This window comes from Solirhodobacter olei (genome assembly GCF_004010155.1).
In the GTDB taxonomy this organism is placed as follows: Bacteria; Pseudomonadota; Alphaproteobacteria; order Rhodobacterales; family Rhodobacteraceae; genus Solirhodobacter; species Solirhodobacter olei.
This window is the reverse complement of sequence record NZ_RRYH01000013.1, coordinates 113,331-171,001: the sequence shown is the minus strand read 5'-3', so window position 1 is coordinate 171,001 and position 57,671 is coordinate 113,331. Positions and strand designations below refer to the sequence as shown.

Here is a 57,671-nt window from a genome sequence, read left to right as displayed (position 1 = left end):
ACGAAACCGCTCGCGCAGTGTTGGCCACGACGATGGTCTCTCCGCGATGATCTGAATCCCGAGCAATTGCGGACAGCGCGTCCACCCTGACGATTAGGGGCTCTCAAGATTGGTCTGAAGGTCCCTATCACAGACCGCCCGGAGGTCCAATGAATGTGGCCGGACGGCTCGAGGATTGGAAGCCGGCCGTCCGGCTCTGCACAGATGCCGCCGTGGCGGCGCCGCAGCGGCATCTGCAACACTTGCAAGGAATGTCCGTTCAGAACGGGTAGTGCTGCTGCGGGTCCTCGACGGTGATCCAGCGCAGGTCGGTGAATTCGGCGATGGCCGCGCGGCCGCCGAAACGGCCGTAGCCCGAGGCCTTCACGCCGCCGAAGGGCATCTGCGGCTCGTCGGCGACAGTGGGGCCGTTGATGTGGCAGATGCCGGTCTCAAGCCGGTTGGCAAGCGCCATGGCGCGCGGGATATCGCGGCTGAAGATCGCGCCGGAAAGGCCGTATTCCGTGTCATTGGCGACGGCGAGCGCTTCTTCGTCGCCGTTGACGCGGATGATGGATTTCACCGGGCCGAAGCTTTCCTCGGCATAGATGCGCATGCCAGCCTTCACGCCGTCGAGGAGGGTGGCGGAGTGGATCGCGCCTTGGCGGGTGCCCCCGGCGACCAGCCGGGCGCCCTTGGCCTTGGCATCGGCGATCAGCGCATCCATCTTCTCCGCCGCGGCCTCCGTGACCAGTGCGCCGAGGACGACATGGCCGCGCGGGTCGCCGGCAGGCAGCGCCGCGGCGCGGGCGGCGAGCTTCTCGACGAAGGCATCGGCCACGCGGGCGTCGACGATGATCCGTTCGGTCGACATGCAGATCTGGCCCTGGTTCATGAAGGCGCCGAAGATAGCGGCGTTGACGGCGCCGTCGAGGTCGGCGTCGTCGAGGACGATGAGTGGCGCCTTCCCGCCAAGCTCGAGCAGCGAGGGCTTCAGGTTCTCGCCGGCGAGGCGGCCGATGATGCGCCCAACCGCCGAGGAGCCGGTGAAGTTGACGTGCTTCACCGCCGGATGGGCGATTAGTGCCTCGACCACGGCCGAAGCATCGGCGGGGGCATTGGTGATGACGTTCAGCGCGCCCTTGGGCAGCCCCGCCTCGACAAAGCATTCGCCGATCAGGCGTTGGGTGGCAGGGCACATCTCGGAGGCCTTTAGCACCACAGTATTGCCACAGGCGAGCGGCATGGCCACGGCGCGGGTGCCGAGGATCACCGGCGCGTTCCAGGGCGCGATGCCAAGACAGACGCCCTTGGGTTTGGCAAGGCCCATGGCAAGCGTGCCAGGCTTGTCGGAGGGGATGATTTCGCCCCCGATCTGGGTGGTCATGGCGGCGGCCTCGCGGATCATACCGGCAGCAAGCATGACGTTGAACCCAATCCAGGGTCCGGTGGCGCCGGTCTCGGCCACGGCCGCGGCGATGAAATCGGCAGCTCGCGCGTCCATCACATCGGCGGCCTTCATCAGGATGGCACGACGGGCGCCCGGGCCCATCTGCGACCATTCCGCGAAGGCCCGGGCGGCGGAGGCGACGGCGGCCTCAGCGTCCGCCACGGCGGCGGCGGGGGCGCGGGTGGCCGTCTGGCCTGTTACCGGGTCGATCCGGTCGAAGGTATTGCCGCTGGCGGCCGGAGCGCTGGCTCCGTCGAGCAGGAATCCGATCTGGTTCATCATGGTCCTCCCTTGCCGGCCGCCTCAGTCGGGTAGACACCGGATGTCGAGGAGCGCCAGCCGGCGCTCAGTTTCAGTAATGTGGATGGCTTCGTCAACCGCGGAGCGCAGGGCGTCCGGCCGTGTGACGGTGCGGGCCCAGGCGCCACTCGCCTGGGCCGTCAGCGTGAAGTCGGGCGAGGGAGAGAGGCCGGTGAGCGGCATGGCATTAGCCCGGCTGGCATACCCGCTGGGGTAGAGCCCCGTTACCGCAGCGCGGACGGCGCCCCATTCGGCATTGTTCAGGATCACAATCAGGACCGGCAGTGACAGGGCCTCGGCGATCTGGTGGCAGGCCGTCGGGTTCGCGAAGATGTAGCTCCCGTCGCCCATGGTCGCAACGCAGAGCCGCTCGGGATCGGCGAGCTGCGCGCCGAGGGCGGCCGGGAAGGACCATCCGAGGCCGCCCGAATGCGGCTCTTGGAACCAGGAATTCCGCTCGTGGCGCGCGAGCATGCCGAGATGGGTGCCGAGCTCGGAGAAGACGGAGCTGCGGCGCCCCTCCAGCGCCTCGCCAAGGGTGCGGCTGACGAAGGCCTTGGTTATGCCCGTCTCCGTGCGGGCCGTGGCCTCGGTCGCGAGGCGGTCGCGAATGCCGCGCGTGGCTTTCGCGATCCGGGCGCGGCGTTGGATGAGTTGGGTTTTGTCGCGGGGCAGGCCCTCCATCGCGGTGGCGAGGGCGGGAATGGTGATGGCGCTCTCGCCCGCGATGGCGAGGTCAGAGCGGAAGTTCCGCACCGGAAAACGCGAGAAGATCGGGTCGGGGCCGATGTTGATCACCTTGGCGCCGCGAGCGACGGGGTGACGGTCCGGCCACCACGGGGCCAGGCAGTCGAGAACGACGACAACATCCGCCTCGGCGAGCCAAGGGCTGGGGTCGGCGCCGACGTGGCAGGGGTGATCGGTCGCGAGCGCCAAATGCGTGGCCCACCAGGAGGAGACCGGGATAGCCCAATCCTCTACCCATTTCGCGAAACGGCGGAAGCTGGCGTCGTCGCCCGCGCCTCGTTGGGCGATGACGAGAGGGCGTTCGGCCGAGGCGAGCCAGGCGGCAGCCTGGGCGAGCGCGCCCTCGTCGGGCGCGATGGAGACAGGCTGCATCGTGGCCGGTGAGCCGAGAGCCTCGGCAGCGACCGGCTCACAGAGGATCTCGCGTGGGAGAGACAGATATGCGGGTCCACGGGGGGTCGACATGGCGATGGCATGGGCGCGGTCGAGCAGGCCGGGAAGCTGCTCAGGAAATTTGAGCTCGTAGTCCCATTTGCAGGCCTCGCGGACGAGGGCCGTCTGGTCACGCATCTCCTGGCCCCAGCCGATCGGGACGGTGCGGGCGCCAAAGCGGCCCTCCTCCGTCGCCGGGGTGCGGCCGGACATCAGGAGCAACGGGATATGCTCGCAGGCAGCGTTGAGTGCGCCAATGGCACCGTTGGCGAGACCGACATTGGTATGCAGGATTACCGCCTGGGGGCGGCCCGTCATCAGGTAATAGCCATGCGCCATGCCCATTGCCGCGTGCTCGTGCGGGATGACGAGGGCCTTTGGCAGATCGATCCCCTGGGCGGCGGCCTCAGCCAGCCCCTCGATGATCGGAGGAAAGTCGGTGCCGGAATTGGCAAAGACGTAGTCGACGCCGAGAGCCTTGAGGCGCGGGAAGATCGCGCCGCCTGCCGTGACCGTCTGGCTCATCTTCTTACCCTCCGACGGCGGGAGATCGGGATCACATCGGCGGGCAGCAGGCGGCGGACGAGTCCCCAGAGGCCGCGTGGCTCGATCAGCACGACGGCGATTGAGAGCACACCGAGGATGATGAAGTGCCAGACGCCGATCTCGGACAGGTATTCGCGGATCAGGAAGAAGACCACGGTGCCTATGATCGGCCCCTCGAAGCTGCCGATGCCGCCGATGACGACGATGAAGATCACATAGACCGTCCAGTCGATGATCGAGAAGGAGGCGGGCGGTGAGACGCGAAGCTTCTGCAGCGTGATCACCGCCCCCGCCAGGCCGAGGAACGGCGCCGTCCACAGGAAGCAAAGGACGCGTAGGCCGATCAGATTGACGCCGACGACGCCCGCGCCCTCCTCGTTGTCGCGCATGGCGGTGAGGCCGAGCCCGATGCGGGAGCGCATGAGAAGCCAGGTAGCGACGAGCGCCAGTGCGGCGACAGCAAAGGCGATCCAGTAGATCGTGGCGTAACGCTCGGTCACGCGGCTGCCAAAGCCGCGGACGACAGAGACCGGGAGGCTGATGCCGGAGCCGCCACCGAACGCCGAAAGCTTGCCGGCGGCGAGCATGATCGTCTCGGCCACGACCCAGCTTCCGACGGCCAGATAGGCCGTGCGAAGGCGGAAAATGATGACCATGACTGGCAGCGCCACGACGAGGGCGACGAGGGCGGAAAGCGGGATGGCCAGATAGGGATCGACATGGGCGATGGCGGCGAAGCCGAAAAGCGCGTAGGCGCCGACGCCGACGAAGGCGTGCTGGCCGACGGAGACGATATCGGCATAGCCCGCGAGCAGGTTCCACATGATCGCGATGGTCAGGAGCGACAGGAATTCCGTCAGTATGGCGATGTCGCGGGTGGCCAGGAGCATCGGCGCGACGGCCATCACCACGGCGGCGGCGAAAAGCGCCGCGCGGGCGAGGTAGACGATCCAGAGTCGGTTCGGGTGCTGCATGCTCAGTATTTTGGAAACAGGCCTTCGGGCCGAGCGAGGAAGATGACAAGGAAGACGATATGGCCGGCCAGGAGCTGCCAACTCACGTCGATCTGCGCGCCGAGCGCCTGGGCGACGCCGAGGATGATGCCGCCGACGAGCGTGCCCCAGAGGCTACCGAGCCCGCCGAGCACCACCGCCTCGAAGGCGATCAGAAGGCGGCTCGGCCCGGCGGTCGGGTCGAAGTTGGTCCAGATCGACATGAAGCCGGCAGAGATCGCGATGGTGACGCCGACGATCCCCATCGCGGTGGCGTAGACTCGTGCCGAAGGCAGGCCCACGAGGTTCGCCGTTGCTGGGTCATCGGAGACGGCGCGAATGCGGGCGCCGAGGCGGGTTCGGTAGAGGAGCCAGTCGAGAGCCAGTACCATCAGGATGGCAACGATGAAGATTGTCAGCGGCAGCACACCGATGTTGATGCCGCCACCGATGCGGAGCGTCGCCGTCTCGAACCCACCGCCTGAAACGCGGCGGGTGTCTGCCCCGAACGTGCCGAGGAGGCCATTCTGGATGATGATCGACAGCCCGAAGGTGACGAGGATGATCGGCAGCACGCCCTGGCCTAGGACGCGCTGCAGCAGGAACCTTTGCAGGAAATAGCCGCCGACAAAGGCGATCGGCAGGGTCATCAGCGTGGCCGGCAGCGCACCGATGCCAGTCGCGTGGATCAGCGCAAGGATCAGGAAGGAGAACAGGACGATCAGGTCGCCATGCGCGATGTTGACGAAGCGCATTACCCCGACCGAGAGCGAAAGGCCCATGGCATACATCGCGTAGAGCCCGCCGACGAGCACGCCCTGGACGATCTGGTTGGCCAACTCTCCCATCTCACATCCCGAAATAGTGGCGCGCGACCTCGTCGCGGTTGGTGTTGGTGGGCCGGCCGGAGAGGTTCACCCGGCCTTCGAGCAGGCAGTAGAACCGGTCGGCGACAGCAAGCGAGCGGGTGATGTCCTGCTCGACGATGACGATCCCAATGCCGCGGTCGCGGATCTCGGGGATTATGCGGTAGAGATCGGCAATCACCACCGGGGCAAGGCCAAGGCTGATCTCGTCACAGAGCAAGAGCTTCGGGTTGGCTAGGAGGCCGCGGCCGAGTGCCACCATCTGTTGCTGCCCGCCCGAGAGGTGGCGGACGTGAAGCGTCCGGCGCTCAGCAAGCGCGGGGAAGAGTGCGTAGATCTCGTCAAAGCCGAAGGCGCCCTGGCGGCCGACCTCCCAGCCGATCCTTAGGTTTTCCTCCACCGTCAGCGACGGGAAGAGCCGGCGGCCCTCGGGAACTAACGCGATGCCGGCACGCGCGATCTGGGCCGTGGTGCGCGCGGTGATGTCCTCTCCCTCGAAGACGATCTTGCCTTCGCTTCGGCCGGCCTGACCGACGATGGCCTTCATCAGCGAGGATTTCCCCGCGCCATTCGCGCCAATGATGGAGACGATCTCTCCCGCGCCGACGGTTAGGGAAACCGGGCCGAGGGCGTGGAACGGGCCGTAAGACACCGAGAGGTCTGTTATGTCGAGAAGGGCGTCCATCAGTCGACCGCCCCGAGGTAGACGTCCTGCACAGTCGGATCCGCGAGTACCGTCTCGGGTGCGCCGTCGGCTATGAAGCGGCCGCCGTGGAGCACGGCGAGGCGGGTCGCGGCGCTCTTGAGCGCATGAAGAACGTGCTCGATCCAGACGATGGTAATCTCGCGCTCGCGCAACGTGGTGAGGATCGAGAGGAGCGTGCCACATTCGCGGTCGGTCAGCCCGCCTGCAATCTCATCGAGGAGCAACAGCCGCGGGCCGCACGCGACGGCTTTGGCAAGCTCCAGCCGCTTGAGATCGAGAAGCGAGAGCGCGCCCGCCTCCAGCTCGGAGCGGGAAGCGAGGCCGGTCAGCTCCAGCGTTTCTCCGGCGCGGCGGGCGGCGGTGCGGAAGGACAGGCCCGCACCATGGACAGCGGCGGTCAGTACGTTGTCGAAGACGGTCATGCCGGTGAAGGGCTTCGGCACCTGGAAGGTGCGGCCGATCCCGGCACGGCAGCGGGTCCAGGATCTCTGGCGGCCGATCACGCGCCCCTCGAACCGGATCTCGCCCGCAGTGGGGCGGTGGACGCCGGTGATGACATTGAAGAGCGTGGTCTTGCCCGCGCCGTTGGGACCTAGAACGCCCAGTACCTCGCCGCGCTCGACCTTGAGGTCAAGCCCGTCGAGTACGCGCAGGGCGCCAAAATGGAGCGACAGTCCGGTGAGATCAAGCATTTCAGGAGGCAGTCTGTCCGCTTGGACGGAAAAACCCGCCCACGATTCTGGGGTCGCGGACGGGCAGGAGTGGTGGCTCAGCTATAGGGGATCACAAATGGCTCACCCCCAACCGGGATCGAAGGGAAGTTCGTGTTGTCCACGACGACGATGTCATAAGGATATTTCTTCCCCTTCGACCACTGCCCGATCACCAGGGGCGTCAGGCTGCAATTGGGCAGCGGCCCCGTGGCGAAATCCACCGTTCCGACGATTGTCTTGAGGTTGGTTGTCTTCAGCGCTTCGCGAACGGAGGCCGGATCGGTCACGTTCTTGGCGCGCTTCAGGACGTCGAAGACCACCTCGAACAGCGAATGCCGGAAGCCTAGGGGCTGCGACCATTGCCGTCCGCTGGCCTTCTCGTAGGCCTCGGCCAGCTGCATCGAGGTCTGCCCGGTCATGGAGGAGGAGAAGGGCGAGGTGGGCGACCACCAGACCTCGGTTGTCAGCCCGTTGGCGCGGTCGCCGAAGGGTGTGATCGTCGCCGGAAACTCCAGCGCCTTGCCTACATAGACAGATTTGGGCTGATAGCCCTGCTGGGCGCAGCCGTTCCAGAAGGTGGTGAACTCCGGTGGCGGTAGTACGCCGGAGATGATCTCGCAGTCCGCCGCTTTGAAGGCACCGATCTGGCTGTTGTAGTTCGAGGCCGGCATATCGAAGCGGCCGGGATCGACCACCTTGAAGCCCGCACCTTCTATCGCCGGCGGGAAGCCCTTGGACTGGGCGATGCCGTCGCCGTCGTTGGGCCAGAGCCCGCCCACCGTGCCGTTTGTGCCGAGCTTCTTCCAATAGGGAAGTAGCGCCTTCACCAGTTCCTCGCCGGAGAAGAAGAAATGGTAGGTCCATTCGAAGCCCTTCTTCGGATCGCCGTGGCGGCCGAAGAAATAGGGCTCGAGCGGCGCGTCGTTGGAGATGCAGGGTACTCCGTTCAGCTCGCACTGGTCGGCGACCGGGTTCACCGTCTCGGGCGTGGCGAAGGTGGCGACCAGGTTCACACCTTCGTTCAGGATCAGGTCCTGCGTCACCTCTGCTGCGCGGTTCGGGTTCGACTGGCTGTCGCGGACGACGATCTCGTAAGAGTAGGTCTTGCCGCCCGACGTGATCTTGCCGCCGTAGGTGGCCTTCACCTGGTCGAGCACAAAGGGGATGTGCTCGGTGAAGAATGCGAGCGGGCCGGTCTTCGGCATCACCAGACCGATCTTGATGGTCGGCGTGGCCGCGACGGCCGGGCCGATGCCGGTCAGGCTGGCCGCGCCGACGGCGGCCATGCCTTTGAGAACGCCGCGGCGCTGAATTCCGGAAGTATCTACCATCTTCTCCTCCACACCCCGGCTCATTGGCCGGATCCACCCGCCCGTCTTGTCGCGGGCCATGATAGGAGGCTGCGACAAAATTAGTTTTGCGTCAAACTAATTTTGCTGGAATGCGCCGTGGCAGAGCGGTAGGCTTTCGGCATTGGTATTCAGATGCCGTTGCGGTCAGCTGTGGTATTCGAGCGATTGCAATGGGATGGGGGGAAGATGGCTGGATCACTGAACGGCAGAGTCTGCATCATCACCGGCGGCGCCGGCAGCCTCGGAGCGGTGACGGCCCGACTGTTCCTGGAGGAAGGCGCACGGGTGCTGCTGGTCGACCGCGCTCAGGAAGCGCTGGAGGCAGCCGCCCGAGAGCTTGGGGATGGGGTGATGACTCACGTCGCCGACGTGTCCGACGCGGCGCAGACCAGGGCGTATGTTGCAGCGGCGATGGCCAAGTTCGGGCGGATCGACGTCCTGTTCAGCAATGCCGGAAACTTCGGCTCGGTCGCTCCGATTGCGAGCTACAGCGACGATGATTTCGACTCAGTCTGGGCCGTGCATGTGCGGGGAGCCTATCTCGCCTGCAAGCACGCCTCGCCCCACATGCAGCCCGGCGGGAGCATCGTCATCACTTCCTCTGTCGCAGCGACGCGCGGCGACGCCGGCGTCTATGGCTATATCACCGCCAAGCATGCGCAGGTCGGGCTCATGCGATGCCTCGCGAAGGAACTGGCGCCGCGAGGCATCCGAGTGAACACGATCCACCCGGGACCGATCGACAATGGTTTTCAGGCCAATGTCGAGCAGGGACTCAGCGAAGAGCTGGGCCGTGATGCGACAGCCTTTTTCGACGAACTGATTCCGTTACACCGGCACGCCCGGCCGGAAGAGATCGCCCGCTCCGTGCTCTATCTCGCCTCCGAACAGAGCAGCTTCACCACCGGAGCCATGCTCATGATCGATGGCGGCATGAGCGTCTAAACCTGACGGATACAGCATGACCGACACGCACTCTGAAAACCATGCACGTCGCGAGGATCAGGAGATCGACCTCGGCCCACTTGCCGACTACATCGGCTTCGCCCTGCGCAATGCCCAGGAAGCCGCATTCCGCGCCTTCGCCCGCCGGGTGGAGACTGTCGGGCTGAAGCCCGGCCGCTTCGCCGCACTGATGGTGATCCATCATAACCCCGGCCTGACGCAGATGGAGCTCGGCCGCGCCATCGCCCGCGACAAGTCCAGCGTCACCCCCCTGATCCAGGAGTTGCAGCGGCACGGGCTGGTCGCGCGCAAGGCCTCGGAAGAGGACCGGCGCCGGAACGCGCTACGGCTGACTACGGCGGGAGAGGATGCCCTAGCAGGGCTGCTTGTTCACGCTGCGGAGCATGATCGTAAGCTCGACGCCATCGTCGGCGAGCACAAGGACCTGTTTCTCGACCTATTGCGGCGGGTCACCAGAGAAATCCAGGACCTGCAGTAAGGGTCACGCCCCTCAGGGACCCTGGCACCGAAGGGCTGATCTCCAGGCCAAACTGAACTTTCCTACTGGGGATCGCAGAATTTCGCTTTCTCCTTGCGCGTCGATCGCCTGATCACCGGAATATGCTGGTCTCTCAAGGCTGCACATCCTGCGCGGCGGCAGGGTTTTTTGACTGTCGCAAGATTCTGCTTCGCGCCAATTGAAGAAGCGTTCGCGGCGAGTTTCCGGAATTCTGGATAGACTTGAGGACTGGTTGCGCTGAGGAAGGCGCCGTTCTCAAGCACGAATGAGTACAACGCAGCCTTATCAATACTCCGATCTCGGCTGGACGAAGCGCATCTCGGGGCGCCGTGTCGCGACGACGATCAGGTTCTGCACTGATCCTGATCGGGCGGCCCGTCGGTTCCAGGTTGCACTGTGTCGGTTGTACGGACGCGAGTCTCCATGAACATTGGCCCGCCCCTCCAACGCGGAAAGCCGAAGGCATTCACCATGACGACGTCGATATCGTCAGCGTTTCGGGCGATGCCCTCGCGCAGGATCCGGTGGCCTTCTGCCTGCATGGTGGAAAGGATCCGTTCCATGATGGCGGCATCGCTCGGCACGATCCGGCGAAGCCTCTTGCGCTCGGACTCCTGCTTGATCAGCGCCTCGACTTCGGGATCGGGCACCGGCGTCTTCCCGTCCGGGTACCAGTAGTAGCCGCGCCCGGATTTACGCCCCAGCCTGCCTGCCTCGCACAGCCTGTCCCCGATCTCGACATAGCGCGCGTCCTGGTCTCGTGTTGCGGCCTGCCGCTTGCGCATGGCCCAAGAAATATCCAGCCCAGCCAAGTCCTGCATCTGGAAGATGCCCATCGGCATGCCGAAGGCGGTCATCGCGCGATCTACCTGCCAGGGTAGAGCGCCCTCCTCCAGCATGTATTCGCATTCGCAGCGGTAAGCCGACATGATCCGGTTGGCGATGAACCCGTCGCAGACCCCGGCCAGCACCGGGACCTTTCGTAGCCGCTCTGCCAATGACAGCGCCTTGGCCAGAGTTCTGTCGGCTGCTGCATCGGGCATGACAATTTCTAGCAGTCTCATTACATGCGCGGGAGAAAAGAAATGTAGGCCGATGACCCGCGCCGGATTGCGGGTCGAGGCCGCGATTTCATTTAGATCGAGATAGGAGGTGTTTGAGGCAAGGATGGCGTCGGGGCGTGTCACGGCGTCCAGTTGGGCGAAGACCTGTTTCTTGACGCCCATGTCCTCGAAAACGGCCTCAATCACCAGATCGGCCCTTGCGAGGGCGGCATAGTCATCCGAGGTCAGGAAGGCCCGCTTGATCAGGGCGTGTTTTTTTGCGGAGATCAGGCCACGTTTCTCGCTACTAGCAATGATCTCACTCACCCGCGCGGCACCGGCCGCAGCCGCTGCGGTGTCGCGTTCGATCATGACCACAGACAGCCCTGCAAGAAGGCAGGCTGCAGCAATCCCGGCCCCCATCGTCCCACCGCCGATCACGCCCATCATGGCAAGATCGTTCGGCGCCGCCCCGTCGAGCCTCACGCTCCTTGTGGTGTTGCGCTCGGCAAGGAAGACGTGACGCAGGGCGCGGGACTGGTCGCTCTGCTTCAGGTGGCGGAAGGTCTGCGCCTCAGCGGCAAGAGCCTCAATCGGGGGAATCGACAGGCTGCCTCGCAGTGCCTGCACGGCAGCGGCAGGGGCGTGCTGTCCGGGGGTCTTCGCGGCAATCCGGGTGGCCACGGCAACGAAGGCGCCGGGCGCAGATTCCGGTATCACCTGACGGGCGATAGCAGGCGGAGGTAGGGGATTGACCAAAATCCCTGATGCGAAATCCATGGCAGCCTCAAGGAGGTCACCTTCGGCAATACCGTCTATGAGCCCGACCGCCTGAGCCTCCCGGGCGTTCACGGGTTTGCCAAACCCGATAATTTCCAGTGCCTTGTCGGCGGGAATGAGGCGCGGCAACAACACAGTGCCACCCGCTCCGGGGATCAGCCCCAACGTCACTTCGGGCAGACCCAGCCGCGCGTTGGGACAAGCGATGCGAAACCGGCAGGCCAACGCCAATTCCAATCCGCCGCCGAGGGCTGTGCCCTGGATCGCTGCGATCCAGGGCTTCGTCGCGTGGTCGATTGCCCGTAGGACCGCGCCTAGAGCTGGGGCTGCCGGAGGCTTGTCAAACTCGCGCACGTCGGCCCCCGCGCTAAAGGTCCGCCCGGCGCAGATCAGGACCACGGCGGCGACATCGACATCCGCCTCGATCCGGGCCAAGGTGTCGGACAGCTCGCGCCGCACTGCATGGCCGAGCGCATTAACGGGCGGATTGTCGATGGTGACGATGGCGACATTGCCCCGCCGCGCAAGATGCACGGTCATGTAGGTCTCCAGTTGATCACGGTGAAAGACTGTCGTTCGGAAGCGCCGGCGGCAGCCCCCTGCCGCCGGCTTACGTATCCCGCGCAGATCAGGCCGGCTCGCCCACACCTTCGTCCAACCGAGCCTCGGCCGCGCCGCGCACGCCCAAACCAGCGATCAGCACGGCGCAGACGACCATCAGCCCTGCCAGGAAGGCAAAAGCCCCACGTGCGCCCCACATCGAGAGGCTTGCTAGCACGAGGTAAGGTGCAACGATACCGCCCAAGTGGCCGACCCCGTCCGCAAGCCCCATGGCCGAGGCGCGCAGGCGCGTTGGGAAGATCTCGGACGTGTAGGTATAGCCGACGCCGCTGTTCACCAGAATCACCAGCGCCACGATGAACGCCCCGGCCACCACGGCGGTGGAGCCGTTGTTCATGGCGAGTACTGCAAGGCCAAGCGCATAAACGAGGCTGGATAGAGCTAGCAAGAAGCGCCTCGGGATGCGGTTGATCAGCAGCAGTGGCAGTGCCGCGCCGATCGGGAACGCCAGGTCGCCAAGCGCGGTATAGAGCAGCCCATGCGGCTTGTGGACCGCCAGCTTGTCCAGCAGCACCGTCTCAAACCCGAGGAAGCCGTAGGTCGTGACGTAAAGCAGTACCCAGTAGAGGGTAACCACCATGACCCGACCAATCCATGGACGGCGCAGCAGATCGCGCATACCGACATGTGCCATCTCCTCGGCCTCGGAAGCATTCACGCTGGGCGCAATCGCAGGCAGGCCGTGACCTTGGGCCGACAGGCGTTCTTCCATCTGGGCGACGATCGCCTCGGCCTCTTTCACGCGGCCGTTAGCGGCCAGCCAGCGTGGTGATTCCGGCAGGCGCGCAAGCGACAGCAGCGGGATGAAGGCCAGGACGCCGAAGCCCAGCACCAGCCGCCACCCGATCGGCCCGAAGGACAACAAGGCCATCGCCACGAAGGGGGCGGCGGCATCTCCGCAGCCCGCCGCGATGATGTTGAGCTGAATGTTGCGGGCGCGCTGGTGGGCGGGCGAGAATTCATTGATCAGAGTAGCGGTCAGCGTGATCTGCGCACCGATCCCCATCCCGTTCAGGAACCGAAAGGTCGCCAGCGAACTCAGCCCCCATGACATACCGCACAGGACCGAGGATACCGCAAGGAGTGCAAGCGTTGCGGCCAGCATCGGACGGCGCCCGTAGCGGTCCGCCATGCGGCCGAAGAGCAGCGCACCGACGATATAGCCGAAAAGGCTCGTGGTCAGCGGCAGCGCCACTTCTGCCGGTGCGAGGTGAAAGGCCTTTGTGACGTTTGGCAGCACCGCACCAATGGCGATGATGTCGTAGAAGGCGAAGAAATAGGCAATCACGAAGATCCACTTCGCACTTGCCCCCGGGCACCAAGTTGGGAGCCGATCGATCCGCGCGTTAACGGCGCCGATCGCTGCGCCCGTCGGCGCGGCCTGTGACATATTCATGAATCTCTCCTCCTTCTTCATGAACTTCCTCTGTGTCGCGCCTCAAGGACGCGTTCTTCGTCTTAGCTTCTGGTCTTCCCAGCCGGGATCAGACGCGCTCCAGCAGCAGGGCGGCTCCCTGGCCGACACCCACGCACATCGTGGCCAGCGCGAAGCGCGCGTCTCGGGCGGCGGATAGATCGATTGCGGCAGAGCCGGCTATGCGAGCGCCCGACATTCCCAATGGATGGCCAAGCGCGATGGCGCCGCCGTTCGGGTTCACACGTGGATCGTCATCGGCAAGCCCAAGATCGCGCAGCACGGCAAGTGCCTGCGCCGCAAAAGCCTCGTTCAACTCGATCACCCCAAGGTCATTGAGCGTGACACCTGCACGGCCCATCAGCGCCCGAACTGCTGGCAGGGGGCCATAGCCCATCACCCTAGGCGCCACCCCGGCCGATGAGGCCGCGGCGACACGGGCCAGCGGTTGCAGCCCGTGGCGGCGGGCGGCGTCTATACTAGCCACGATTAGGGCGGCAGCCCCGTCGTTCACGCCCGAGGCGTTGCCCGCCGTGATGGTCCCGTCAGCGCGCGTGATCGGGCGCAGACTTGCCAGTGTTTCTGCCGTGGTTGCCGAGCGGGGATGTTCGTCCTGCACTATCTCGGCGGTCTTGCCACGCCCGAGGGGGACCGTCACCGGCGTGATCTCTTGTCCCAGTCGGCCGCTGGCCTGCGCTGCGGCGGTCTTGCGCTGCGAGGCGAGGGCGAAACCGTCCTGATCGACGCGCGAGATGGCATGGGCGTCGGCGAGGTTTTCGGCGGTCTGAGGCATCGAATCGGTGCCGTAGGCCTCCGCCATCCTCGGGTTCACGAAGCGCCAGCCGATCGTCGTGTCATGCACCTCATTCGTCCGGCCCCAAGGCGTTGCGGCCTTGGGCATCACGAAAGGCGCACGGGTCATGCTTTCGACGCCGCCAGCGATGGCCAACTCGATATCGCCCGCACGGATCGCACGCGCTGCGGCGACAACGGCCTCCAGCCCCGAGCCGCACAGGCGGTTGACCGTGACGGCGGGCACCTCTTGGGGTAGGCCAGAAAGCAACACCGCCATGCGAGCGACATTGCGGTTGTCTTCTCCCGCCTGGTTGGCACAGCCAAGCCAGACCTCGTTGATCTCCGCCGGGTTGAGGCCGGGATTGCGCGACATCAGCGCAGCCAAGGGCACGGCAGCAAGGTCATCCGTGCGCAGCCCGGCCAGCGCGCCGCCGTAGCGGCCGATCGGGGTACGGATGTAATCGCAGATGAAGGCGTCGGTCATGCTGTCCCACTCACGTTCGGCGGTCCGTAGGAGCGATGCCGTCCCGGTCCAGATTGGCGCGTTCGTCCGCACTCAGCCCAGCCTCGCGCAGGATCTCGTCGCGGTGCTGGGCAAAATCGGGTGGCGGGCAGCGATAGCTGGGCCCGCTACGCGACAGCTTGATAGGGGCGCCGATGCCTCGGATCCCGTCGATGTTTACCGTCATGTCACGATGGGCGGCATGGGGATGGGAAAGCGCCTCGGCCACGTCGAGCACGGGACCCGCCGGAATCCCGGCTCGGATCAGCCGGTCAGCCAGGTCAGACCCGTCCAGCTTTGCCATCGCGGCTTCCAGTGCCGTGCGCAACTCTGTGCGGTTGGCGACGCGTGCGCCGTTCGTACCAAAGCGCAGATCCTCGGCGATCCCGGGTGCACCGATCTCGCTGCACAGGCGGCGGAACTGGCGGTCGTTGCCGACAGCGAGGTAGATCGACCGCGTGCCTGTGGCATAGGTCGAATAGGGCGAAATGTTGGGGTGGTCGTTGCCGCTTCGCGATGGAACCCTGTCCGACAGGGCGAAATTCGCGGCATGCGGATGCAGCAAGGACAGCGCAGAGTCAAACAACGCCGCCTCGACGAACTGACCCGAGCCGGTGGCGGTGCGGTGATGGAGCGCCAGCAGGACACCGACGACAGCATTGAGCCCGGTCACCATGTCGACCACCGGTACGCCGACGCGCGTCGGGCCACCCTCTGGGGTACCGTTCACGCTCATGATCCCGCTCATGCCCTGAAGCACGGCGTCATAGCCAGGTAGTCCCCCGAGCGGGCCATCGGCACCAAAGCCCGAGATCCGGCAATGGATTAGCCGGGGGAAACGGCGGGACAGAACTTCGTCATAGCCCAGTCCCCAGTTCTCCAGCGTACCGGTCTTGAAGTTCTCCAGCAGTACGTCAGCATCCTCCAAAAGCCGCAGCAGTACTTCGCGCCCTGCCTGGGCGCGCAGATCCAGTGCGACGGCCCGCTTATTGCGATTCAACCCGAGAAAATATGAGGCCGTGCCATCGCGGAACGGCGGGCCCCACTCACGGGTCTCGTCGCCCATGGGAGGTTCGACCTTGATGACATCGGCGCCGTGATCTCCGAGGATCTGTCCGGCGAAGGGGCCGCCCAGTACTCGGCTGAGGTCGATGACCCGCAGACCGGCCAGCGCCCCGGTCATTCCGCCGCCTCCGAAAGCCGGCCGTTGCCCATTGCTCGGTCGATCAGGGCGAGTCCACCGATATCGGACGGGTCGCTCCCAGCAAGGGGATCTCGTGGGCGGAGCTTGTGGCGCAGAACGGCCTGCGCCAGCTGAAGACGATCATCCGCCCGCCCGTTGGTCACCTTCGTCAGCCTGGCGCTCTCCCACGCCATGACGCAGGCAGAGGTCGCGTTGTAGACGGCAGATGCGGCCTGCCGCACCTCGGGTTCGCGGTTGCGGTCATGGGCGACGCCGTCCAGCAGATCGGCGGCGCGGCGGAAGCTGTCGAAGATCTCGGTCTGCGGACTCAGCACTGCAGCGGTTTCTGCGTTCAGTCTGGCGATGTAGCCGTCGAGCGCGCTCAGCGCATCCTCACGGCGGGTCGCGCGGGCCACGTCCAGCGCGACGATGTTCGATGTCCCCTCCCAGATCGAGCCGAGATGGGCGTCGCGCAGGACCCGCGCGTCGGACCATTCCTCGATGTAGCCACAGCCGCCGCGCACCTCCATCGCGTCACCCGCGACTTTGCGCGCATCGCGGCAGGTCCGGAACTTCACCAGCGGCGTCAGGATGCGCAGCACCTTCGCCATCGCTGCGTCGCCGCCGTCGGCCGCCTGAAGCACGCGTGCAGTGTGGAAGACCATACTGCGGCCCTGCTCGGCGGTAACGAGCATCTTCATCAACTGCCGCTGCATCAGGGGCATGTCGCTCAGTCGCCTTCCGAAGGCCGTCCGGTTGCGCGAGATGAACATCGCCTCGTACACAGCGCGCCGCATTAGCCCGGCAGATCGCACGCCGTTGGCCAGCCGCGACATGTTGATCATATCGGTCATCTGCTTGAAGCCTTGACCGGCGTCACCGACGAGATAGGCGGTGGCCCCCTCTAGCGCGATCTCGCCCGAGGCCATCGAACGCGTGCCCATCTTTTCCTTCAGCCGCAAGATCCTGTAGGCGTTCTTGCGCCCGTCAGGCAGGTGCCGCGGCAAAAGAAAGAGCGACAGCCCCTTCGTGCCCGGTGCAGCGCCTTCCGGCCGCGCGAGCACCATCGCCAGCGCGGCATCGGGGTTGGAGCAGAACCACTTGTCGCCGTAGAGCTTCCATTCGCCGTTCACAGGCCTAGCCGTCGTGCCGATCGCACCCACGTCGGAGCCAGCGAGCTGCTCTGTCATGAACATCGCACCCTGGAACAGGGTGTCCATGTCTTGGCTGGTAAGCTGGTCGAAATAGCGGTCGATCAGGTCTGATGCGCCGAATTTCACGAGCGTGCGGGTAAGCGAGTCCGTCATCGACAACGGGCAACAAAGGCCAAACTCTGCCTGCACGAAAAGATAGATCAGCGCGTATTTCACCTGCGGTGGCAGCTTGTCTGAAGATCCGAAGACGCCAGCGCGATGAGACATGGCGGCAAGGCCAAAATCCCCGAAGGCCACCTGCTCCAACGCAACATAGGCCGGGTGCTTCTCGATCCGTTCATCATCCGCCCCGTTGCGGGCGCGCAAGTGCAACACTGGAGGGTTCTTGTCGGCGGAAAGCGCCAGTTCTTCGAGGCGTTTGCCGGCGAGGGCACCCATGCACTCCAGCTGAGGCAGAGCGAGAGCCTGCATGTCGGCCGACAGATAGACCTGCAATAGCTCTGCCAAGGCGGGGTCTGCATGGAATAGATTCATTCCCGCACTGTCGGGAATGTTCTGGTGTCCTGCCGCGCTCAACTCTCGTTCCTCCTCGATGGGCGGCCCTCCGGTAGGTCGGCGAGCCTCACTTCCCACTCGAGAAGACACGGGAGCGATTGGTTTTCTAATACTATTGAGCTAGCATACGATACTGTTTTTAGTATGAAGGCCCCGCGATGGCAGTTACCTTTCGACAGTTGCAGTATTTTTTGGCACTGGCTGAAGAGCTGCACTTTGGCCGTGCGGCAGAGAGGTTGCACATTTCTCAGCCCCCGCTAAGCGCCAGCCTCAAGCAACTTGAGCATTCCCTTGGTTTCGAGTTGATGTTGCGTTCGAACCGGATGGTGAGATTGACGCCCGCAGGCGCGGTCTTCGCCGAACACGCAAGGCGAATTCTTGGTCAACTTGGGGCGGCGGAAGCCATCGCGGCCCAGACTGCGAAGGGCTTCGTAGGTACGGTCAAGGTTGCCTTCGTACCTTCGGTTCTTTTCAACCGTCTGCCCCCAGCGCTGAAGGCTTTCCAAGAGGCCTATCCAGAGATCGAATTGAATCTGCGGGAAATGAATACTGCGCAGCAAGTCAATGACATGATGCACCACAAAATCGACGTCGGTTTCGTGCATGAGGTCCCGCTGCCGGAAGAGATCAAGCAACATAAGATCGAAACCGAGCGGCTGGTCTGCTGCCTGCCGCGTGGGCACCGCCTGTCTGGCCGCACTCGGATCAGGTTGAGCGAGTTGGCGGGCGAGCGTGTGATTGTATTTTCGCGAGAGCTTTCTGCCAACTTCTATGATCGAATCGCCGCTCTGCTTCGCGCCGCTGAAATTGAACCCTATCCGCATTACCATATGCAGCACTGGTTCACCGTCGTTGCCTTGGTAGCCCAAGGAATGGGTGTGTCCCTGGTGCCAAAATCCCTTGCCACAGGAAATTTCGCAAACGTGACGTACGTCGAAATCGCGGAACGCAATGCCGAACGTCAGATATTGTTGATCTGCCGTCGAGACGCGGCGGCTGAAACGGCAAAGCTGTTCGCCCAGTTCGTCGTTTCAGGGAACTGGTGAGGAAGCGTCGCAGAGTTCCCGGTTCTGTGCGGTATCTGATATGTCAGCGTTGTCAAGGTGTTGGCGAGGCGTGATCGAGTTCAAAGGCGTGCACCATCCGAAGTCGGCGATCCTTGGCGCGCTGTTCTTCTACCACCGTTATGCCGTCTCGTACTGTGCGCTTGAGAAGACCAGATCCGAGCGCGGGCCGGCGGTCGACCGCGCCACGCTCAACCGGCGGATAGTGAGCTTCAAACCGGCGATTGCGGCCCGGGCGAAAGCGAGAAAGTGGGCCGACTGCCACACCGCATTCAGCTAGGGTGACGGTTGGCAGCCCTCAGACCCGTCTTGTAGCGCGGGAGCCGCTGCAGACGGGCAGGTTTGGGCGTGTGAACTTGGGATCGCCGCCATTCAATCATCGACAATTACATCGCACATTCCACTCTCAGCGGCGACTGCCAGCCTTTGGGTTTCTGCTGATAATTTCCAGATGCCGGCCGCTGAGGCGAACAGATCAGCTTGGTTCTCAGACCCGAAAGGTGTGAGGACAAGGGAAGCTTCGTTAACAATGCCGGCCACTCTTCTGGAATCACAGTTGGACACGATCCCGCATCTTGTTGAAAACGATTTAGCCCTATATTTAATTGGAACAAAACGGTTATCCCGAGCGAGGCAAAGATGGACCGGGCAGCGGATCTCAAGGAAACTCATGAAAATGGTGACGAAATCACCGAGGGTGAGATCGTGGAGCGGCTTTTCGAGGCCGTGATGGAACGCCGCCTTCCCCCCGGAACCAAGCTTTCCGAGTCGGCGCTCTGCGAGGCGTTCGGCGTCGGCCGGATGCGCATCCGCCGCTGCCTGCTGCTTTTGGCCAGCCGCGACGTGGTCGAGTTGCGCTCCAACCGCGGGGCCTTTGTCGCCAGCCCGACCGCCGATCAGGCCCGCGAAGTGTTCGAGGCCCGCCTTGCCATCGAGCCGGCCATCGCGCGGATGGTCACGTCCCGGGCAACTGCTGCGCAGATTGCTGCGTTGGAAGAGCATATACACGATGAGGTGCGCGCCCAGCAGACCGGCAGCCGCCATGAGGCGATCCGCCTGTCAGGCCAGTTTCATGTCCGTCTGGCCGAGGCGGCCGGAAACGGGATCCTCGTCAAGACAATGAAGGAACTGGTAACGCTCACCTCACTCATTCTCGGGATCTATGGCGCCTCTGGCACCACCCCGTGCCGCGACCATGATCACGTCAGCCTGATCGACGCGATCCGGGGAGGCGATGGCGACAAAGCTGCCCTGATCATGCGAGAACACCTCGCAGATATCGAGGCCTCGACTGACCTCAGCATCGCGCCGTCGTCGGTCACGAATCTCGCGGCAATCCTCCGTCGGCCCTGACCGAGTCGGGTTGGCGGCACGCACCGCGGCACCCATCAGCCCCCCATTTCAACCTGCTGCGCCGGTATGAGTCGCGCAGTTTGTAGCCTTGCGCACGAAGATCACTCCGGTGGCACCATCCTTTCGGATGGCGTTTTGCGAGCGACACTCTCTCCCACAAGCCATTGCCATATCGCAGGATTGTTCCGAAGTCCGGCGCGGCGGGGCAAGCGAGCGCCACCTCCACCGTTACGGCGTAAACGAAAGTTGTTGACTGAATTGTTAACAATTGTCCTACTGTAGGGAAAACAATCCAGTCGGGACAGTTTCCATGCGTCTGTTGATCGTCAATCCGAACACCACCGCGTCGATGACCGCAAAGATCGCCGCGGCGGCACGGGCGGCGGCCGAACCAGGAACGACCATCCTTGCGCGCAACCCGATACTCGGGCCCGCAAGCATAGAAGGGTTCTACGATGAGGCGCTCTGCGTGCCGGGCGTGCTGGAGATAGTCGAGGCAGAAGGCGATGTGGACGCGGTCATCATCGGCTGCTTCGACGACACCGGGCTGGATGCGGTGCGCTGCATCACCGATCGCCCGGTGGTCGGCATCGGCGAGGCCGGATTTCACATGGCGGCGATGCTGGCAAACCGGTTCTCAGTAGTGACGACGCTTGGGCGATCGGTCCCTGCGATCGAGCACAACATGCACCGCTACGGCCTGGCCGCCCGCTGCGCGCGGGTGCGTGCGTCCGAAGTGCCGGTGCTGGACCTGGAAATCCCCGGCAGCGGCGCCGCGGCAAAGATCGGGGCGGAGATTGCGCGGGCGAAGGTCGAGGACCGGGCTGAGGCCGTGGTATTGGGCTGCGCTGGCATGACGGATTTGGCAGGGCGGCTTGCCGAGGAACACGGGCTGCCGGTGATCGACGGTGTCGCGGCTGCGGTAGCGCTTGCCGAGGGGATGGCGCGGATCGGTCTTCGCACCTCGCGCCTGGGTGGCTATGCGCCGCCGCGTAAGGACAAGGGTCTTCCTGGGCAACACGGGCGTCCGGTTACATGGCCGGTGGCCAACAACCAAGAAACCAAAGATAATCCCAACAAGGAGTTCGCGAAATGACCAGCACATCGGCGGGCGGCTTTGCGCCCGCGGAGCCCGGCGTCATGATTGAACCGGGCTACGTAATTAAGCCCGGCTACGATGACCGACTCGTCAACGAGGATCTGGCGCCGCTGCGCGACCAGCACTGGAGCGCCTACAACATCTTTGCCTTCTGGATGTCCGACGTCCATAGCGTCGGCGGCTACATCACGGCAGGAAGCCTGTTTTCCCTGGGGCTGGTAAGCTGGCAAGTGCTGGTGTCGCTGCTCGTCGGCATCGTAATCGTCCAACTCTTCTGCAACCTTGTGGCAAAGCCCAGCCAGGCGACGGGAACGCCCTATCCTGTCATCTGCCGCTCGGTCTTCGGGGTGAAGGGCGCGAACATTCCCGCCATCATCCGCGGCCTGATCGCAGTCGCTTGGTACGGGATCCAGACCTATCTCGCCTCGGTCGCCTTCCTTGTGCTGACGCTGAAGTTCGCCCCCGCGCTCGCCCCCTATGCTGACGTCGCCCAATACGGCTTTGCCGGGCTTTCGACGCTCGGCTGGGGCTGCTTCATGGTACTTTGGGTCGTACAGGCGCTGGTCTTCTGGCGCGGGATGGAGGCCATTCGCCGCTTCATCGACTGGGCCGGCCCGGCGGTCTACGTGGTGATGATCTCACTTGCGATCTATCTCGTGGCAAAGGCGGGGATCGGCAACATCGGCCTGACGCTCAGCGCGGTGAAATACAAGGGCTGGGACGCCCTGCCGGTGATGATCAACGCCATCGCGTTGGTAGTGAGCTACTTCTCGGGCCCGATGCTGAACTTCGGCGACTTCTCACGGTACGGCAAGAGCTTCGCAGCTGTGAAGCAGGGCAACTTTTGGGGTCTGCCGATCAATTTCCTCGGCTTCTCGATCCTCACCGTGGTGACTACCTCGGCCACATTGCCGGTCTATGGGCGGATGATCACGGACCCGGTCGAGACGGTCGCCCAGATCGACAGCGTGTTCGCCGTCGCCCTTGGCGCGATGACCTTCATGATCGCGACCATCGGCATCAACATCGTCGCCAACTTCATTTCACCTGCCTTCGACTTCTCGAACGTCGCTCCGAAACGGATCAGCTGGCGGATGGGCGGCATGATCGCGGCCATCGGCTCGATCTTCATCACGCCTTGGAATCTCTACAATAACCCCGAGATCATCCACTATACGCTCGACATCCTCGGGTCGTTCATCGGGCCGCTCTTCGGAATCCTGATCGCCGACTACTACGTGGTGAAGCGACAGAACGTGGTCGTGGACGATCTTTACACCATGCGCGAGGACGGACGGTACTGGTACCGCAACGGCTTCAACCCGGCAGCTGTGATGGCCATTATCCCGGCCGCGATCATCCCGGTGGCCTGTGTGCTGGTGCCCGCCCTGCATGTTGCCGCGAACTTCACTTGGTTCATCGGCATGGGCCTGGGATTCTCGATCCACTTGGTCCTTGCCCGGCGGCAGGCCGCCTGAAGCCGGAGTGCGGCGCCCTCGGGGGCGCCGCCTCTGATGACGGGTTGGGCGTTCAGGCTTCTGTATGCTTGGCCCTTACGCCGGCTCAGTTGATGGCGTTTCCCTCTCCCGACGGCATCGCGATGTGCCAAAGCGACGCGCGTGAACCCGCGCGCCTTCTTGTTCGCCAAGACATGCGCTGTGCGCCTGTAGGCCGCGTCGTGGACGATCTCAGGACGTCACTTGCCACGTAGGCCACCAGTTCGCGTAACGTCTGTGGGCCGTCCCTGAGCGCCTCTGGGATCCTCACTTTCATGATCCTATGTCTGCAGCGGTCTGGTGACTGCTTCGGCATCACGCGCGGCATTGGGATGACTCCCAGCCGCATCAACGCCGCCATATGCTCCAAACCTTCCCCGCCGTCGCGGATCTAACTCGTCCCGGGTTCAGCAAAAGCATCCACAGGCTGCGGCGCCTGCGGCGGGAGCACGTGCGAGCGCCTTGAAAGCCTCAGCTCTTTCGGGTCAGGCTCGAACGGATCTTGCCCCGAATGTGCCCCTCTGCGGCACGGGAGTACGCCTTTCTGGCCTCTGCCGACGGAAACTCGGAGCCGGAATTCGCTGGGAGAGCCGGCTTCAACGCCCCCCTCTCCAGATGCATTACGTCGCGCTACCACATCAGCTCAAGTGGGTCCTTTCCCCACCCTTGCGCGAGTCCGTGCGCCATCGGACATGGCAAGGCAGACGACGATCTCGTTTGGGCGCGGCGCATCCGGAATGACGATTGTCATCGTGTCGATGCGATCGAAGGACCAGGCCTCCTCCTTATGCCCAGCGGCAGGTCGATTGCGGCGCCCATCACGGCAACCTTGACGTTCGACGGCATCAGCGCCTTGCCGCCGCCGATCGCCTGCCGTACCGGCTTACCCAGCCGGGGGTGCAAGAGTGCTGCGCCGTGTTCCGATGCGCCAAGGGTGCCCACGATCGCGGCCTTACCGTAGATTACAGGGGCGCCCCGAGGGCCGCTACGATGTCGGACGCGAGCCTTCCTCCAAGCGCCGCGCCAATCTCGAAGAGCACTGTCAGGTCCGCTGGTCGATGCCCGCGTAAGGGTTTTGCGGCACAGGCAGCGCCGCCACCCGGATGAGGGGCGCACAGGGCGCCCCCATCTCGTCGATCTCGCTCCTTTCCTGGATCAGCATTGTCTTGCGTATCTGCATCACACGCCCTCCTGGGCTGCCGCGGCCTTGGGCACTACCTTGAGTTTCCGAATCAGCATCGCTGCCGGCAACACCAGGGCGAACAGGCAGGCGCCGAAGAGGATGGCCCCCCTCGCCCCGCCAGTCCGGTCGAAAATCCAACCGGCAGTGGGCGGGGCCGCGGTCATGATCGCGTAGTAGATCGTATAGAAGACACCCATACCGAAGGCCCGCCGTTCCGGCGCGACAGCCTGACCGGAGAGCGCGATGATAACGCCGGCGGGCGCCATGCCGAGGATCCCGAACAGAAGGTTCGCGATAAGACCCGCCCCGGGCACCACCAGGAGGGACAGGGCCCCCCACGGCGCCGGTCATGCAGACCTCAAGCACCGTGTCCGCATGTCCGAAGCGGTCGACGATCTGGCCGCAGGCTGCACCCGAGAAGATCATCAGCCAGCTTCCGACGCTGATGACCGAGGCCGCGGCAAGCACACCGGTGCCGGTCGCCTCAAGCATCCTCGGCCCGAAGCTAAGCCAGGTCACGTAGCCTCCGTTGAAGACACCCCAGGCAATGCCCGCGCACAGGATCAGAGCCCATTCGCGCGGCAGAAGGCGGGCGATCCGCTGCGCACCGGTGTGGGTCTGCGCGTTCGGCGGACGACAGAAGCCGAGGACGCCGAGAGACGCCAGGGCGCAATAGGCCGAGGCCACGGCGAAGGGCACGTGCCAGCCGTAGTGCTGCGCGATCCAGGCGTGGCCCTCCTGCCCCATGGCAATGCCGAACGGCCAGCTCATCACAAGAACGCTCATCGCCGTCGCCATCTCGCGCCCGTCGAACCAGTCGGCGATCATCTTGGTGAAGTAGAGCGTGGAGAAGAGCGCCCCTGCTGCCGAAACCAGCCGCCCGAGTGCGACCATCCCCGGCCCCGGTGCCGCAGCGCAGACAAGGCCACCGGCCGCCAGCGCGGCAAGACCGAGACCTGCCAGCACCCGGTCCGCCCCAAACCGACCCGACAGGCCCGCAGGCAAGGCCAGGAACAGCCCCGGCGAGTCTGTCGCCCACCGAGGCCATCGCCTGGAACTGGAACCCCAGCGCAATACGCGCGAGGAACAGTAGGATGAGCATCCGCCAGCGCATTAGGCCCACCCGAGTTGACGCAGCGCGTGGATGTCGTTCCAGACCTTCGTCATGTGGCGGACGTGGTCGCCGTCAAATTCCATGAGGTAGACGTAGTCAGACACAACGGCCTTGCCTGTCGGCGCGACGGGCCCGCCCTCGCCGGTCTGGGTTCCGTGAAACACCGCCGCGGCCACGACCGTGCCCCGCGCCGGGTCGGCGGCAAAGGCCTTGAGCTCGTAGCGCCCGTCCGGGATCGGTCCCAGAAGGCCCTTCATCCACTCCGCGTAGTCGGCGAGCGTAGCCGTTCCGGCCAGTGCGTCGGCCTGGCAGGCGAAGCTCGCCCCGTCGCGGCAATAAGGCTTGCAAGCCGCCCAGCCACCGCCCGTCTCGCAAGCCTCGAAGAAGTCGCGTGCCGTCTGTTCGATACCCATTTGTCGATCCTCCGTTGCGGATGACCTCAGGATGCGGGGCGGCCCGGCTTTGAGGAATCCGGCAGCTGCGGTAATCTGTGGCCGCGCTGTGCGGTATTTTGATACAGCATTTGCAGGTCCGCCGGGGCCGCCCCAGGCTGTTCAGGAGAGCCACCAAGGGATTTGAGCCCGTGTTGCCCGATGAGATTCTCAGCCCGCGCGAGAACGAGATCGCTAGCGCCTATGCGCAGGGGGACACCTATCAGGCAATTGCCGATCGGCTCTGCATCGCGCCCTCGACCGTCCGCACCCATCTGGCGACGATCTATCGCAAGCTCGGCGTTTCCTCGAAACTGGATCTCCGCAAGCAGATCGAAGCCGCGGCGCCCACCGGTTCTGTCGCGGACCACCCGCCCCGGCCCGACAAGCCCTCAATCGCGGTCCTGGCCTTCGAGAACATGTCAGGTGACCCGCAACAGGAGTATTTTTCGGACGGGATCACCGAGGACATCATCACCGCACTCTCCCGTTCGCCCTGGCTCTTCGTCATCGCGCGCAACTCCTCTTTCACCTACAAGGGCCAGTCCGTCGATGTCCGGCGTGTGGCGACCGAGCTTGGCGTCCGCTTCGTGCTGGAGGGCGGCGTCCGGCGCGCCGGCGACCGGATCCGGGTGACCGCCCAGCTGATCGACGGCCTGACCGGGGGTCATGTCTGGTCGGAACGCTATGACGGTCAGCTCAAGGATGTCTTCGACCTTCAGGACGAGATCACCCGCCAGGTCGTCGCCTCGCTCCAGACCGTCGTCCACCTGAACACCGCCGAGGAGCCGGTCGAACGCGGGACCCGCCCGGACCTGACCGTCTGGGAACTGACGATGCGCGCCTGGCACCTGCTTTACGATTTCACGCCGGACGCCTATGCGGCGGCGAAGATCCTTCTGGAACGGGCGCTCGCGCTCGACCCCAAAAGCGCAGAAGCGAACATGGTTCTTTCGCTGATCAACCATCACGTCGCCTTGCTGGGCTTCGCCCAGGATACGCTCCATGCGGCCGAGGCGGCTCATGCGCTTGGTCGGCGGGCGACACAGCTCGACCCGAAGAACGAATACGCCCAATGGGCGCTCGGGATTTCCTGCTGGGGTCTGCACCGGCATGAAGAGGGTCTCGCCGCGCTCGAGCGCGCGGTCGAACTGAACCCGAACTGTTCCGTCGCCCGCGGTAGCCTTGGCACGGCGCTGGCGCTGGTCGGGCGAACCGGAGAATCCATCGAGAATCAGACCATCGCGATCCGCATGAACCCACGGGATCCGAGCATCTTCTTCCGGTTCTCGGGCCTCGCCATCGCCAATTACGTGGCGGGTGACCACCCGTCCGCGATCGAATGGGCCGAGCGCGCAATCCACCACAATCCCCGCTGGCAGCATGCGTATTTCATTCTGGCGGCCAGCCATATAGCTCTCGGACAAGCCGAAGATGCACGGGCCGCCGTCGAAACCTGCCGTGAGGTTCTGCCGGATATCGCGGCCAGCGCCGTCGAGCGCGTCCCTCTGAAAGACGAGGCCAAGATGCAGGAGCTTCGCCTGCGCCTACACATGGCGGGTTTCGTATGAACGGCCCGGAGCCGCCGTGCGACCGCCTCCCACCTGACCTCTGCTTCGTGCCCCGATTTCGCTCACTGGGCGTGGGTCGTGCAGCCAGATGGCAGGCGAACGGTTCTTTCCGTTGTTGCAACTGGTGGGAGTGGCGCCTTCATTTCAGCCTCTACCTGCGGCTCGGCCGCTCACCTGCGACACCGGTCGGTTCGACGCATTGGCCCATTCCATTCTTGAAGAAGATTGCGGTCTTAAGACCACGGCGCGCGAGGCAGCTTCCAGCCGTAACGAACGCTCGCAACCCGGATGGCGAAGGAGAGCGGCGCGGCGCAGGCCGCAACTATGGGCTCCTGAGCTCCCATCCTCAGCCCGGCGACATAGAGAGCCGCGCCCGCGAGCGCCGCCAGGGCATAGACATCCTCCCGCAGAACACGCGGTATCTCGGCGGCCATGACATCGCGCAGCACGCCACCGCCGACCGCTGTTATCATACCGAGGAGCACTGCGCCGGGCGCGTTCAGCCCGATGGCCAGCGCCTTCTGGCAGCCGGCCACGGCAAACACGCCGAGCCCCACTGCGTCCAGCAACATGACAGGCCGATTCAACCGCTCGATGAGCGGCCCGAAGAAGAATGCACAAACGCCCGCCAGGCAGGTCACCGCGAGCGACCATGTGTTGCGCAGTGCCTCCGGGGGTAAGTCTCCGAGTAGGATGTCCCGGATCATACCTCCGGCAACGCCAGTAGCCGCCGCGAGCACGAGGATCCCGAAGAGGTCGAGTTGCCGCCGGACGGCGACCATGGCGCCACTCAGTCCGAACGCAAATGTTCCAGCCAAGTCAATCGCATAGGAAAACGGGACAAAATGCAATGGCCTTCCTCAAAGACATATCTACACCGCTTGTGCCACAAGGCTCCGTCCAAGCAAATGAATCTGAAAATTGATGCCGCGCACGGCGAATAACGGCCCAGAGCCGCATTCTGTTCAGGGCGCGGCGAAGGCCAACTCCGACACTGAAGCCTCAGCAAAGCTCATGGCTCCGTTGACGAGGAGAGAACCGACTTCCGTGCGTTTACTCCCATCAGCCCGCAACGAGATGCCGGCCAGAACATTGTTTTGGCCAACCTTTTCCCTCACCTTTGAGGTGGGTCCCATCTGCCTCGCCGCTGCCGGCAGAAGCGGGTGATCTGCGGCGCTGGCAATTAGTAAGGGCAACCAGTGTTCCGCATAGCCAATGCGCTTGCGCACGTCCGGGACAGGATGTCGGGTCCGTTCGAAGTCTCTGACGGCCGCTCTGATGCATTTGGCCATCGTCTTCGCCCCAGTGAGGGCGGACCATGCTGCGCGAGCGCCGGCGTCAGTGCCTTGCGTCATCTCCCAGTAAGCCGCTCGGAGCTGTTGCAAATGTGATGTGTTCCGATTCCAAACGTCGATCCCTGTCCCCCTCAGAATATCCGCCCGTCTATCAGCGTGCCATTGAAACGAACCGCCCGCAGCGCCGCCATCGCCGCGTTTCACCCAATTGAAGCCGCTTTCGCCCTGTTCGTCTGCTACCATTGCGAGGGCCGCTGCCGGAGCAAGACCCTTAGATAGCCAAAATTCATAGGACTGCTTCGCGCCGGCTGCCATGGCAAGATCCTCGACGCTGGCCATCGAGTAGCTTGTAATCCAAGGTGTGGTGGGGCCAAGCGAAGACCCCGTGACTTGCGCGCAAACTTGAGTTTGGTCGATTTCGACAAAGTGCCTTGGATTATTGTGAAGGCAGGCCGTGAGAAGGAGATAGACGGCGATGACTGGCGGCGTCATGTGGTGCCCCCATTTTTGCTGGATGCGCAGCCGGTATTTTCGCCATGAAGCCTGTCCCAACTTGGAGTTGCGCTTCTCGGGGCTGATCGCCGTGGCTTTGGCCTGCCGACCTTCGTCGGAATGGGCCGCAGGGAACCTGCGTGCCTCGCTTCTAATGGTCCTATTGGGACATCACTCATGACGCACCTATGTTCTTGGTCTTGCGAAAAAGCAGACAGATCCCGCGCCAGCCATGCGACCGGTGCGGAGCACTTTTGCTCCCGCACTGAACTCTTGCCTGGGTCGCTAAATGGCCGCGACCATCTGCATCGAAACAGCTTGCTTAAGTCAGCAAGCCCCGAGTTTGGTTTGGTACATGAATTGTAACCCAAAGGTGCAGAAAATCGGTCATTTTTTGGGCTAGAATTGCCAATTAGAGAATAGTGCACGACGCGGCCAATGACCGTGTCACGGTGCGAGACAATAAAGGAACAAAACAGGGCCAACCGCACCAGCCATTTTCGGTCGGAGCGCAGCTAAAGCGATTCGCACACTTGCAATTGCGGCGGATAACAAAGGCAAGGCCTCTACCAAGCGAAAGGAACAAAAGCATCCTACTGGACGGCGGCCCTTGCCGCTTGCGGACTGACCGGTTTCCAATTTTCACCTCGCCGACTACGCCTTAGCTAGCTTGATAATCACTCTCGCGGACGGCAGGTTCTGGTCGCTCGAGGCAGCGGGCTCTGGGCCCATCTGCTACTGTACTGAATGGGGCTCCCTTCTTAAGGGTGTCACCGTGCGGCGGCGGTCCGGCCCGCCGAGAAGGCAGCCGCGAGCTCGAAGGCCCGCGGCCCGGGCAAGGCGGCACTCTTCGTCGGCGGTCACCGCTGGCACGGGCACGAACAGCGAGAGGTCGGGTTCCGCGCCTACATGCGGGAGGCTGCGCCGGAGCTTGTCGTGCCGGAGACGCTGGCAAACCTCGAAACCCGGCAGTTCACCTACGGGGCGGTCCTTGCTCTCCTAGCTCCGCACCCCAACCTGCGCGGCATCTACGTGGACGGTGGAGCAATGGAAGGGGCCTTTGCGGCGCTCCAGAAAACGGGGCGCCCCGACGTGCTGCTGGCGGTCTCCCCCGTTGACCCCGGAGTCTCGAACGGGTCTCGCCGACGGCAACGTGACGCTCGTGAGTTGTATTCAGCCGTTTCTGATTCTAGGACTGCAGCAACCACAACGCTCGAGGTTTGATCCATGCCAGAACGGCACGGGACGCATGGCCGGGCAATCTATGAAGCGCTGCGCAAGCCCAGGACCCAGGGGGAGTTGCGCGAGCTCGTCGGTATGAGCCGTTCCGGGGTGCTTCACTTATTGCGTCGTATGCAGCGCGACGGATTGGTGCATCCGGTGGAACGCGTGTGTCATACGATGATCTGGGAAAGAAACAGGGATGGCTTGAGGTTGAACATCTAACTGGCCCAGACCAAGAAGCTGTCGCAATTGCCGTAGAAGACTTCAGCAATGCAGGCCAAGGTGCCATCGCTCCAGGTCATGAGTAGTACATCCCAGTTCTTACACCTGTACAGTGTGTGGTGTTGTGACCTACCGCGTCCGCAACGATCGGGAAGAGGCACATCGATACCCCAACCAACGAGACCTGCACCTAAATTTCTTCCTAAGGGCTGTGTGTGCCGCTGCACCGTGCCGACGCTGCAATCAACTCCCGTGCCGTCGAAGTGTTGGGCTATTCCCGCCCGAAGGGGGACAAAATGACCATTACAGGAACAAATACCCAAGCGGCCTGTGTGACGATCCAGAGATCGGAAATAAGGTCCGAGACGGTCGCATCCTTCTCCCAAAGCTCGACGTCGATCTAATACCAACCACTCATGGCCCGGAATGAGTTGGATCAAATTCTGCTTGCGCGGGGGACCGGGACTTTCGGCCCATCAGCAGGGCCCAATCTAAGATCGGGCTGAGGACGTTCGACACCCAGGGCTTGATCCAGAAGGAGCCATTGCAACCCAAGCGCCTCTGACACCGGCACCTTGAGCCACATACCCAGTCGATCTCCGGCTTTCGAAAATACCCGCCGTATCAGCTGCTGTGGCACCGTGGGGGCGAGGAGATTGAACATAAATTCAGCTTGCAGCGCGGCCCGTGTATGTCAATCTGGGTTGGCTTCCGGCCTTTATCAACAGTGTCGCCCGATGCTCAAAACGGATAATCTCTCCGTGCAAAGGCGTACCGAATCTTTCTATTGTTTCAGACAGGGCGGAGCCTCGTGGCGCAGCCTATGGCCAAACAGATACCGCTTGTCAGGTAAGCGGCCCCACCCGAGCGACAAGATATCTGAATGACTGATCTCTGGCTTCTTACACCCCAATTTTTCGACCTGCCGGAACCTGCTCTAAGCGGCGCGGTGCCGGATGGCTGTGCGATCAATGGTCCGCATCCCATCAAAGACCGTTCCCCTCAAAGCATGGCGCGCGTTCACCGCCCTATCGCAGATTTCACCGAAGACGCTGTAGGAAGCGGCCATCGACCCATCTCCATCGCTGGCGACTGCTGTGCCTCGATCCCAGTGCTGGCTGGGCTTCGGCGGGCCGGTGTCGAACCGGTCCTCGTCTGGATCGATGCGCACGGCGATTTCAACACGCCGGAGACGTCCCCCTCGGGGTTTCTTGGCGGAATGCCTCTTGCCATGATTGTCGGGCGGGGACCGCAATGGATGTGCGGTGCGGTTGGCCTCAGGCCGCTTCCGGAAGACCGCGTCTGGCTGATCGACGGCCGAGACCTCGATCCGCTTGAGCGCGTTGCCGTGGACAGCTCGGCCCTTCGCAGGACCGGAATGGCGGGTCTTGCGTCTCTAAGGATCAACGCACCGGTGCACCTTCACCTGGACATCGATGTCATCGACGCCTCTGAGGCACCGGCTCATAACTACCCTGTGCCAGGCGGTCCAGGCATCGCCGATACTATCGAGGCTTGCCGGGCGTTCGCTGGTCAAAACCGCATTGCCGCAATCTCAGTCAGCGGCTGGGCCGGTTCGCTGGACCGAGATGGTCGTACCCAAGACGCCTGCTCTAGGGTTCTGGCGTCACTCACTGCTACATGATGATGGGCCACCTTGAGAGGCTCGGCTCTCACTTCGACGAACCCACGGATGGAGTTCGAAGCCTTGACGGCCATCGAGTTGTACACGGCTAGGCGTTGATAATGGTTTAGCCGCCGCCCGGAGGGCATCTCTGTGCCACTGTGGGATCGCACCAATTCAGTTCTTGGGAGGCGGTGATATCGCGTTCGGTCTTAGAAGTATTGCCGAAGCTGGAGGTAGATGGTCGTTGGTTCGCCACTATAGAGTGCGGCACCTACGGTGGTGGACAGGCCGCCGAACTCGGTGCCGCGCGGCCCCACAGGCGCTTGGAGACCAATCAGCAGCGAACTGTTGTCGCTGAGCGACCATTTGCCTTCAGCGCTGACGTAGAAGCTGCCATCGTCAAGGTTGGCGATAAGGCCGGGCGAAATCGTAAGCAGCGGGGACCATTCCCAGGAAAGGCCCGTGGCCAGATAGTTGCGTGAGACGGTGAAGAGCTGACCGCGGGTTAGCCGCGCTGTGAGGTCGGAGGGCAGGCTGTCCAGCGCCGCGCCATTGCCCGGCACTCCGAAGCCGTTTTGGTAATACTCGGCATAGTAAGTAGCGTTGCGTCCCGCCAGCGTCACCGCGCCACTGATGTTGAGAAGCCCAGAGACCCGGGTCACCCCGGCCGTTTCGCGCGTTGGCACGATCTCGGCATTCCATGTCGCGCCACCCATTGGACCGGACAGGCCCAGCCCCGCTGTCCAGTCGCTTCGGTCGCGCGCGGCCAGCAGCGACAGGCCGAGTGCGCCGACGCCGCCGTGATAATGCAGCGCGAAGGTGCTGGCATTGCCGCTGACCGGCCCGCCCTTGAGCGCGCGGCGCGGAGCTGCCACCGCCTGAAGATCCGAGCCATCGTCGAACAGGATCTGCGTATAGATCATCTCGACGCCGGGCTTGTACTCAGTATCTACGGCATTGGGGGCGAAAGGATCTACGAGATCCATCGGGTGGAACACCTGACCAGCACCCCAGGTCAACGCTTGACGGCCGATACGGAACACAAAATGGGGCGTCGAATAGCCCAGCGACAACCGGTCGATACGTTGTGTAAGCTGGCGGTTGCCGCTGTCGGTGATCGTGTTGCTGAGGTCGAACAATGTTGCAGGCGGGCGCGCGGGCAGCAATGCCGTTTTGCTGCGCGACAGCGCGACGTCCCGGCCGGATGCGCCGCGCAGAACGTAATGCAGACTGAAATCCCATTGGCCCCAATGCGGCTCCCAGGTCAGCCGGAGATCGCCGCTAAGGCCAGCGCGGGAACGCGCGCCCAGGAAGGCGTCCACGCTGTCGGCCTTTGATGTCGCGCCGATCCCGGTGACTTCGAAACGTCCGTGCAGGGCATTGTCCGCCCGGACGGGGACCGTCAGACCGAGGCCAATGGCGAGGCTCAGTGCAATGGTGGCGAGACTATTGCACGACATCGGCCAGGTCGCCCGTCGTGTCGGAGGTGATCTTGCCATCGATCATCTCGATATGACGCCGCGCGCGTGCGATGACCCGGGCATCATGAGTGCCGATCAGGAAGGTGGTGCCCGAGCGGGCATTGAGCTCGGCCATCAGGCTTACCAGATCGTCGGCGCTCTTGCTGTCGAGGTTGGCGGTTGGCTCATCGGCCAGCACGATCGCTGGCCGTGCCACCAACGCCCGGGCGACCGCGACGCGCTGTTGCTGCCCGCCTGAAAGGTGCGAGGGACGGCGCTCCTCCATCCCCGTCAGCCCGACATCGGCAAGCGCTGCGGCGGCGCGGTCGTGGCGTTCCTTCGCATCTATGCCGAGAAGCTGCAGAACGAACTCAATATTCTCCAGCGCCGAGAGCACTGGGATCAGGTTGTAGGCCTGGAAGACGAAACCGATCTTGTGCAGCCTGAGCTCGGCTAGATGCGCAGCGCTGAGGCCACTCAGATCCTCGCCATCCACCGTTACCGTGCCCGAGGTGGGCCGGTCGAGCCCGCCGATCATGTTCAAAAGCGTCGTCTTGCCGGACCCGGATGGGCCCGAGAGCGCGGCGAAGTCGCCCGCCGCGACGTCGAGGTCGAGGCCGTCGACCGCCCGGACCTCGACCGCGCCGTGGGCGTAGATCTTCGACACGCCGCGACAGGTGACAATCGCATGGGCATCGGAGGTATCAGGTTGCATGGCTCATAGCCTCCACGGGTCTGGAATGGGCAGCCTTGCGTGCAGGCCACAGAGCGATGACGACGCCTAGGACCCAGACGAGGAACGACATTTCGAAGAATTCGGACAGAGCGAGATGGGGATAAAGGACATGGCCGGCGCCAATGAATTCTGCCCCGCGGGCAAGGAAACCGAGGTCGACTCCGCCCCGCAGGGCGAAGATTGTGGCCCCAGACGCGATCATGCCGAAAACCACACCTACACCGATCAGGAGCGCCGATTCCAGCAGCACCTGCGCCAGGATCAGACTCGGCCGCATCCCCAGTGCCTGGAGCAGGCCGAACTCGCGTACCCGTTCGAACACGGCCATCAACTGGGTATTGACGATGCCTATCGCCATGAAGACAAACATCACCCAAAGCCAGATATAGACGAAGGCGGTCATGAAGCTGTCGACGGCGGCGGCCAGCGGCGCAAGTAGTTTCCAAGGTTTGACATCCAGCCCTGCCGCGGCGGCGCGCAGCCGGGCTATCTCGGGCGCCAGCGCGGCGCCGCTGGCAAGACGGAAGCTGATTTCGGAAATCCCGTTGCCGATGCCCAGCATCTTCTGCGCCGTCTCGATGCCGGTGAAAGCGTAGCTGTCCTCGGCCGTCTGGTTACTGGCGAATAATCCCTTTACCTGGAAAGCCCGCTGGGCAAGGCTGCCATCCGCATTCTGCGCCATCAAGATGACCCGCTTGCCGACCCGGGTCTTCAGCCGTTGCGCGAGGTGGCGGCCCAGCACAATGCCGGGATCGGCATTTCCGATTAGATAGCTGCCCTCGGCGATCTGACTGGGCAAGAACGAAATAGCCCGTTCTGCCTGTGGCTTCACCCCCAGTAAGGTTAGCGGCAGGGTCTTGTACTCGCTCTGGACCACCGCGGGAACACGCACTCGCTCAACCCATTCCCGGACCTGTGGGACGTCGAGCGCAGCGCGCAGCTTGGCGCCTGGCGGCGGCATCCGTCTGTCAACCACCGGATCGTCTAGATAGCCCTTGGCGTGAATTTGGCCGCTGCCGGTCAGAAGGTTTAACTGTGCGTCGCGGCTCGACTGCGCCCAGGCGTCGAGCAGCGCCGCAAAAACGAGGATCGAGTAGAGCCCCACCGCGACGACGACGAGCGTGATCGCCGTTCGGCGCGGGTTGCGCCACAGGCTGCGCCAGGCCAGCGGAACAATGAGCTTGAAGGTTTCCATCACGCCGCCCTCATCGCCTTCACCGGGTCCAGCCTGCGGATACGCCGCATCGGGATCAGACCGGCCACGGCCACCGAGACCACGATGACGGCGGGTCCGACCAGTGCCGAGGTCGCGCTGAGAGACGGGTAGAGCCGCCCGGGCAAGCCCCATTGCGCCATCAGCCCCTCGAAGGCGCCAACCGCGATGCCGGCATGGCCATACCACAGCGCCAGCCCGCCACCGAGGACAACGCCGGCGACAGTGCCGATCAGCGCCAGCAGGATCAGTTCAAGCCACAGCATGCGCCCGACCAGCGAAGCGCGCATGCCGATTGCCATCAGCATGCCGAACTCGCGTGTGCGTTCCAGCACCGACATCAGAAGTGTGTTGAGGATGATGAAGACGACGACAACGACAAGGCTGACGTACCATAGCATCGAGGTCGAGAAGTCGAGGGTGATCGCCTGTTTCAGCCCGGGTTGCAGGCCACCCCAGTCCTCTATCGTCAACTTGTTTGCCTTTGCCAGCCGGTCGAGCCGCGGCAAGGCATCGTTAACTGCGCCAAGGCTGGGACCGACTAGCGCGATAGTGTTGGCGGTATTACCCATGGCAAAACCTTGCTGGAACCGGCGCAGCGGCATCTCAGCAACTTGCCGGTCGAGATCGCCAATCCCGGTGTGGAAGAGGCCGACCAGCCTCAGGCTGTCGACGGCAATGGTGCCGTCGAGGGCCGAGCCCAGCAGCGTGACCTTGTCGCCGAGCTTGAGCTTGAGGTTGCGGGCGAGCGCGTCGCCCAGCACCACGACATCGGTATCGCCGGGCTTCAGGTATCGGCCTTCATGCACCGTCGACGCCAGGGTCGAGACCTGCCGCTCCCGCGCTGGCGAAACGCCGACAATGGCGGCACCATAGCTGCGCTCTCCATTGGAGAGAATGACATAGGAGGTCGCGCGCGGCGCGGCGGCGGTGACACCCTTCATCTGCTCGGCCTTCGCCGCCAGTGCCTCCGGGTCTGTGATGGTCCTGCGGATGTCCGGATCGTCCGCATATCCCGGCGGCTGGAGACGGGCGAAGCCGTCGAAGATGCGCAGCGCATTCGACTTCATCGTATCGTAGACACCCAGCTGGAACGAAAGCATGAAGACCAGCAGGGCGGCGGCGAGCGCCATAGTCAGCAAGCTCAGCGCCGTGCGCATCGGTTGCCGCCACAGGTTCCGCCATGCCATCTCGAACAGCATCTCAGTTACGCGGGTTCTGAAGGTTGGAGCGGGTGAAGACATAGGCGGGAATGGGAACATTGAACTGCGCCGCGGTCGTGTCCAGCCGAGTCCAGCGCTCCTTCTTGTTTGCCGGTCGCATCGTCACCACCACCGGGTAGTCGCGCCCCCCAATGCGGCCCACCCTGTCGGTGGTCATCTGGCGTACGACCTGCATATCCTGGTCGAAGAAGGTCTCCTGCAACAAAATGCCGTCGTCGCGCACCTTGACCTGCTGCTTGCCCCAGACCACCGGCGCACCAGGTTTCGGCAGCGCTTCGATGCTATAGACAGTGTGGCCGCCGGCACGACCCGTGCCGACGATCTTGTGGCTGTATTCGGTCAAGATGTCCTCGGCCTTCGACAGGTCGTTGTAGGAGAAATCCGACCCCATCCACGATTGCGCCAGCATCGAGGCAGGCAGTTTGATCACCTGATTGAGCTTAGGATTGTAGATTAACGTCATAGGACCCAGTTTCAGCGTAGCGTTACCCGCATCCTTGGCGGGGGCGGTGAAGCGTACGAGCGCCTTGTCATGCCCCTGGGTCCAGCCCCTCATCGTTAGGTGGCGTTCCCAGCTTTGCCGGTGGATCGTCATCGTCACCGTGGATTCTGATGAGTTGGCCCGCCAGTTGTCGAACGCGGCCCGCAAGAGTGAGGTCGCGTCCGCCGCCGCTCCGGCCCCGGCGCTCGCGGCCAGCGTCGCCGCTCCCACAACCACCGCCGCCACAGTCCTCGCGATGAGCCGTTTCAATCGCTGCCCTCCTCGCTTTGCGCACCCCAGCCGCCGCTTGGACCTCGGTGTCCGGAACGTGCAGCACCATCAGCGCGAATGTGTGGACCACCCGGTTCACACCTCTGGTCGATACGCCCCCCAGATGCTACATGTCAACCCATGAGCCGCCCTCGTTTCGACAAACTCGACCCAGCGCGTCAGCAGCGACTGTTCGACAACGCCGCCGAGGAATTCGGTGAAAAGGGCTATGAGGGGGCTTCGCTCAACCACATTCTCGAACGCTCGGGCATGAGCAAGAGCTCGCTCTACTACTACTTCGACGACAAGGCGGACCTGTTCACCACATTGGTCGAGCGCTCTGTCGGCTTTCTTATGAAGGAGATCGGGGGCTTCGACCCAGAGGCGCTGACCGCCAATACCTACTGGGGAGAGATGGAGGCGCTCTACCGCCGCTCGGTTCGGCTGATGAACAAGAGCACCTGGTATGTGAAGATGGGACGGATGTTCTATCGACTGCGTGGGGATCCCAAGAAGTCGGCACCCACCGGCCGTCTTTTTCAAGCCGCGCGGCACTGGGTCGGGCTAATCCTCGCTCGAGGGCAGGAGCTGGGCGTAGTGCGCACAGATTTACCCGACTCGCTGCTGATCGACAGCGCAATGGCCCTAGGCGAGGCTCTCGACCGTTGGATCGTCGCCCATTGGGACGATTATACGCCTCAGGAACGACTAGCGATGGCAGAACAGCATATCGGCTTGTTCCGGGCATTGCTTGATATTCAGGCCACGCGATAGCCAAGCCCTCCTATTGGACCGTTGTCTCATACAACGCCAGTATGCCGCCGCTGAACCACATACCTGTTCGCCAGCGTTCCCGATCTGCTGATCCGAGCGGACCTCGGACGGACGAAAGCAATCGCGGTGATGTCCGTCTTCATTGCCGCTCACAGCCTCGCGGGGGCACACCCCCGGAAAGCACACGCAGGCCCCAGGTTGGTGCGAAGCTCATGGCTCGAGACCAAGTCATTTAGGCCCCTGCCCCGCCCGGTGCGCGCCGAAAGTGCAGGCGAACGCCTGCCACCCTGCGTATGGTTCGCATTCATTGCGCGCCGCCAGCCGCTCTCCGCCCAAAACAGATTGATTACCAATCCAAAACGTTTCAGATTGCTCGTCTGTAGAAACTAAAACGTTTTGGAATCACATTGAGCAAGCGTTGTACCCTCAAGGAACTGGCTGGTGCTGCCGAGGTTTCGGTGGCGACAGCCTCGCGCGCGCTGGCCGGTTACAGCGATGTTGCCGTCGGCACCCGTGAACGGGTGCGCCAGCTCGCGCGCGAAATGGGCTATGCGCCGAACATGGCCGGTCGGATGCTCGTCTCCGGCCGGACCGGCTTCGTCGGGCTCGTCCTGCCGGTGCGCGGCCCGGATTTCGTCGACAGCTTCCTGGGCGATTTTGTCACTGGCCTGGGTGAAGGGCTGGTGGCGGAGGGATGCGACCTTTTCATCGCCGCGGCCTCCAAGGACCAGACCGAGCTGGAGGTGCTCCAGCACCTCGTCCGCGCCGGTCGCGCCGATGGTTTCGTGCTGACTCGGATCGCCGACGGCGATCCGCGCGTCCGCTTCCTTATCGACCAGCGGGTGCCGTTCACCACCCATGGCCGCATGGCGGCGGAAGAGAGCTTCAGCTGGCTCGACACCGACGGCGCCGGTGCCTTCGCCACTGCTTTCCGACTGCTCCACGACCTCGGCCACCGCCGCTTCGGGATAATCTCGATCGCCGAACAGATGGGCTTCAGGCGCGACCGCGAGGCGGGCCTGCGCGGCGCCATCGCGGCGGCGGACGATCCAGCCGTGATACTGACCGAGACCCATGCCCCGCGTTTCGACACCGCCGCCCATCGCCACGCGATCCGGGAGCTTCTGTCGCGTCCGGACCGGCCGACGGCGTTGATCGCGCTTTTCGATGAGCTTGGCCTGATCGCGATGCAGGAGGCCAATGCCCTCGGGCTTTCGGTGCCGCAGGACCTCTCGGTGATCGGCTTCGACAATGTGCCGGCGGCGGGCTTCGCGATGCCGGGGCTGACCACCTTTGATCAGGCCACGCGCGACAGCGCGCGCCAGATCGCAGCGATGCTGACGGCGCAGATCCGCAGCCCCGCCGAAGCCCCGGCCACGACACTCCGTCAGGCGGTGCTGATCGAACGCGCCAGCCACGGGCCCGCGCCCTGACCACCACTATGGACTACAACGACAAACAAGGGAGGAAGACATGAAAACGACATTCAGAGGTCTCTGCACCGCACTCGGTGCCGTCCTCGTCCTGGCAGGTGCCCAGGCGAAGGCGGATGTGCTGTTCTGGTCGACCCAGGCCAAGCCGGTCGAAGAGACCCAGGCGATGCGCAGCGAGGTCCTGAAGGGCTTCGACGGCAAGGTGAACTACCAGGCCAACGACCCCGGTCCCTGGCTGACGCGGGTGCAGGCCGAGATGAAGGCCGGCAAGGGCTCGATCCAGGTGCTCGGCGGGCTGCACGGTGATTTCACCAGCCTCTCGGACGGGCTGATGGACCTTTCGAAGATCGACCTCGGCGGGGTGAAGGTGAACCCGAGCTTCATGAAGCTGGGCAAGCTCGGCTCCAAGGAGCAGAAATACATTCCCTGGATGCAGGCCACCTATATCATGGTCGCCAACAAGAAGGCACTGCCCTACCTGCCGACGGGTGCCGACATCAACGCGCTCACCTATGACCAGCTGATTGCCTGGGCCAAGAATCTCGACGAGAAGACCGGCAGCCCGAAATTCGGCCTGCCCGCCGGCCCGAAGGGCCTGCTGCACCGCTTCCTGCAGGGCTACCTCTACCCGTCCTACACCGGGTCCATGGTTACCAAGTTCCGCTCGCCCGAGGCTGTGACCGCCTGGCAGAAGCTGAAGGATCTATGGAAATACACCAACCCCGCCTCGACGGGCTACGCCTTCATGCAGGAGCCTCTGCTGAGCGGCGCGGTCTGGGTGGCCTTCGACCACACCGCACGGCTGGCCGATGCGCTGAACAAGAGGCCGAATGACTTTGTCGCCTTCCCGGCGCCGGCCGGCCCCGCGGGGCGCGGCTTCATGCCAGTCATCGCGGGGCTCGCGATTCCGAAAACCGCGCCGGACAAGGCAGCGGCCGAGAAGCTGATCAAGTACATGCTGCAGCCCTCGACCCAGATCGCCACGCTGCGGGCCACGAGCTTCTTCCCCGTCATCGACGTGAACCTGCCCAATGACATGCCGCCTTCGGTCAAGGCCTCGGGTGCCGCCATTGCCAAGATGTCGGGCGCCAAGGACGCGCTACCGGCGCTGCTTCCGATGGGGCTGGGCGATCTCGGCGGAAAGTTCAACCAGGTCTACATCGACACCTTCCAGCGGATCATCCTCGGCGGCCAGCCGATCAAGCGCGTGCTGGATGACGAGGCCGGTACGCTGCGGGCGCTGATGAAGAAGGCCGATGCGCCATGTTGGGCGCCGGATGCGCCGTCGAAGGGCGCCTGCCCGGTCAATTGAGACGCCGCTAGGCGGTTCCGATCGGCGGCCCGGATACCGGGCCGCCACCCCCCTGATCCCGGAGGACCGGCCATGCCCTCGCGCGGCCTGCCATATCTGCTGCTCTTGCCGGCGACGGTCTTCCTCGCCGTGTTCTTCCTTTACCCGTTCACCCAGATCGCCTGGGAGGCCTTCTCCGGTCCCGGAGGGGTGACGCTGTCGCATTTCGCGACCATGGTGAACTACTGGAAATTCCCCGCGGCGCTGGAGAACACGCTGCTGCTGGCGGTCGCGGTCGTGCCGCTGCAGACGGCGATGGCACTGGCGATGGCCGTGCTTGTCAGCAAGCTCGAGAAGGGCCGCGACCTCATCCTCTACATCTTCACCATCCCGCTCGGGATCTCGGACCTCGCCGCAGGGCTGATCTGGTTCGCGATTTTCCAGCAGACCGGGTTCCTGAACTCGGCCCTGCATGCGCTCGGGGTCGTCCACACGCCGGTGATCTGGCTCGGTTACCAGTCGAAATGGGTTATCTTCCTGGCCGTCATGCTGGCCGAGATCTGGCGCGCGACGGCGATCATGCTGGTTATCATCGTCGCCGGCATGGGGCTGATCCCGAAGGAATACGGCGAGGCGGCCGAGGTCTTCGGCGCCGGGCCGTGGCAGCGCTTCCGCCGAGTGACGCTGCCGCTTCTGAGGCCCTCGCTCCAGACCGCGCTCATCCTGCGCACAATCCTGGCCTTCGAGGTCTTCGCCGAAGTCGCGGCACTCGGGGGCACCAACTTACCGGTCTTGATGGGCGAGACATTCCACTGGCAGTTCGACCTGCAGGACGGCCACACCGCGGCCGCTTTCGCGATCGTCATCCTCGCGATCTCGATCGGCTTCACGCTGCTTTATCTGCGCCTGCTGCGCGTGCCTAAGGGGGCAGGAATATGAGCGATAACGCCACCTTTCGCCGCCGCGGGCGCTGGCTGACCGGCGGCTCTGTGCTGCTCCTCTGCGCCTGGGTGCTCGGACCGATCTACCTGCTATTCCTGAACAGCTTCTCCTCCCCCAGCGCGGTGACAGGTTTCCCGAAGCACTGGCTGCCCAGCTTCAACCTCGACAGCCTGCAGTTCTTCATCGAGTTCCAGGGGGTGGCCTCTGCCTTGTGGAACTCGATCCAAGTGGCAACGCTGACGATGGTGTTGTCGATCGTCCTCGGCGCGCCGGCGGGCTACGCGCTGTCGCGGTTCGAATTCCGCGGCAAGTCACTCTTCCGGATCATGGTGCTGATGACCCGCGCCTTCCCGCTGCCGCTGCTCGCGCTGCCGCTTGCGGTGATGTATATCCGCGTCGGGCTGGACGACACGCCGCTAGGCCTCGCGCTGGTCCATACCACTCTGGCGCTGCCCTTCGCAGTGCTGATCACCTTCTCGCTCTTCTCCGGGATCCCGGTGGAGCTGGAGGAGGCGGCCTGGACAATGGGCTGCACCCGGGCGCAGGCTTTCCGCAAAGTCGTCCTGCCGCTGGTGATGCCCGGCATCACGGCCTCGGCCATCTTCGCTTTCGTGATCTCCTGGAACGAGGTCTTCGCGGCCTCGGTCCTGACCGTACAGCACCGGACGCTCACCGCGTTCCTGCTGACCTCGCTCGACGTGTCGCCCTTGCCGCTGAAATTCGCGGGCGGCTTCGTCCTTGTTCTTCCCGCGCTGATCTTCATCTTCCTGGTGCGGAAATACCTCTTCGCGATGTGGGGCATCGCCAACCGATAGGAGCTCGCTTGGCCGAGATCGTCATCAAAGGGGTCGCAAAGACCTTCGGCGCCTTCACCGCCCTCCACTCGGTCGACCTGACGGTGGCCGATCGGGAGTTCGTGGTCCTCCTTGGGGCCTCGGGCTGCGGCAAGACCACGCTTCTGCGCATCATCGCCGGGCTCGAGAGCGCCAGCGGCGGCGAGGTCTGGATCGGCGGGCGCCGGGTGGATCACCTGCCGCCGCGCCAGCGCGGGATCGCCATGGTGTTCCAGAACTACGCCGTCTTCCCGCATCTGACCGTCTTCGAGAACATCGCCTTCGGCCTGCGCATGCAGAATCTGCCGATGGCCGAGATCACAAGGCGGGTGGAGAGGACGGCGGAGCTGATGCATATCGAGCAGCTCCTCAAGCGCTACTCCGGCCAGCTTTCGGGCGGGCAGCGCCAGCGCGTCGCGGTGGCGCGCGCGCTCGCCATGGAACCCTCGGTGATCCTGATGGACGAGCCGCTCTCCAACCTCGACGCGCTGCTCAGGCTGGAGATGCGGGCGGAGTTGAAGGGGATCCTTGCCGAAAGCCAGACCACCACGATCTACGTCACCCATGACCAGGTGGAGGCGATGAGCCTCGCCGACCGCATCGCGGTGATGCAGGGCGGCCATATCCTCCAGGCGGCCGAGCCGATCGAGGTCTACCGCAACCCCGCCGCCCGCTTCGTCGGCGCCTTCATCGGCAACCCGCCGATGAACTTCCTGCCCGCAAACCGCGGGGCTGGGGGATGGGAGGTGGCCGGCCTGCCGGTGCTCGGCCCCGAGAGTGGCGAGGCGCTGGAATTCGCCGTCCGGCCCGAGGACCTGCGCCCGGCGGCCAAAGGCCTACCCGCCCACGTCAAGATCGTCGAACCGCTCGGGCCGCACCTTCTCGTGACCTGCGACGTGGCGGGCCATGGCTTTCGCGCCATCCTCGAAAGCGATACGTCCGTCCGGACCGGAGACCTCCTCCACCTCGCCCCGCTCGAGGGTCGCGCGCGCTGGTTCGACCTCGCCACCGGCCATTCCGTTCCCGTTTGAGATCCAAAATGCACGACCGATCAGAGCTTGTTGCCGCCGCCACCGCCATCCTGAAAGAGAATGACCGGGGCAGCTATACCGTCCCCACGCGCGGCCTCTACCCTTTCCAGTGGAACTGGGATTCCTGCCTCAGCGCGCTCGGCCTCGCCCGGCTGGACGAGGGGCGCGCCTTTACAGAGATCGAGACGCTCTTCGCCCATCAATGGCCCGACGGGATGGTGCCGCATATCATCTTCCACGTAGAGGATGACGGCTATTTCCCCGGCCCGAACGTCTGGCAGACCGGGCGGCCGGTGCCGACCTCGGGTATCACCCAGCCGGCCGTCGCGGGCTTCGCGCTGCGCCGCCTGGTGGAGCGCGCGCGCGACCGCACCGAGGCCGAGCGCCGGGCGCTGGCGCTTCTGGAACCGATCCACCGCTGGCATGAATGGTTCTTCGCGATGCGTGATCCGGCGAGGGAGGGGCTGGTCGCCATCCTGCATCCCTGGGAATCCGGCCGCGACAATTCCGTGGACTGGGACCTCGCGTTCGAGCGGGTGCCGACCTCGGGTATCACGCCCTATACCCGCCGCGACCTCGCCCACGCTGATGCCTCGATGCGGCCCACCAAGGAGCAATATGACCGCTACCTGTGGCTGGTGGAACGCTTTCGGAGCCTCGGCTGGGACAATGCGAAACTGCATGACGCCTCGCCCTTCCAGATAGTCGATCCCGGCCTCAACGCGATCCTGCTGCGCTCCTGCCTCGACCTTGCCGCGCTGGCCGAAGGCCTTGGCGCAGGGGAGATCGCGGCGCGGAACCGGGCCTGGGCGAAGGCCGGGCTGGCGGCGATGGAGGGGCTATGGAGCGATCGACTGGGCCAGTACCTCTGCCGCGACCGGGTGACCGGCACGCTGGTCGACAGCGCCTCCGTGGGCGGGCTGATCGCGGCCTTCGCGCCGCTACCGCCCGCGCGGCTGCGGACGATGGCCCGGCGGATCGAGACGCTTGCCGCGCGCTGCCGCTACGTGGTGCCGAGCCACGATCCGGCGGACCCGCGCTACGACGCGCGGCGCTACTGGCGGGGGCCGGTCTGGCTCATCGTGAACTACATGATCTCGGACGGGCTGGAAGGCGTGGCCCCTTCGGTTGCGGAACGGATCCGCGAGGCCTCTCTGGAGCTGATCGGGACCGGCGGTTTTGCGGAATATTACGACCCCAACACCGGCGCGCCCTGCGGCGGGGGGCGGTTCACCTGGACCGCGGCGATGGTGCTGGAGTTCCTGGCCCAGGCCGAGGCGGCTGGGACAGAGGCCTGATATCGCACGGACAAATAGTCCAGACCCTGGCCCGGCAATTTGCTCGGCCCGAATAGAAGGCCACTTGAACAAGGCGACCTTTCGGAAGGTCGCTGATGTAGGTGTCCTCAGCTTCTGGAACCCGGTGATTTGAACCCAAAGGAACGACCGAATAGGTGGGCGTCTCTGCCCGGGAGTTCTGAGGGCCGAGAGGGCCGTGTTCCGACCACCTCATGACGTAATAGACGGGGCTACCGCGCCCGTCGATTTGCCGTGCCGTAGCTCTCTTCACCCTTTCACGCGGCGGTTCGACGGATCGTATGGAGGGTCGAGTTCAAGGCGAGCCGGCAACCTGTCGCCCCCGACCACAAGTTCATAGGTCCCCTTCTTGAGGTATTGCGGCGTGGCGCCCTCGGGGTTGCGGACATAGCCGTAGCCGACGGGGCAGCCAAGCGTGTAGCCGAAGCCGCCGGAGGTGAGATAGCCGACCGGCTGGCCGTTTCGCAGGATGGTCTCGCGGCCGACGAGCACCGCTTCGGGATCGTCGAGCAGGAAGCCGGCGAAGCGCTTCGCCAGCGGCTTGTCCCGCGCCCTCTCCAGCGCCTCGCGGCCAAGGAACGCGGCGGTGCCGCGCAGCTTGACGGCCCAACCGAGGCCCGCCTCGAAAGGCGTGTCGTTCGGCGTGATGTCAGACGACCAGGCGCGGTAGCCCTTTTCCAGCCGCAGGCTTTCGAGCGCGCGGTAGCCGACGGGCCGGATGCCCTCCGCTGCGCCGGCCGCCATCAGCGCGTCGAACACCGCTGCCGCATCGCCGGTGGCCATGTGCAGCTCCCAGCCGAGCTCCCCAGCATAGGTGATCCGGAGCGCGCGGACCTCGGCGCCCGCGATCCGGAGGAGGCGGAGATGGCCGAAGGGGAAACCCGCATTGGTCACGTCGCCATCGGTCACCTTCGCCAGCACCTCGCGCGAGCGCGGCCCCATCAGCGTCAGCACCGCCAGCTCCTCGGTGACATCGCGGATCGCCACGTCGCGCCCCTCGGGCAGGTGGTCGGCGATCCAGCCGCCGTCATGGGTTCGGAAGCCGGTGCCGGTGACGATGTAGAACCGGTCGGGGCCGAGGCGAGCAACGGTCATATCGGCCTCGATCCCGCCCCGGCGGTTGAGGAGCTGGGTATAGGTCCAGCGCCCCGGCGGCTTGGTCACGTCATTTGCGCAGACCCAGTCGAGCGCCGCCTCGGAATCCCGGCCGGTGACCTCGAACTTGGCGAAAGACGACTGGTCGAGCAACCCGACCGCCTCGCGGACGTGTCGGTGCTCCTCTCCCACCGTCTCGAACCAGTTCTGGCGGCCCATGGAGTAGACATCGGCCGCCTCGACCCCTGCCGGCGCGAACCAGTTCGGCCGCTCCCAGCCGAGCTTGGAGCCGAAGACGGCACCCCGGGCCTTCAGCCGGTCGTAGAGTGGCGAGACGAGCCGCGGCCGGCCGGAGGCGTATTCCTCATGCGGAAAGGCCACCGTGTAGTGCTTGCCATAGGCCTCCAGCGTGCGGTCGCGCACCCAGTCGCGGTCGCGGTGCAGGGCGGAGAAGCGGCGGATGTCGACTGTCCAGAGATCGAGTGGCGCCTCGCCGTTCACCGCCCAGTCGGCCAGCACCCAGCCGGCGCCGCCGGCCGAGGCGATGCCGAAGGCGTTGAAGCCGGCGCCGACATACATGTTGGCGCATTCCGGCGCGGCGCCGAGGATGAAATTCCCGTCCGGCGTGAAGCTTTCCGAGCCGTTTATCATCTGCCTCACCCCGGCTTCGGCAAGCGCCGGGACGCGGGCGATGGCCTGCTCCATGTGCTGGGCGAAATGATCCCAGTCGTCGTCGAACAGCCGGAACTCCCAGTCCGCCGGCACGTCGCCGGTGGTCCAGGGTTTCGGGTCGGGCTCATAGCCCCCCATCACGAGGCCACCCGTCTCCTCCTTGAAATAGGTCCGCCGATCAGGGTCCCGCAGCGTCGCAGCGTCGCGCGAGAGGCCGGGGATCGCCTCGGTGACGATGTACTGGTGCTTCACCGGCTGCAGCGGCACGGTGATGCCGGCCATTATCCCAACCTGCCGCGCCCATTGGCCGGCGCAGTTCACGACCGTCTCGCATTCGACGGGGCCTTCGGCCGTCTCGACATGGGTGATGCGGTTGCCCTGCATCCGGAAGCCGGTCACCCGCACCCCCTCCACCAGCTGCGCCCCGTGCATCCGTGCGCCCTTGGCCAGCGACTGGGCGATGTCGGCCGGACTGGCTTGCCCGTCGGTCGGCAGCCAGGAGGCGCCGATCAGGTCGGAGGTGTCCATCAGCGGCCACATCCGCTTCACCTCGGCGGGCGAGATCAGCTCCATCTCCATCCCAAAGCTCCGCGCGGTGGTCGCGAGGCGGCGGTATTCGGTCCAGCGGTCGGGGGTGGTGGCGAGCCGCAGGCAGCCGGTCATCCGCCAGCCAGTCTCAAGCCCCGTCTCGGCGGCGAGGCCCTTGTAGAGTTCCACCGAATATTTCAGCACCCGGGTGATCGAGGCAGAGGAACGGAGCTGGCCGACCAGCCCGGCGGCGTGCCAGGTCGTGCCCGAGGTCAGCCGATTCTGCTCCAGTAGCAGCACGTCGGCCTTGTGGTCGCGCGCCAGGTGATAGGCGGTCGAGCAGCCGATGATGCCGCCGCCGATGACGACGATCTGGGCACGGTCCGGAAGGCTCATCTGAAGGCTCCACTGCGGTAGATGTCGAGCGCCTCGGCCAGCCGGTCGAGGTTCTCCTGCGCATAGGCGGCGAAGTCGACCCCCGGCGTGGCAAGGTGGAGCTCGGAGACCATGGCCCACATCGCCTCGCGCAGAAGCGACGCACATTGCATGGCCGAGAACGCCCTGAGGAACGCCCGCCCGGGCTCATGCCCGAGATAGGTGGAGAGTAAACGCAACGACTGCTCCGCGGTCATCCCGGCGTTTGAGGAGGCGCCAGCAAGGTCGAACATCGCGGTGCCGAGGCCCGCGTATTCGTAGTCGATCAGCCACAAGCTCTCACCGTCGTCGAGGATGTTGGCAGGCAGCAGGTCGTGATGGCCGAAGACGACGGGCAGCGGGATCTGCGCCGCCTCCAGCTCCGCCCCGAGCGCTAGGTAGCGCGGCAGCTCCCCTGCCCGGGCGGTGGCGGCGAGCATTCGGGCATAGTCGCGGATTACGTGGAAGACCCAGAACATGTAGCCGGGGCCGGCGATGCGCGGCGGCATGTCGCGGTGAAACGCACGCAACAGCCTGCCGATCCGCTCCGGGTTCCCGACGACATCGGCTGCCGACCAGGTGCGGGCCTCAAGGAAGGCGGACACCATGACGCCGGGCGCCGCGTATTCGACCTCGGGCCCGAAGCCGCCCTCATGTGCCGCCCGCGCAGCGATCACCTCGCGCTGGCGGTCGATGTGGTGAAACGGATAGTCGGTCCCGAACCGGACAACATGCACGCCGGCCCGGTCGGTCACCTTCCAGCTGACGTTGGAGAGCCCGCCGGCGAGGGGCTCGACCTGAATTCTCCCCTGCCACAACGGCAGCGACCTGAGGCGCTCTATGGTCATAAGCCATATTGGTCCGTGCGCGATCTCCAGGCAATGGGCGTGCGCCACCCCGATGCAGGGCTTGGACTGGTCCCCGATTTGGCCATACAAAGCCTCACTCGGTGCCCACTGCAGAACCTACGCGAGCGCCGAAAAGCTGCCGAGCCGCCCGCAAGGATCCCGACCTGGCCTCTGAACGGCCGCTTGGCGCGCGCGTTGCTGTCCTTCAGAGAGGACGCGGCTTGGGCAAACTCCGAGTGGGGCGGCCGTTGAAATGTGGCCCAGCTTCAAGGTAAATTTGCCGCTTCTATGCCGCAGAAGACTCTTCTCCGACCGTGCCCAGCAATCTTAGGTTTTGATAGGTATACGTATGCCAAGCAAAATCTTAAAGCGATAGGCATTACCCCACTCAGCAGAATTGCTATGAGCGCATATACCGATCTGGTGCGGCTCTTGAAGGAAGACGCAATGTTCGGCGTTGAGGATGAGCCGACGCTCAAGCAGCGCTGCAACAAGGCTTACTGGTACGCTGCGCTCCGCGTCGGATCGGAGATGCTTTTCTCCTACATCGGCGAAGGTTCCGACGAGACACGCACGCGCACCGACCTTGTCGAGTGGGGATGAAACGGCCGAGACCGCACGCGCAGGCCTCACGATTGTCTGGGAGCGCCGAACAACAGTGCCGCAGTTAAAACGCGGAGATCGTGTATCGATTCCGCAACATATGGGGAGCCGGCCCATGTTCCAGGCGCGCGAACAGGCCGATCTTGCATTCTTGATGGTCCGCGCGAAGCCGGCGCAACAAGTCTGGGGGGCCGCCCCTGCTGCCAATCAGCGGCCGCGGTTTCGTTTGCTTCGCGTCGGGCGTCTCTCGGCCTCGTCGGCTTCGATTTGGGGTATTTCGACCCAAACGCCAGATACGCCCGTTCGCACCCACATTGCGTCAGTCTCGATATTCCAGAGACAGTCACTGCTCTCAAAGCTGGCCGCGTTCCAAGGCATGTCCTTTGGAACCCCGGGCACGGGCGCGTCCATGCATTTGTCGTAGATGTCTGTGAGTTTGTCCTGAGTCATCGCTTCCCTGGCGCTTAGATCCCGTGCTTTCGTGACGGAATACGTCCTCGCGGCAATGTCGGTTCAATGACCGTCGAGTGCGCAGAATCGGGCAGAGGCACCCGCCCGGCTGCGGCCGGGTAGAGCGTGAAAGCGCCGCCAGTCCGAAAGGGAAATTCCAACACGGGAACGGTTAACCCGGGATGAACGCCGGCGCTCCGGCAGCTCTGCGAGTTATTGAGGTCACGCCTATAGCAAGTTCCCCAACAGGAGCCCGAGCGCCGAGCTGACAATGAGAGCAGCGCCGAATACGATCGTTTCGATCAGAGCCTTTCGCGCGTTTGTCTCCTGACCTGCTCGCCGTATGCCCCCGGTTTCGGAGATTTCCGGGGAAGCAAGTGGCGGAAGAAAAGACCCGCGCCGAACATTTGTCCGGGCGCGCCGTCCGATGCCGATTATGTTGTCCTGCGACATCCTTTAAAGTCCCGGATCTAGCTCTGATGCGGCGGCGTGCTGCCCGCGAGGGCAGTGGTGATCCAGAAATGCGACGCAAGAGTGCAGCTCTGGCGGCTTTCCTGTGTCATTAGATCGGGTGTGAGGACAGTGCTGCGCCTAGAAAACTACTTGCGCAAATTGCTCGATCTCATATTCGTTGTGCAGACGATCGCCCCACGATAGCCAACGCCAGATCGAACCTTCGTCGTCGGCACGGAAAGTCGGTGCGGTGGTCTCCCGATCGTCGTCGATGGCGGCGGTGAGTTAGCTCGGTGTCAAGTCTGCCCCTTTGTTCCACGAAAACGCTTCAATAGAAAAGTGCTGCCGATGAAAGTTTAACCGAGCAAGGAAGGCCTCCAGCATGAAGCCAACGACGTCTTCCGTATAAATAAAACCAATTCTCAAGCCAGTTTCACAGACTTCCCGTTCATTTACGCCTCCGTGAACCGCATAGCATGCTCGGCGGCATGGTGGACAAGCATTCTAATCCCAGCGTTGCTCACCCCAGAGGTTGCCACCTATCTGCACAGCAACGCTTCAAAAGAACTGCTGAATTGCTGCAGAGCCGCCGGCCGTTTCGCTGGTGTAGCGAGTTTGGCCGCTTGGGGTGTTGTTGGAACCACGCGCTTTGTGAACCGAAAATGAATGCGTTGTTTTGCGACGGTTAAACAACATTGTGCTGTCATTAAGGAGCGGCGTCGAATGCAATCGACAGAGAATTCGCGTTGCCGGCTGGCGCCTCGACAGGGGCGTGGGTGCCACTGACGATTTTTTTTGGAGTATGCCTGGTGTGAGACACAAAGCTCGATCGCGCCGAGGGTTCCTATCCCTTTCTATTGTGGGGGAGAGTGGATCCGCTAGGTACGTAGCGATCATGTGGCTGCCCATATTCACGGCCGTTGTCTGGCTTGTCACCGAGACCGCCATGGCCTTTGGCGGAGAGGCTCAGGCGCTGCGGGTCATTCAAGTCGTCAACCGCATGTATGCGCCGGTGTATTTTCGGACGGCGACGGACACGGAAAACTTCATAGAGAGCCAGCTTCTGAATTGGACATCGACGATGACAGTCTCGGCCGTCGGGGCAAGCGGCGTCATTCATACCTCGGCCGCGGTTCCAGTGACGACGATGACAGGTTTCAACGTCATCCCGCAGTTTTCCGGGGTAAATGTCCCTACCTCCAACGAAGAGTTGCTCAAGGGTTAGCGGGTCAGGATAGGCCGGGAGTGAATTCCGTGGAGAAAAAGAACGACGCTCTGATCCAAATTGGCGAGCAGTCGGAAATCGCTGCTTGGGCCAGCGTTTGGGACGCTGCCCGACCGGATGTACACGAGTCCTTGGAGCTGTCTTCAGAAAGAAATGGTGGCTGCCTTGTGTTACGCGCCGCCAAGTATCCCTGGTGGTTCATGAACCGAATTATTGGCCTGGGAATTGACAGCCGGGCAGATCTGGATTGGCTTTCCGACCAGATTCAGCGATATCGTTTAGCAGGGACGCGCTGTAGCATTTCCCTTTGCAGCGAGGCCCTACCCAAAGGGCTTGAGGACCATCTGACCGGAAACGGCCTCAAGTGTGGCTTTGTTCTAGCGAAAATGATGAGGCAAGCTGAGGACCTGCCCGATCTTGACCTAAGCGTTGCTATCCGTGAAGTCGGCGTCGATAGTGCTCACCTCTTCGGGGTGACAACTGTTCGCGGTTTTGGGTTTCCGGCAGTCCTTACCGATTTTCTTGGAACTCTTCCCGGCACACAAGGCTGGCACACTTATTTGGCCTATGACGCAGATGAGCCAGTCGGTACCGGCGCGTTCTTCGTGTGGGGTGCCGTAGCCTGGATGGGGTTTGACTCGGTGTTGTCGAGCCATAGGCGGAAAGGCATTCATCGTGCACTCATGCTACACCGTATGCATGCAGCAGCAGACCTCGGCTGTCGTTGGTTGGTGACTGAAGCCATCCGACCGCCGGACAATATAACCTCTCCCTCACTTCGCAACATGCACCGACTCGGATTCGATCTTACTTACGATCGGCCGAGTTATGTCAGCGGGCAATAGGAAGCTCAAAAGCCGTACACTAAGATTCCTGGAAACGTCTGATCAACACCGTTGGCTTGGCCAGGATTGCGGCGTGAGTGTTGGAAATGGCCGACGACGGGAGGCGAATTGCCTATTCGGGGGCGTTGGGCCCCCGGTGTGGGCGAGGAGCTGGTGTCTGGACAGAACCGACCTCATGCTTGCAGATTTCGGCGGACGAGGAACAGGTTGCCGAGCGCAAATAGCGTAAAGAGTTGGGCGCGGTTCTTGGCGAGCCCCCGGTAGCGGGTATTGGTGTGGCCGAACTGCCGCTTGATGACCCGGTTGATGCGCTCGTCGAAGGGATGCAGCTTTCCACCCATGGGCGCCTTCCGCATCACGCCCCAAGCGCCACCGGAGGCGGTGAACTCGGCCTCGCGCTCGCCGCTGACATAACCCTTGTCGGCCCAGGAAGCAGTCGATTGCTTTCGCGATACGCTCAAAAATGGCTTGGCATCCCGGCCCTACGAAGCCTTTCTTGGCTTTCTTACCATCTACGGGATCGTGCATTTTCAGATCGAAGAGAGTTGCATGCAGGCTGACCGGTGCGCCGCCGCGACACAGAACTGCCTGGAACACAAAGCATTCCGAAAAATGATCGAGGCGAAAAGCGAGCGTTTCTATCGGCATGGCTTCGATCCTGAGCGCTCCGCGGCGCTTCTTGGCCGCATGGATCGTTGGCTTTCCAGGCATTTGGGGCAAGTTGACGTGCAACTGAGAAGGGTGCGTCCGATCTGACCGACAGCGTGCAGTCTTCAGCACTCTCTGTTCCTGAGCCGAAGTCAACGAGGCGAGCCTCATCCTGTTGATTTCTAAAGAGATCTGACCCGGGCGTCACTTCTCGATGGAAATCAACACCAAGTCATTAGCGACGGAAACGAGGGCTCGGTTCGTATTTCTAGGGGAGGATGCGCGATACGAGAGCTGCCGAATGTTTTAGCAAAGGATGGCAGAATGTTTTGGCAAGGGATAGTGGTGTCGTCGGGAAAGGGCGAACGATGAAAAGCGCGAACCTTCGCCTCTTTTGGGGCTTCTGGGCAGTCGTCGGCCTGCTGTGGCTCGTACTGAACCCCGACATCTTCTCGGCCGAATCCGTTTTCGCTTTGCGAAATCCCATGATGCAGTTCAGCGGGGTGCTCGCAATTTCCGCGATGAGTGTGGCAATGTTCCTCTCCCTCCGCCCGCGCTGGCTGGAGGCGCGGGTGGACGGTCTCGACAAGATGTACCGGCTGCACAAATGGCTCGGCATCGGGGTGCTCGGGCTCGCGGTCTTCCATTGGCTCTGGTCCGAAGCCCCGAAATGGGCCGTCGGGCTCGGGTTGCTCGCGCGCCCGACGCGAGGCCCGCGGCCGGAGATCACCGACCCGGTCCAGCAATTCCTCCTCAGCTTTCGCGGGACAGCCCAGGGATTGGGCGAATGGGCGTTCTATGGGATCGTGATCCTGTTGCTGATCGCACTGATCAAGCTGATCCCCTATCAGGTCTTCCGATACAGCCACCGGCTCGTGCCGGTTATGTACCTGATATTGGTCTTCCACTCTGTCATTCTAATGGACTACGGAATGTGGATGACGCCGCTTGGCGTGGCGCTCGGACTCCTCATGCTCGCTGGCAGCTACGCGGCGATTGTCTCTCTGGTCGGGCGGATCGGCGCAGAACGCCGCGTTGCCGGCGAGATTGCCGAGATGCGGCACTATCCAGGGGTTCGCTCGCTTGAGACAGTAGTCCGCCTTGGTAAGGGCTGGAGAGGACATCAAGCTGGACAATTCGCCTTCGTAACCTCGAACCCGATCGAGGGAGCGCATCCCTATACGATCGCTTCGGCATGGTCCCCGGCAGACCCGAAGGTCACTTTTGTTTCCAAGGAGCTGGGCGACCACACGACCGGCCTCGTCGACCGCCTCAAACTGGGCCAGCAGGTGACTGTGGAGGGGCCCTATGGTTGCTTTACCTTCGATGATGGCCTGCCACACCAGATCTGGGTCGGGGCCGGCATCGGGATCACTCCGTTTCTCGCACGACTGAAGGAAATGGCCACGGCCAGCCCCGATGGTATTCGGCCCGAGATCGACCTGTTCCATACAACACGGGAAGTGGATGAGGCTGCCCTCGCGCGCATCGCCGAAGATGCCCGTGCGGCTAAGGTCCGGCTGCATCTCCTGATCGACGCCCGCGATGGCCAGTTGACCGGGCAGCGCATCCGGGACGCAGTGCGAAACTGGCGGGAAGCGAGCCTATGGTTCTGCGGTCCGAGCAGGTTCGGTACTGCCTTGCGTGCAGATTTCGCCGCCCAGAGCTGGCCGACTGAAGATCGGTTCCACCAGGAGCTGTTCGAGCTGCGGTGAACGGCCTCGGAAGGCGTTGCTATTGAGCGTAGCGAATGTCGGTCTCCGCACGTTCCTGGCCGAAGTAGGCGCAACGTGATCCACGTGCGACGTAACGCGGATCCGAGAAAGCAGCCGGCCGGCTTTCAGGATGCCCTGGCTCGATCTCGAAGGGCCGATGTGAGGGCGCGTTGCCGACGCTCGGACGCGGCGCGAAGAGGGCATGCAAGTCGCGACCAAATGATCGTTCCCATGGGTCAATTGAGCGGGGGGCGGTTGCAGGACAAATTGCCAACATGTACCGATCCATCTCGCCGTCGTGGCGCTAGCGATCTGCTTTGCTCGGAGAGGCACCGGGCGCGGTGAACTCGGCAAGCCGCAAAAATGAGGCTCTAACGACCACCTTAGACGAGGATAGCGACCCCGATGGTCACCTATGTCCAAGCTCTGACGCTGGGTCTTCTACAAGGCTTCTCTGAACTCTTTCCGGTATCGAGTCTCGGTCACACGGCCCTACTGCCCGCGATGCTCGGCTGGCACCTTGACCGATCCACGGACGCCTTCCTTGCCTTTGTCGTGCTCACCCACTTTGCAACGGCACTGGTCCTGCTCGGGTTCTTCTGGCGCGACTGGGTTGCAATCATTGGCGGTATTTTCCGCACCCTTGCGGCGCGCCGGATCGCGCCCGGTGACACCTATGGTCGGCTCGGCTGGCTCCTCGTGGTCAGCACGGTTCCGGCGGGGCTCATCGGTCTTGCGCTTCAACACAAGATCGAGCACCTCTTCGCCGACACATCGCTGATTGCCATCGTGCTTTTGCTGAATGGGGTCGTCCTTTATGGGGTCGAGGTGCTGCGCGACCGGCGGGTCGCGGAAGGCCCGCACGACGATAGCAAGATAGCGGCGCTGAGTTGGACCGAGGCACTCATAGTAGGCCTCGCGCAGTGCTTCGCCCTGATCCCGGGCTTTTCACGTACTGGCCTGACCATGACGGGCGGACTGGCAGCCGGTCTCTCGCACGAGAACTCGGTGCGCTATTCGTTTCTGCTGGCTACACCGATCATATCCGCTGCGGCGGCCCTGAAGATCCCCGTCCTGTTTCACCACGGGGGTGCCGGCCTCGGACCTGCTGCCGTCGGTGGTATCGCTGCCGCGGCGACGGCGTATTTCTCGGTCAGATTCCTCCTGAAATACTTCGAGACGCGGACGCTGACGCCAATCGCCATCTACTGCATGGCTGCCGGCGTTGGCGCCTTCATGGTGGTTACCCTCTGAGGTCATTCCCGGCAGCGCGGGAAAACTCGATGGGAGTCCGGGTCCGGAACCGCCAACTAGGCGACAGCCAACGGCAAGTTTCAGGGTTCTCGCGCGAGATGCCTAACGGCCGACATGGAGTCGCCTTGCCGTCGTTCAGGGATGGAAAGGCGAACGGCCGCGACGAGCCTACTTCTCCGGATGCGGCAGTGTTCCAGGTAACTCATGCAAAACCAGGAACAGTCGGCATGAGGGCGCTTTGCGGCCGTCTAGCCACGGCGCGGCGAAGAGCCCTTCCGTGCCCTTCCAAGCCCCTCGAAGGCGCAGCGGTTTTGGAACGAGCGCCGCGAGCGGCGGGGATGTCTCGGCAAACTGCCGCCTGCAAGGCTCTCGCGCCTTCTGCTCTGTCTCGTGGATTATTGGGTTTTTCTTTGCATCGGCCGCCTACGCCCACATAATGGCGCGGTGTCATTGTCTGGGAGCCGCGCGATGCGCCAGACTCTCCTGACCATTGTCCTTTTCCTTGCGTCACTTGCGCCCCACGCGAGGGCCGACGCGATGCCGACGCTGTCGAAGACGGAGGCAAGGAACCTGTTTCTGACGGCAGGCTTTCCCCTCGAAGGCACGCAGATCACCAACCGATGCGGCAAGCGGGCCAATCCCGGCTTGACCTTCGCCGACCTCAATGGTGACGGGGCTCCAGAGGTTGCATTCGTGGATGCCGGGCCCTGCTATCCCGGGGGGCACTGGATCAGCGTGCTGCGGCGGACGCCGGCGGGAATCTGGCTGCCCGTGTTCGAGGCGCCAGGGACGGCGCAACCTGTCGCGCACCGGACGAACGGCTGGTACGACCTGAAATATACCTACAGAGGCGCAAGTCTGATCCTGCAATACAATGGCAGGGCCTATGCTGCTGCTAAGCAGGCGCATTCCGCCGTATCGAAGCCGGCCACACCGCCCCCCGCGCCGTCCGACGCCGTGGTCCCCGGACGGCGCGATGTCCTTCCCGCTGACAAGCCTACATCCGAGCAGGACGCCGCAGTCCACCGCGCGCTTGAAGGCGACTTTGCCGATGCGCAGAAGGTCGAGCATCATGCACTCGGCTACACGGTAGGCGAGGCCGATCTCAATGACGACGGACGGCCGGATCTCCTCATCCACCTGGCAGATAGCCTCTGGTGCGGCTCTTCCGGCTGCTCGGGCGATGTCTTGATGGCGACGGCTTCGGGGTATTCTACAAAGGCAATCGATCTGCCCAACTTCGACTCCACGATCCATATCCTGCCAGCGACGCACGGCGGGATGCACGATCTACGCTTTGACGGCGCACATTACGTCTTCAGCTGGAATGGGCGCTCCTATCACTAAATTTAGAGCCGCTTTGATGAAGACCCAGGAGATACGAACCTGGGACCCTGCCACACATCAGGCCTGCTTTGGCCCGCTCAATGGGCATCGGCCCTACGCTCCGCGAACGACCGCTCTCGGGGAACCCAGCGCGGGCCCTGAACAGATGGGATGCTTGAGGGCACGAAGCAGACCGTCGAGGGGGTACTTGCGCGTCGGTCTTGTCCGAAGCTGCCGTAGTGGCGCCGAGGACGTACTACTGCTTAGGTGAGCCCCGCTCGGCCCTTCCCTGCCAGCTTATGCGCGTCGCCAAAAGTGGAAAGCGGACGGCGCAAGCCTCCCGCAGTCCACGCGATGGAAGACCGTCAGGCGGCCTCGCTCAGAAGCTTCAGGATACCCAGCATCGCCTCGGACAGGTCCGTGTGGTGGTGTGCCAGCTTCCAGTCTCCGTCTACGCGCCGGTAGACGTTGGTCACGCGGTGATGAATGCTCGCCTTGTGGCCTGCGATGATGAGCGTTCCGGTTTCGACGCCGGCCTCGACCGCCATGTCGGATCCGACATCGACCTTCTGATGGAGGAGCCTGATCTCGCCCCCACCCGCAATCGATGCGACCTTCGCGAAGCTGTCGACGACCGTTTCGTACCCCTCGTCACGGCCACCGATCGGATGCTGTGCGGACACCTCGCCGCTTCGGGCCCAGACATCGGCCATCGGCGCTGCATCGCCAGCGGCCATACGGTTGAGCGCTTCATAAAATTTCGCCGATGCGGCAAGAACTTCGTTCTTTGCGGACATGATGTGTCTCCCTTCCTCAAATTGAGCAA

Annotated in this window: 48 protein-coding genes and 2 pseudogenes; 24 read left to right on the top strand and 26 right to left on the bottom strand. The window is 63.6% G+C overall.

Going from position 1 to position 57,671, the window contains the following annotated elements:
* Positions 1-259 precede the first annotated feature (259 nt).
* From EIP85_RS11610 to EIP85_RS11580, 7 genes are all read right to left on the bottom strand, one after another.
* Positions 260-1,708 (bottom strand): aldehyde dehydrogenase, encoded by a 1,449-nt coding sequence (locus EIP85_RS11610; RefSeq protein WP_127902344.1) that lies wholly within the window; start codon positions 1,706-1,708, stop codon positions 260-262.
* Positions 1,709-1,732: 24 nt separating this feature from the next.
* Positions 1,733-3,433 (bottom strand): thiamine pyrophosphate-requiring protein, encoded by a 1,701-nt coding sequence (locus EIP85_RS11605; RefSeq protein ID WP_127902343.1) that lies wholly within the window; start codon positions 3,431-3,433, stop codon positions 1,733-1,735.
* Entirely contained in the window at positions 3,430-4,428 is a 999-nt protein-coding gene (locus EIP85_RS11600; RefSeq protein WP_127902342.1) for a branched-chain amino acid ABC transporter permease, read from the bottom strand. Before EIP85_RS11600 ends, EIP85_RS11605 begins: the two co-directional genes overlap by 4 nt.
* 2 nt (positions 4,429-4,430) lie before the next feature.
* A complete protein-coding gene (locus EIP85_RS11595; RefSeq protein WP_127902341.1) occupies positions 4,431-5,294 on the bottom strand; it encodes a branched-chain amino acid ABC transporter permease in 864 nt (287 codons plus the stop codon).
* Position 5,295: 1 nt separating this feature from the next.
* A complete protein-coding gene (locus EIP85_RS11590; RefSeq protein WP_127902340.1) occupies positions 5,296-5,997 on the bottom strand; it encodes an ABC transporter ATP-binding protein in 702 nt (233 codons plus the stop codon).
* Positions 5,997-6,710: an ABC transporter ATP-binding protein gene (locus tag EIP85_RS11585; RefSeq protein WP_127902339.1), complete on the bottom strand. Its 714-nt coding sequence runs from the start codon at positions 6,708-6,710 to the stop codon at positions 5,997-5,999. Before EIP85_RS11585 ends, EIP85_RS11590 begins: the two co-directional genes overlap by 1 nt.
* 77 nt (positions 6,711-6,787) lie before the next feature.
* On the bottom strand, positions 6,788-8,062 hold the full coding sequence (locus tag EIP85_RS11580; RefSeq protein ID WP_127902338.1) for an ABC transporter substrate-binding protein: 1,275 nt from the start codon (positions 8,060-8,062) through the stop codon (positions 6,788-6,790).
* 207 nt (positions 8,063-8,269) lie between these two features.
* Between EIP85_RS11580 and EIP85_RS11575 the strand changes: the two genes are divergently transcribed.
* Together EIP85_RS11575 and EIP85_RS11570 are read left to right on the top strand one after the other, a co-directional pair.
* A complete protein-coding gene (locus EIP85_RS11575) occupies positions 8,270-9,028 on the top strand; it encodes an SDR family NAD(P)-dependent oxidoreductase (protein ID WP_127902337.1) in 759 nt (252 codons plus the stop codon).
* A gap of 16 nt (positions 9,029-9,044) precedes the next feature.
* Positions 9,045-9,527, top strand: coding sequence for a MarR family winged helix-turn-helix transcriptional regulator (locus EIP85_RS11570; RefSeq protein ID WP_206615512.1), 483 nt, complete (start codon positions 9,045-9,047; stop codon positions 9,525-9,527).
* Positions 9,528-9,892: 365 nt separating this feature from the next.
* Here EIP85_RS11570 and EIP85_RS11565 read toward each other — a convergent pair whose 3' ends face one another.
* The 5 genes from EIP85_RS11565 to EIP85_RS11545 all read right to left on the bottom strand — a co-directional run bounded on the left by EIP85_RS11565 (position 9,893) and on the right by EIP85_RS11545 (position 17,574).
* Entirely contained in the window at positions 9,893-11,911 is a 2,019-nt protein-coding gene (locus EIP85_RS11565; protein WP_127902336.1) for a 3-hydroxyacyl-CoA dehydrogenase NAD-binding domain-containing protein, read from the bottom strand.
* 88 nt (positions 11,912-11,999) lie between these two features.
* On the bottom strand, positions 12,000-13,409 hold the full coding sequence (locus tag EIP85_RS11560) for an MFS transporter (RefSeq protein ID WP_127902335.1): 1,410 nt from the start codon (positions 13,407-13,409) through the stop codon (positions 12,000-12,002).
* A 67-nt stretch (positions 13,410-13,476) separates the two neighbouring features.
* Entirely contained in the window at positions 13,477-14,685 is a 1,209-nt protein-coding gene (gene pcaF / locus EIP85_RS11555; protein WP_127902334.1) for a 3-oxoadipyl-CoA thiolase, read from the bottom strand.
* Between the two features lie 10 nt (positions 14,686-14,695).
* The gene (locus tag EIP85_RS11550) at positions 14,696-15,886 is read right to left on the bottom strand and encodes a CaiB/BaiF CoA transferase family protein (RefSeq protein WP_127902333.1); all 1,191 of its coding nucleotides are present in this window, start codon (positions 15,884-15,886) and stop codon (positions 14,696-14,698) included.
* Entirely contained in the window at positions 15,883-17,574 is a 1,692-nt protein-coding gene (locus tag EIP85_RS11545) for an acyl-CoA dehydrogenase family protein (RefSeq protein ID WP_127902332.1), read from the bottom strand. The genes EIP85_RS11550 and EIP85_RS11545 overlap by 4 nt, the downstream gene beginning before the upstream one ends.
* 179 nt (positions 17,575-17,753) lie before the next feature.
* Here EIP85_RS11545 and EIP85_RS11540 point away from each other — a divergent pair, with 179 nt between their 5' ends.
* The 5 genes from EIP85_RS11540 (at position 17,754) to EIP85_RS11520 (ending at position 22,589) form a co-directional block, all read left to right on the top strand.
* Positions 17,754-18,641, top strand: a complete 888-nt coding sequence (locus EIP85_RS11540; RefSeq protein ID WP_127902331.1) for a LysR family transcriptional regulator — start codon at positions 17,754-17,756, stop codon at positions 18,639-18,641.
* A gap of 70 nt (positions 18,642-18,711) precedes the next feature.
* A complete protein-coding gene (locus EIP85_RS11535) occupies positions 18,712-18,939 on the top strand; it encodes a hypothetical protein (protein WP_127902330.1) in 228 nt (75 codons plus the stop codon).
* Between the two features lie 359 nt (positions 18,940-19,298).
* Positions 19,299-20,012 carry a GntR family transcriptional regulator gene (locus tag EIP85_RS11530; RefSeq protein WP_127902329.1) on the top strand — a complete coding sequence of 238 codons (714 nt, stop codon included), beginning with the start codon at positions 19,299-19,301 and terminating at the stop codon, positions 20,010-20,012.
* A gap of 310 nt (positions 20,013-20,322) precedes the next feature.
* On the top strand, positions 20,323-21,108 hold the full coding sequence (locus EIP85_RS11525) for an aspartate/glutamate racemase family protein (RefSeq protein WP_127902328.1): 786 nt from the start codon (positions 20,323-20,325) through the stop codon (positions 21,106-21,108).
* The gene (locus EIP85_RS11520) at positions 21,105-22,589 is read left to right on the top strand and encodes an NCS1 family nucleobase:cation symporter-1 (RefSeq protein WP_127902327.1); all 1,485 of its coding nucleotides are present in this window, start codon (positions 21,105-21,107) and stop codon (positions 22,587-22,589) included. The genes EIP85_RS11525 and EIP85_RS11520 overlap by 4 nt, the downstream gene beginning before the upstream one ends.
* 661 nt (positions 22,590-23,250) lie before the next feature.
* On the opposite strand, the pseudogene EIP85_RS23225 reads toward EIP85_RS11520, so the two are convergent.
* The 3 genes and pseudogenes from EIP85_RS23225 to EIP85_RS11505 all read right to left on the bottom strand — a co-directional run bounded on the left by EIP85_RS23225 (position 23,251) and on the right by EIP85_RS11505 (position 25,317).
* A pseudogene (locus tag EIP85_RS23225) lies at positions 23,251-23,549 on the bottom strand (amino acid synthesis family protein).
* 100 nt (positions 23,550-23,649) lie between these two features.
* The gene (locus EIP85_RS11510) at positions 23,650-24,756 is read right to left on the bottom strand and encodes an MFS transporter (RefSeq protein ID WP_241559978.1); all 1,107 of its coding nucleotides are present in this window, start codon (positions 24,754-24,756) and stop codon (positions 23,650-23,652) included.
* Positions 24,757-24,903: 147 nt separating this feature from the next.
* Positions 24,904-25,317: an ester cyclase gene (locus EIP85_RS11505; RefSeq protein WP_127902326.1), complete on the bottom strand. Its 414-nt coding sequence runs from the start codon at positions 25,315-25,317 to the stop codon at positions 24,904-24,906.
* Positions 25,318-25,490: 173 nt separating this feature from the next.
* Between EIP85_RS11505 and EIP85_RS11500 the strand changes: the two genes are divergently transcribed.
* Positions 25,491-26,906, top strand: a complete 1,416-nt coding sequence (locus EIP85_RS11500; protein WP_241559977.1) for a LuxR C-terminal-related transcriptional regulator — start codon at positions 25,491-25,493, stop codon at positions 26,904-26,906.
* Between the two features lie 233 nt (positions 26,907-27,139).
* On the opposite strand, the gene EIP85_RS11495 is transcribed toward EIP85_RS11500, so the two are convergent.
* Both EIP85_RS11495 and EIP85_RS11490 read right to left on the bottom strand, forming a co-directional pair.
* The gene (locus EIP85_RS11495) at positions 27,140-27,757 is read right to left on the bottom strand and encodes a trimeric intracellular cation channel family protein (RefSeq protein ID WP_127902324.1); all 618 of its coding nucleotides are present in this window, start codon (positions 27,755-27,757) and stop codon (positions 27,140-27,142) included.
* Between the two features lie 114 nt (positions 27,758-27,871).
* Positions 27,872-28,693 (bottom strand): phage tail tip lysozyme, encoded by an 822-nt coding sequence (locus tag EIP85_RS11490; protein WP_127902323.1) that lies wholly within the window; start codon positions 28,691-28,693, stop codon positions 27,872-27,874.
* A gap of 1,227 nt (positions 28,694-29,920) precedes the next feature.
* On the opposite strand from EIP85_RS11490, the gene EIP85_RS23455 reads away from it, so the two are divergent.
* Positions 29,921-30,139 carry a winged helix-turn-helix domain-containing protein gene (locus EIP85_RS23455; protein WP_127902322.1) on the top strand — a complete coding sequence of 73 codons (219 nt, stop codon included), beginning with the start codon at positions 29,921-29,923 and terminating at the stop codon, positions 30,137-30,139.
* 883 nt (positions 30,140-31,022) lie between these two features.
* Positions 31,023-31,784: an arginase family protein gene (locus EIP85_RS11480; RefSeq protein WP_127902321.1), complete on the top strand. Its 762-nt coding sequence runs from the start codon at positions 31,023-31,025 to the stop codon at positions 31,782-31,784.
* Positions 31,785-31,975: 191 nt separating this feature from the next.
* Here EIP85_RS11480 and EIP85_RS11475 read toward each other — a convergent pair whose 3' ends face one another.
* The 5 genes from EIP85_RS11475 to EIP85_RS11455 are packed head-to-tail and all read right to left on the bottom strand — an operon-like array spanning position 31,976 to position 37,149.
* On the bottom strand, positions 31,976-33,226 hold the full coding sequence (locus tag EIP85_RS11475; RefSeq protein ID WP_127902320.1) for a hypothetical protein: 1,251 nt from the start codon (positions 33,224-33,226) through the stop codon (positions 31,976-31,978).
* Complete coding sequence (locus EIP85_RS11470) at positions 33,213-33,941, bottom strand: ABC transporter ATP-binding protein (protein ID WP_127902319.1); 729 nt, start codon at positions 33,939-33,941, stop codon at positions 33,213-33,215. Before EIP85_RS11470 ends, EIP85_RS11475 begins: the two co-directional genes overlap by 14 nt.
* The gene (locus EIP85_RS11465) at positions 33,931-35,157 is read right to left on the bottom strand and encodes an ABC transporter permease (RefSeq protein ID WP_127902318.1); all 1,227 of its coding nucleotides are present in this window, start codon (positions 35,155-35,157) and stop codon (positions 33,931-33,933) included. The genes EIP85_RS11470 and EIP85_RS11465 overlap by 11 nt, the downstream gene beginning before the upstream one ends.
* Positions 35,157-36,365: an ABC transporter permease gene (locus tag EIP85_RS11460; RefSeq protein WP_164871709.1), complete on the bottom strand. Its 1,209-nt coding sequence runs from the start codon at positions 36,363-36,365 to the stop codon at positions 35,157-35,159. Before EIP85_RS11460 ends, EIP85_RS11465 begins: the two co-directional genes overlap by 1 nt.
* Positions 36,366-36,378: 13 nt before the next feature.
* Positions 36,379-37,149: an outer membrane lipoprotein-sorting protein gene (locus EIP85_RS11455; protein WP_127902316.1), complete on the bottom strand. Its 771-nt coding sequence runs from the start codon at positions 37,147-37,149 to the stop codon at positions 36,379-36,381.
* A 141-nt stretch (positions 37,150-37,290) separates the two neighbouring features.
* Between EIP85_RS11455 and EIP85_RS11450 the strand changes: the two genes are divergently transcribed.
* The 7 genes from EIP85_RS11450 to EIP85_RS11420 all read left to right on the top strand — a co-directional run bounded on the left by EIP85_RS11450 (position 37,291) and on the right by EIP85_RS11420 (position 44,751).
* Entirely contained in the window at positions 37,291-37,923 is a 633-nt protein-coding gene (locus EIP85_RS11450; protein WP_164871708.1) for a TetR/AcrR family transcriptional regulator, read from the top strand.
* A gap of 407 nt (positions 37,924-38,330) precedes the next feature.
* On the top strand, positions 38,331-39,356 hold the full coding sequence (locus EIP85_RS11445; protein ID WP_127902314.1) for a LacI family DNA-binding transcriptional regulator: 1,026 nt from the start codon (positions 38,331-38,333) through the stop codon (positions 39,354-39,356).
* A 40-nt stretch (positions 39,357-39,396) separates the two neighbouring features.
* Complete coding sequence (locus EIP85_RS11440) at positions 39,397-40,668, top strand: ABC transporter substrate-binding protein (protein WP_127902313.1); 1,272 nt, start codon at positions 39,397-39,399, stop codon at positions 40,666-40,668.
* A gap of 72 nt (positions 40,669-40,740) precedes the next feature.
* Positions 40,741-41,586 carry a carbohydrate ABC transporter permease gene (locus EIP85_RS11435; RefSeq protein WP_127902312.1) on the top strand — a complete coding sequence of 282 codons (846 nt, stop codon included), beginning with the start codon at positions 40,741-40,743 and terminating at the stop codon, positions 41,584-41,586.
* Positions 41,583-42,404 (top strand): carbohydrate ABC transporter permease, encoded by an 822-nt coding sequence (locus EIP85_RS11430; RefSeq protein WP_127902311.1) that lies wholly within the window; start codon positions 41,583-41,585, stop codon positions 42,402-42,404. Before EIP85_RS11435 ends, EIP85_RS11430 begins: the two co-directional genes overlap by 4 nt.
* Positions 42,405-42,412: 8 nt before the next feature.
* On the top strand, positions 42,413-43,453 hold the full coding sequence (locus tag EIP85_RS11425) for an ABC transporter ATP-binding protein (RefSeq protein ID WP_127902310.1): 1,041 nt from the start codon (positions 42,413-42,415) through the stop codon (positions 43,451-43,453).
* 8 nt (positions 43,454-43,461) lie between these two features.
* On the top strand, positions 43,462-44,751 hold the full coding sequence (locus tag EIP85_RS11420; RefSeq protein WP_127902309.1) for an MGH1-like glycoside hydrolase domain-containing protein: 1,290 nt from the start codon (positions 43,462-43,464) through the stop codon (positions 44,749-44,751).
* A 267-nt stretch (positions 44,752-45,018) separates the two neighbouring features.
* Here EIP85_RS11420 and EIP85_RS11415 read toward each other — a convergent pair whose 3' ends face one another.
* Positions 45,019-47,460: a GcvT family protein gene (locus tag EIP85_RS11415; protein WP_127902308.1), complete on the bottom strand. Its 2,442-nt coding sequence runs from the start codon at positions 47,458-47,460 to the stop codon at positions 45,019-45,021.
* Positions 47,457-48,326, bottom strand: a complete 870-nt coding sequence (locus EIP85_RS11410) for a choline/ethanolamine kinase family protein (RefSeq protein WP_127902307.1) — start codon at positions 48,324-48,326, stop codon at positions 47,457-47,459. Before EIP85_RS11410 ends, EIP85_RS11415 begins: the two co-directional genes overlap by 4 nt.
* 402 nt (positions 48,327-48,728) lie before the next feature.
* On the opposite strand from EIP85_RS11410, the gene EIP85_RS11405 reads away from it, so the two are divergent.
* The 3 genes from EIP85_RS11405 to EIP85_RS11395 all read left to right on the top strand — a co-directional run bounded on the left by EIP85_RS11405 (position 48,729) and on the right by EIP85_RS11395 (position 51,902).
* On the top strand, positions 48,729-48,929 hold the full coding sequence (locus tag EIP85_RS11405; protein ID WP_241559975.1) for a hypothetical protein: 201 nt from the start codon (positions 48,729-48,731) through the stop codon (positions 48,927-48,929).
* A gap of 1,798 nt (positions 48,930-50,727) precedes the next feature.
* Entirely contained in the window at positions 50,728-51,057 is a 330-nt protein-coding gene (locus EIP85_RS11400) for a hypothetical protein (RefSeq protein WP_127902306.1), read from the top strand.
* A gap of 29 nt (positions 51,058-51,086) precedes the next feature.
* On the top strand, positions 51,087-51,902 hold the full coding sequence (locus EIP85_RS11395; RefSeq protein ID WP_127902305.1) for a GNAT family N-acetyltransferase: 816 nt from the start codon (positions 51,087-51,089) through the stop codon (positions 51,900-51,902).
* Positions 51,903-52,075: 173 nt separating this feature from the next.
* On the opposite strand, the pseudogene EIP85_RS11390 reads toward EIP85_RS11395, so the two are convergent.
* Positions 52,076-52,252: pseudogene (locus EIP85_RS11390) on the bottom strand (transposase); the annotation flags it as partial.
* Positions 52,253-52,319: 67 nt separating this feature from the next.
* On the opposite strand from EIP85_RS11390, the gene EIP85_RS11385 reads away from it, so the two are divergent.
* The 4 genes from EIP85_RS11385 (at position 52,320) to EIP85_RS11370 (ending at position 56,866) form a co-directional block, all read left to right on the top strand.
* On the top strand, positions 52,320-52,658 hold the full coding sequence (locus EIP85_RS11385; protein ID WP_127902304.1) for a hemerythrin domain-containing protein: 339 nt from the start codon (positions 52,320-52,322) through the stop codon (positions 52,656-52,658).
* Positions 52,659-52,918: 260 nt separating this feature from the next.
* Positions 52,919-54,265 carry a ferredoxin reductase family protein gene (locus tag EIP85_RS11380; RefSeq protein ID WP_127902303.1) on the top strand — a complete coding sequence of 449 codons (1,347 nt, stop codon included), beginning with the start codon at positions 52,919-52,921 and terminating at the stop codon, positions 54,263-54,265.
* Positions 54,266-54,670: 405 nt separating this feature from the next.
* Positions 54,671-55,519, top strand: a complete 849-nt coding sequence (locus tag EIP85_RS11375) for an undecaprenyl-diphosphate phosphatase (RefSeq protein WP_127902302.1) — start codon at positions 54,671-54,673, stop codon at positions 55,517-55,519.
* A gap of 468 nt (positions 55,520-55,987) precedes the next feature.
* Positions 55,988-56,866 (top strand): hypothetical protein, encoded by an 879-nt coding sequence (locus EIP85_RS11370; protein ID WP_127902301.1) that lies wholly within the window; start codon positions 55,988-55,990, stop codon positions 56,864-56,866.
* Between the two features lie 344 nt (positions 56,867-57,210).
* Here EIP85_RS11370 and EIP85_RS11365 read toward each other — a convergent pair whose 3' ends face one another.
* A complete protein-coding gene (locus tag EIP85_RS11365; RefSeq protein ID WP_127902300.1) occupies positions 57,211-57,642 on the bottom strand; it encodes a nuclear transport factor 2 family protein in 432 nt (143 codons plus the stop codon).
* Positions 57,643-57,671: the final 29 nt, after the last annotated feature.

Bases quoted from the DNA above. Each gene is read 5' to 3' on its own strand.
- EIP85_RS11430 (WP_127902311.1), top strand. From the start codon at position 41,583: ATGAGCGATAACGCCACCTTTCGCCGCCGCGGGCGCTGGCTGACCGGC.
- EIP85_RS11565 (WP_127902336.1), bottom strand. From the start codon at position 11,911: ATGACCGTGCATCTTGCGCGGCGGGGCAATGTCGCCATCGTCACCATC.
- EIP85_RS11610 (WP_127902344.1), bottom strand. From the start codon at position 1,708: ATGAACCAGATCGGATTCCTGCTCGACGGAGCCAGCGCTCCGGCCGCC.
- EIP85_RS11370 (WP_127902301.1), top strand. From the start codon at position 55,988: ATGCGCCAGACTCTCCTGACCATTGTCCTTTTCCTTGCGTCACTTGCG.
- EIP85_RS23455 (WP_127902322.1), top strand. From the start codon at position 29,921: ATGCCAGAACGGCACGGGACGCATGGCCGGGCAATCTATGAAGCGCTG.
- pcaF (WP_127902334.1), bottom strand. From the start codon at position 14,685: ATGACCGACGCCTTCATCTGCGATTACATCCGTACCCCGATCGGCCGC.
- EIP85_RS11605 (WP_127902343.1), bottom strand. From the start codon at position 3,433: ATGAGCCAGACGGTCACGGCAGGCGGCGCGATCTTCCCGCGCCTCAAG.
- EIP85_RS11600 (WP_127902342.1), bottom strand. From the start codon at position 4,428: ATGCAGCACCCGAACCGACTCTGGATCGTCTACCTCGCCCGCGCGGCG.
- EIP85_RS11580 (WP_127902338.1), bottom strand. From the start codon at position 8,062: ATGGTAGATACTTCCGGAATTCAGCGCCGCGGCGTTCTCAAAGGCATG.
- EIP85_RS11575 (WP_127902337.1), top strand. From the start codon at position 8,270: ATGGCTGGATCACTGAACGGCAGAGTCTGCATCATCACCGGCGGCGCC.
- EIP85_RS11380 (WP_127902303.1), top strand. From the start codon at position 52,919: ATGAAAAGCGCGAACCTTCGCCTCTTTTGGGGCTTCTGGGCAGTCGTC.
- EIP85_RS11545 (WP_127902332.1), bottom strand. From the start codon at position 17,574: ATGAATCTATTCCATGCAGACCCCGCCTTGGCAGAGCTATTGCAGGTC.
- EIP85_RS11375 (WP_127902302.1), top strand. From the start codon at position 54,671: ATGGTCACCTATGTCCAAGCTCTGACGCTGGGTCTTCTACAAGGCTTC.
- EIP85_RS11460 (WP_164871709.1), bottom strand. From the start codon at position 36,365: ATGGCATGGCGGAACCTGTGGCGGCAACCGATGCGCACGGCGCTGAGC.
- EIP85_RS11435 (WP_127902312.1), top strand. From the start codon at position 40,741: ATGCCCTCGCGCGGCCTGCCATATCTGCTGCTCTTGCCGGCGACGGTC.
- EIP85_RS11470 (WP_127902319.1), bottom strand. From the start codon at position 33,941: ATGCAACCTGATACCTCCGATGCCCATGCGATTGTCACCTGTCGCGGC.
- EIP85_RS11560 (WP_127902335.1), bottom strand. From the start codon at position 13,409: ATGAAGAAGGAGGAGAGATTCATGAATATGTCACAGGCCGCGCCGACG.
- EIP85_RS11595 (WP_127902341.1), bottom strand. From the start codon at position 5,294: ATGGGAGAGTTGGCCAACCAGATCGTCCAGGGCGTGCTCGTCGGCGGG.
- EIP85_RS11540 (WP_127902331.1), top strand. From the start codon at position 17,754: ATGGCAGTTACCTTTCGACAGTTGCAGTATTTTTTGGCACTGGCTGAA.
- EIP85_RS11525 (WP_127902328.1), top strand. From the start codon at position 20,323: ATGCGTCTGTTGATCGTCAATCCGAACACCACCGCGTCGATGACCGCA.
- EIP85_RS11480 (WP_127902321.1), top strand. From the start codon at position 31,023: ATGACTGATCTCTGGCTTCTTACACCCCAATTTTTCGACCTGCCGGAA.
- EIP85_RS11365 (WP_127902300.1), bottom strand. From the start codon at position 57,642: ATGTCCGCAAAGAACGAAGTTCTTGCCGCATCGGCGAAATTTTATGAA.
- EIP85_RS11590 (WP_127902340.1), bottom strand. From the start codon at position 5,997: ATGGACGCCCTTCTCGACATAACAGACCTCTCGGTGTCTTACGGCCCG.
- EIP85_RS11530 (WP_127902329.1), top strand. From the start codon at position 19,299: ATGGACCGGGCAGCGGATCTCAAGGAAACTCATGAAAATGGTGACGAA.
- EIP85_RS11400 (WP_127902306.1), top strand. From the start codon at position 50,728: ATGTGGCTGCCCATATTCACGGCCGTTGTCTGGCTTGTCACCGAGACC.
- EIP85_RS11505 (WP_127902326.1), bottom strand. From the start codon at position 25,317: ATGGGTATCGAACAGACGGCACGCGACTTCTTCGAGGCTTGCGAGACG.
- EIP85_RS11420 (WP_127902309.1), top strand. From the start codon at position 43,462: ATGCACGACCGATCAGAGCTTGTTGCCGCCGCCACCGCCATCCTGAAA.
- EIP85_RS11585 (WP_127902339.1), bottom strand. From the start codon at position 6,710: ATGCTTGATCTCACCGGACTGTCGCTCCATTTTGGCGCCCTGCGCGTA.
- EIP85_RS11465 (WP_127902318.1), bottom strand. From the start codon at position 35,157: ATGGAAACCTTCAAGCTCATTGTTCCGCTGGCCTGGCGCAGCCTGTGG.
- EIP85_RS11415 (WP_127902308.1), bottom strand. From the start codon at position 47,460: ATGAGCCTTCCGGACCGTGCCCAGATCGTCGTCATCGGCGGCGGCATC.
- EIP85_RS11475 (WP_127902320.1), bottom strand. From the start codon at position 33,226: ATGTCGTGCAATAGTCTCGCCACCATTGCACTGAGCCTCGCCATTGGC.
- EIP85_RS11410 (WP_127902307.1), bottom strand. From the start codon at position 48,326: ATGACCATAGAGCGCCTCAGGTCGCTGCCGTTGTGGCAGGGGAGAATT.
- EIP85_RS11405 (WP_241559975.1), top strand. From the start codon at position 48,729: ATGAGCGCATATACCGATCTGGTGCGGCTCTTGAAGGAAGACGCAATG.
- EIP85_RS11550 (WP_127902333.1), bottom strand. From the start codon at position 15,886: ATGACCGGGGCGCTGGCCGGTCTGCGGGTCATCGACCTCAGCCGAGTA.
- EIP85_RS11440 (WP_127902313.1), top strand. From the start codon at position 39,397: ATGAAAACGACATTCAGAGGTCTCTGCACCGCACTCGGTGCCGTCCTC.
- EIP85_RS11570 (WP_206615512.1), top strand. From the start codon at position 9,045: ATGACCGACACGCACTCTGAAAACCATGCACGTCGCGAGGATCAGGAG.
- EIP85_RS11520 (WP_127902327.1), top strand. From the start codon at position 21,105: ATGACCAGCACATCGGCGGGCGGCTTTGCGCCCGCGGAGCCCGGCGTC.
- EIP85_RS11490 (WP_127902323.1), bottom strand. From the start codon at position 28,693: ATGACGCCGCCAGTCATCGCCGTCTATCTCCTTCTCACGGCCTGCCTT.
- EIP85_RS11450 (WP_164871708.1), top strand. From the start codon at position 37,291: ATGAGCCGCCCTCGTTTCGACAAACTCGACCCAGCGCGTCAGCAGCGA.